Here is a 54,963-nt window from a genome sequence, read left to right as displayed (position 1 = left end):
CGCGGTGTTCGTGCTGAAGGAGGTCTTCGGCTTCAGCCACGCCGAGATCGCGGAGGCGGTGGAACGCTCCGAAGCCGCGGTGCGTCAGGCCGCGCACCGGGCCCGCGAGCACGTGCGGGCCCGGCGGCCGCGCTTCGCCGCCGACCCGTCGCGGCAGCGGGAGGCCACCGAGCGGTTCTTCGCCGCCGCGACCGGCGGTGATGTCAACGCCCTGCTGGAACTGCTGTCCCCGGACGTCACCCTGTGGACCGACGGCGGTGGCAAGGTCCGCCAGGCCATGCGCCCGGTGGTGGGCGCGGCCACGGTGGCCGCCTGGTTCGCGGCCATCGGTACCGTCACCTACCAGGGCGTCGCGCCTGCCGACATGAAGGCCGAACTCGTCGAGATCAACGGCGGGCCGGGCATCGTGTTCAGCGGGCCGGGACGCGTGATCGCCACCGTCACCTTCGACTTCGACGCCGACGGCCGTATCACCGCCATCCACAACGTGGCCAACCCGGACAAACTCCAGGCCGTCGCCGACGGCACCGCCTACGACATCGGTACGCGGTGAACGGCCTCACGCGCGCCGGAAACTGAGGGTCTCCCCCGCCGCCCCGGTCCGCCACAGGTCGTTGCAGGCCTCGGCCATGGCCTCCAGGCCCGCCACCACCTGGCCCCACACGATGCCCGGCACCCATCCCACATCGCCGTTGAGGAGGAGGTTGTTGCGTTCGTAGAACAGGGCCAGGTCGACCACCGTGCCGCCGGGGCGGACCTCGCGGTCGTAGCCGTAGGCCCTGGTGGCCAGTTCGGTGCCGGCGAAGGAGAAGTAGCAGAGGTCGCCGGGGATCGGGGTGACCGTCGGGTTTTCCAGTGGGGGTTCGGTGGAGGCGAACGGCGGGAAGAGGGCGTAGATCTCGTTGCGCGCGTATTTGGCGTGGTAGACGTCGCCCCCGAGGGGGAGCGCCTCCCATACGGCCGCGCAGGTCAGGGGCGCGCGGTCGGTCAGGAGCCGCGCCGTGCAGTGCACATCCCGCTTGTCGAGCGAGACGGTGACGAATCGATCGGACATGAAAACCAGGGTGCATACGACGGGTGCGCTTGGGTAGCCGCGCCGCCATGGCTCCACCAACTGGGAACGACGTACACACATTCCGGTCAGGACTCAGACGCAGCCGGCGGTCGGTGCTCGGCGGCCTCGCGGCCCTCGGCACCGTCGGCGCCCTGGGTGCCACGGGCTGCACTCGGGTGGCCCAGGCGTCCGGCAAGAAGGGCGGTGACCTGCTTGAACGGCTGAAGGCGCAGGGTGTTGTACGGCTCGGGATCGCCGGTGAGGTCCCCTTCGGGTACATCGACAAGGACGGGCAGCTCACCGGGGAGGCGCCCGAGCTGGCCAAGGTGATCTTCAAGCGGCTCGGGGTGGGCAGGGTGCAGCCCGTGCCGACCGAGTTCGGGTCGCTGATCCCGGGGCTCAACTCGCAGCAGTTCGATGTCGTGGCGGCCGGGATGTACGTCAATCCCGAGCGGTGCCAGCAGGTGATCTTCGCGGATCCGGACTATCAGATGCTCGACTCGTTCATCGTGCGCAAGGGCAATCCGCTGGGGCTGCACTCCTACAAGGACGTCGTCGCGAAGAAGGCGAAGTTCGCCACCGGCACCGGATACGCCGAGATCCAGTACGCGGTCGAGGCCGGGTACAAGCAGGGCGACATCCTCATCGTCCCGGACCAGGTCGCCGGGCTGAACGCCGTCGAGGCGGGCCGCGTCGACGTCTTCGCCGGTACGGCGCTCACCACCCGCGAGGTCGTGAAGAAGTCCGCCAAGGCGGAGGCCACGGCGCCCTTCACGCCGCTCGTCAAGGGCAAACCCCATGTCGACGGCGGCGCCTTCGCGTTCCGGCCGACCGAGACGAACCTGCGGGATGCCTTCAACGTCGAGCTGCGCAAGCTGAAGCAGAGCGGCGAGCTGTTCCGGATCCTGCAGCCGTTCGGCTTCACCAGGGCCGAGATGACCGGCCTCACCGCGAAGGAGCTGTGCGGCGGATGACCCCGGGGCTGTGGGAACTCGTACTCAAGGGCGTCTGGACCACCGTCCAGCTGCTGGTGTTCAGCGCGCTGCTGGCCATGGCGGTGTCCTTCGTCGTCGGCATCGCGCGCACTCACCGGCTGTGGATCGTGCGTTTCGTCGCCGGCTTCTACACCGAGGTGTTCCGCGGCACCTCGGCGCTGGTGATGATCTTCTGGGTGTTCTTCGTGCTGCCGGTCGTCTCCGGCTGGCAGCTGGTGCCGATGTGGGCGGGCACGCTGGCGCTCGGCCTGACCTACGGCGCGTACGGCTCGGAGATCGTGCGCGGCGCGCTGAACGCGGTCGAACCGGCGCAGCGGGAAGGCGGGATCGCGCTCAGTTTCACGCCCTGGCAGCGGCTGCGGCTGATCGTGCTGCCGCAGGCGGTGCCGGAGACGATCCCCTCCTTCTGCAATCTGCTGATCGAGCTGCTCAAGGGCACCGCGCTGGTGTCGGCCATGGGCATGGGCGATCTGACGTTCAGCGCGAACCTGGTCCGGCTGGCGTTGCAGCAGAGCGCGGAGATCTACACATACGTCCTGCTGATCTACTTCGCGATCGCCTTCGTGCTCACCCGGCTGATGCGCTCTTTGGAGAAGCGGCTGAAGGCCGGTGTCGGCAACGACGCCGGCACGTTCTCGGCGGCGCGTGAGCTGAAGCGGGCGCAGACGACCGGTGTGGGCATCAACGCGGGCGGGAGTGGTCTCGGATGAAGTGGGACTGGAACGCGGTGAACGACTTCATGCCGCACTTCTGGGACGGGCTGCTGGTCACCCTTGAGGCCCTGGCCCTCGGTTCGCTGCTGTCCTTCACCCTCGGTCTGGTGTGGACGCTGCTGATGCGGACGCCCACCCGGTGGGTGCGCTGGCCGGTCGGGGTGGTCACGGAGTTCGTGCGCAACACCCCGCTGCTGGTCCAGCTGTTCTTCCTCTTCTATGTGCTGCCCGAGTGGGGCCTGACCTTCTCCGCGCTGACCACCGGCGTCTTCGCGATCGGCCTGCACTACTCGACGTACACCATGCAGGTCTACCGGGCCGGCATCGAGGCGGTCCCGGCCGGCCAGTGGGAGGCGGCGACCGCGCTGAACCTGCCCCTGCGGCGGACCTGGACCGCGGTGATCCTGCCGCAGGCGATCCGCCGGGTGGTTCCCGCGCTCGGCAACTACGTGATCGCCATGCTCAAGGACTCACCGATGCTGATGGTGATCACCGTGCAGGAGATGCTCGGGCAGGCCCGGCTCTTCTCCCAGCAGCATTTCCAGTTCACCGAGCCGGTCACGGTGATCGGTGTGGCCTTCATCCTCATCTCCTACCTGGCCTCCCTTCTCCTGCGAGCCCTGGAGCGACGTCTTGTCCGCTGACACTCCCCTGCGCGAAGAACCCGAGCCGCGCCCCGGCGCGACCACGGACGGCGGTGAGCTGGTCCGGCTGGAGGGCGTCACCAAGCGCTTCGGCACGAACACCGTCCTCGACGACCTGAGCTTCACCGTCGACCCCGGCAAGCATGTGACCCTGATCGGCCCGTCCGGCTCCGGCAAGACGACGATCCTCAGACTGCTGATGACCCTCACCGAGCCGGACGAAGGCACGATCACCGTCGACGGGGAGCATCTGTTCCCGGCGCCGGAGAAGCAGATCCGGGAGGTCCGTAAGAAGATCGGGATGGTGTTCCAGCAGTTCAACCTGTTCCCGAACATGAGTGTGCTGCGGAACATCACCGAGGCACCGGTGCAGGTCCTCGGCATGTCCAGGGACGAGGCCGAGGCGCGGGCCCGGGAGCTGCTGGAGCTGGTGGGGCTGGCCGACAAGTGCGACGCCCGGCCGACACGGCTGTCCGGCGGGCAGCAGCAGCGGGTGGCGATCGCCCGGGCGCTGGCGATGCGGCCGCGGGTGCTGCTGCTGGACGAGGTGACCTCGGCGCTCGACCCGGAGCTGGTCGCGGGTGTGCTGGATCTGCTCAGGGACATCGCGCGCAGCACGGACATCACGATGCTCTGTGTGACCCACGAGATGGGTTTCGCCCGCGACATCTCCGACCAGGTGCTGATGTTCGACGGCGGCCGGGTGATCGAGGCGGGCCCGCCGGAGCAGATCTTCGGCGATCCGGAGCAGGACCGCACCCGGGAATTCCTCAGCGCGGTCCTGTGACGCGCGGTGTGAATCCGGCAGATGCCGAGGTCCGACCACTGGGTCATGACCTTGGCATATGCCGGGGGATCTGCGCCGCAGTTGGGAGGGGCATGGCGAGCGAAACAATCTCGCCAACCCCCTCTCCTCGCACCTGGTTTGCCCGTTATCGTGTAAGGCGATCCGCCGACCGGATCTCGCGGCCAGAGACAGGTGACAGACAGGCGAGCGCAGGGGGACCACCGTGGCGCTGATGCACGAGCCGACCGCCCCGTACCACTCCGCCCAGGACGCGCTGCGTGTGCTGGAGACCGTGGCCCGGCACTCCGCCGGCGTCACCGACACCGAGCTGGCCCGCCGCACCGGCCTCGGCTCCGAGCGGCTCACCGTCCTGCTGCGCATGCTGCGCCGCGAGGGCTATGTCGAGCAGATCACCGACGGGGCGTACGTCACGGGCGACACCCTGCGCCGGCTCACCTCCGCGCACGACCGTGCGCTGGCCGTGCACGAGAAGCTCCAGCACACCCTGGACCGGCTGCGCGACTCGGTGGGCGCGGCGGTCTATATGAGCCGGTACGTCGACGGCGAGGTCAAGGTCACCCAGTACGCCGCAGGGCCGACCACCCCGGCGGTGAACGAGTGGGTCGACTTCCGCTACTCCGCCCACGCCACGGCGGTCGGCAAGAGCCTGCTCACCCAGCTCGACCACAACGGCCGCCGCGACCACCTCTCCCGGCACAAGATGGCCCGCCTCACCTCGCGCACCATCACCAGCGACAAGCTGCTCCTGTCCCGCCTGGAGTCGCAGCCGCCGACGGTGCCGGTCCTGGACCTGCAGGAGTACGCGGTCGGCACGGTCTGCGCGGCGGTCCCGATCACGGCGGGCTCCTCGGTGGGCTGCCTGGCGCTGTCCCTCCCGGTGGAGCACGCGCACCGGCTGAAGCAGGCGGCGGACACGCTCAACCGCAGCGCGGCACCGGTGCTGCTGTCGCTGACGATCTAGTCAGGCCCGAGGAGATCACGAGGGTGGTCACAAGCACCCTCCAGGACCAGGTAGTATTTTCTCTGTCGCCAGCCGCGGAAACAAAAAACCGCAGCAGGCGAGAGTCATGCGCCGCTAGCTCAGTTGGTTAGAGCAGCTGACTCTTAATCAGCGGGTCCGGGGTTCGAGTCCCTGGCGGCGCACGATGACGATGGCGAGCCACGTCCGCAAGAAACGCGGACGTGGCTCGCCATCTCTGTTATTGCGCGGCTACGCCGCGCGCAGTGGGGGCTCCGCCACCCACACCCCCTACTGACGGGCCCTTCGCGGAAGCGAGGGGCTCTTCGGCGTACCCAGCGGCTGGGCGCGCAGGAAGGCCGCGAAGGCGTCCGGGTCGAAGGTCCCGGCGATGGTCGCCATCATCTGGTCCCCGGTCACCGGGTCCGGCACCCCGTACACGGCGACGGCCGCCGCGCCCTCGTACCGGGCGACGATGTTCTCGATCATCGCGGCGGCCAGGTTCTCCCCGTCCACACGGATCCGGTCGTCGGTGCGGCCCGCGAAATACAGATAGCCGTCGGCGTCCCGGTAGAACAGATCACCGGTCCAGTACGCCCCTCCCCTGCGCCGCTCGGCCTCGGCGGCCGGATTCCTCCAGTACCCCTCGAAGGGGTTGGGCCCCTGGTTCACCAGCTCTCCGATCGCCTCCTCCCCGTTCAGCAGCCGCCCGGCGGAGTCGAACAGGGCCGTCGGGCACGCGCGCCCGGTGGCGGGGTCGAGGACGGCCAGCCCCGGTCCGGCCGGACCCACCGCGCCCTTCGGGGTGCCCGGCGCCCACTGGATCGCCGCACCGCCCTCGGAGGATCCGTACGCCTCCACCAGCCGGACCCCGAACCGCCGCTCGAAGGCTGCCGCGTCCACCGCGCCCGCCTCCGTGCCGAAGCCCGTCCGCTGGGGCTCCCCCGGTCGAGCGAAGCTGAGACCGGGGGAGGGCAGATCGCGGCCTTGGGGGCGCCGGTCGATCCGGAGGTGAAGTACAGCAGCAGCCGGTCGGCGGGTGCGGCGCGGGACGGGTCGGGTACGGCGGAGGCGTACGGGGCGAGGAGGGCGCCGTACGCCTCGTCGTCGCTCACCAGGATCCGTACTCCCGCCAGCTCCAGGCCCGCCTGCAGCGGCAGCCGGGCCCGCTCGGTGACCAGGAGCGGGCACTCGGTGTGCAGGATGTCCCGGGCCGGTTCGGGGCCTGGGGGTCCCCCCCGGCGCGAGCGAAGCCGAGCGTGGGGGAGGGTGGGGTTATCCGGGCGGCGGCGCCGGCGGCCACCTCGTGCTGCGTCAGCGTCCGCGCCCCGCACCACAGCCCCGGCCGATGGTCGCCCCGCCGCGCGGCGACGAGGTCGGCGACCGTGCGCTTCGTGGACTCCATGAGGGCGCACAGTAACTGACAGCACGTCAGATGGGAGACTACGGCAGGAAGCCGTCCGCCGCCGAGAACATCAGGTGGGCGGCGACCATGAAGGCGACACAGCCCGCGATGAACACGCCGAGGAACGCCAGCACGCAGCCCGATTCGGCCGCGAGCTTCCCGCGCGCCGGGACGTGCGCTGTCGCCCGCTCGGGGCGCTCGGCCGCGTAGTGCACGGTGACGATGTCGTTCTCCAGAATCGTCCCCGGCCCGTTGCTCTCCTCGAAACGGACGGCCAGGCCCTCGCGGGTGGTGAACTCGTACACGTGGTGCAGCGTCGTGCGCACGGAGGTGTCCCTGCCGCCGCTGGTCGTCGTGTACGTCCGCAGGCACCGCGCCTCGGCCGTCAGCCCGCTGTTCCAGGCGCTGCGCACCTCCCGGGCACGGCCGATCAGCCTGACCAGACCGAAGACCGCCAGGGCGATCATGAGTGACGGCACGACGTAGAACATCGCTTCCATGGGTCCCCCGAACTCCGTGCGCCGCCACCGATCGGCCGGCGTGGAAGGACCCTACCCACGCCGGCCGCGCCGCCGGCTCAGCGGAACCTCAGAACGTGACGTCCGAGCAGGCGTAGAACGCGTTGCCGGTGTCGGCGATCGTCCACACCGCGAGGATGACGTGGTGCCCGCTCAGCCCGCTCGGCAGGGTGCCGCTGTGGCTGAGGGTGGCCGGCGGGCGCTGGCCGTTGTACGGGACCGTCAGGAACGGGGTGAGGTCGAGGTCCGAGCGGGACAGGGCATGGTCCTGGTCCCAGCCCTGTCTGGTGACGTAGTACTTGAAGTCGGTCGTGGCGTGCATGGCGGTGAACTGCCAGCGGAAGGTGTACGTCTGGCCGCCCGTCACCCTGGTGGTGGGCCAGGCCCCGCCGGAGGGCGTGGCCGGCGAGCTGAGCTGGGCGAACCGGCTCAGTCCGCCGTTGCATATCTGGCCGTCGGCGGGCCCGGCGGCCGGGAAGCCCTTGGGGCCCTCGACGCTCTGCGGCTCGTACTGGATGTCGCCGCAGCCCGTCACCGTGCCGTTGGCACAGAGCTTCTGCCTGCTGATGGGAAGGTCGGTGTAGCCGTGCCCGCTGGCGCCGCCGGTGGAGAGCGCGAACGCTCCGGCGGTCACCACGCCCAGCAACGCCGCGGACAGCGCCGGAAACCTGGTCTTGGTGCGCATACTGCCGCTCCTGGAGAACGTGGGGAGTTCGGTGAGCTGTGCAGGTAGGTCTAGACCAAGTCTCAGATTATTGCCGTTAGTTGAACGTGTCCATACCAATTGCGGTGCAGGCCTAGGACGGCTCCCCGCGCCCCGAGCAGAAGGCCACCGTCAGGTCCCGCACCAGCACCTTCCGTTCGTAGTCGTCGAGTTCGACCAGACCGCGCACGGTCAGCCGGGTCACGGTGTCCTCCACCGAGTCCACCACCGAGCTGAGCATGCTGGCCCGCTGCCGGGCGTCCAGCGCGGCGATCCTGCGCCGGTGCATCGCCGCGGCGACCTCCGGGGCGTACTCCACCCGGACCGGCTGCACCGAGAACACCTCCAGGCCGACCGGCCCGGTCTCCTCGGCCACCAGCCGGGTCAGACAGTCCCGGGCCGCCGTCACCCCGCCCCGTGTCCCGCCCGCCGGCTCCACCGGCACCCGGGCCAGCGCCGCCTCCACGCACTCGGTCAGGTACGCCTCGTGGTCCTCGATGCCGAGCACCGCCCGCGCGGTGTCCCGCACCCGCCACACCACCAGCACCACCACCCGGAGCGCCATCCCGTCGGGATCCGCCGCCGCCATCGCCTCGCTGCGCCAGTGCCGCAGCCGCACATCGACCCGGCGGCGCAGCACCAGCGGGTTCACCCAGAGCAGCCCGGTCCGCCGGACCGTCCCCCGGTACCGGCCGAACAGTCCGAGCACCCACGCCCGCCCGGTCCGCCCCCGGGCCAGCCCGCCGAAGCCGAACGCGCCGAGCGCCCCGGCCCCGACGTACGCCGCCCACTGCGCCGGCCCGAACCCCGCGGACGCGGGCAGCCCCAGCGCCTGCACCGCGCCCGACGGAAGCAGCCCCGCCCACCACGAGGTCGCCAGGCACCCGGCGATCCCGCACGCCCCGGCGAGCGCGCCGGCCGCCCCGGGCAGCACCCGCGCCGGCCGCTCCACCAGCTCCGGGTCGACCTCCGGCAGCGGCCGGCGGCGCACCGGCGGCTGGCGCCTGAGGCGCGGCTGCTCGCCGATGCCCTGCCGGCGGGCCACCACGGCGGGCTTGAGCGGCACCGTCACCGGGTCGGTGCCCGAGTCACGGAAGAGCAGATGGACGGGGATCTCGGTGGTCGCCTCGTTCTGGATCAGCCGGGCCGAACGCCCGCCCGGTCCCGCGGCCTCCTCCGGCTGCCCCTCGGATTCGGGCGGTGTGTGTGACGTGGTCGTACTCATGCGTGCCTCCAGCCTCCGCGCCAGATACGCCATGAACAGGGGGTGGGACGGACAGGAGTGATCAGTGGCCGGTCACCCCGCCCGCGTCCGCGAACAGCCGGCGCCAGGTCTCCGGCCCCGGATAGCCGTCCGCCGTGCCGCCGCGCCAGCCCTGGGCGCGCTGGAAGGCCGCCACCGCACGCCGGTCCGCGTCGCCCCAGCGCGCCCCGTAAGTGCCGGCGTAGAACCTGCCGAACCCCTTCTTCACCAGCTGGCGTCGCAGCCGTGTGACGTACTCGTTCTGCGCGCCGGGACGGAAGTGATCCCGGCCGGGGTAGCCGGGCACCCCGTGCGCGCGGGGCAGGTCCTCTCCGGCCGCGCCCGGCGCGATGTCCTTGCCCTTCCCGGTGGCCAGCAGATCCCAGGTGTCCGGGCCGGGCAGCCCGTCGGCCTCGGAGCCGCTCCAGCCCTGGGCGAGCTGGAACGCCAGGGTGGCCCTCCGGTCCGCGTCGCCCCAGACCGGGCCGGGCCCCTCGGGGTAGTACGAGCGGCCGCCCCGGGCCACCAGCATCTGGCCGAGCAGGGTGACGTAGTCGTTGCTGGCGCCGGGGCCGAAGTAGACGGCGCCCGGGTAGGCGACCTTCGGCTTGGACTGGGCCTGGTGCGCGCCGCCGCCCGAGTCGGAGGTCACGCCCTTGTAGCGGTAGGGGATGTACTTGTCGGCATGGCTCCAGTAGGGGTACGGCGCCGTCTTCCGGCGGGTGTGCGGGGGTGTCTGCTCGTAGACCGTGTAGGCCTTGTGCGTGTAGTCCGTCCAGCCGCCGAAGATCACCACGTGGGAGCCGCGCTGGGGGTTGGCGCGGTTGTGGTAGAGCAGGATGTCCCCGGGCTGCAGCTGGTCCTTCGTGATCTTCACGGCGTAGCGGTACAGGCTCCCCGTCCACTCGTTGCCGGGCAGGCCCCAGGCCATGGAGACATAGCCCGAGCAGTCCTGCCGGTAGCCGTCGGACCAGAAGCGGTTCATGGTGTACGGCACCCGTGCGGCCACCCAGGTCTTGGCCCGGTTGATGATCTGGGCCCGGGTGGCCGCGGGGATCGCCGCGGTGCCCCTCGCCGGCCTGCCGCCGGGGCCGTGCAGCGGGGCCATGGGGCCCTGCGGGGTCTCGGTGTCGCCGTCGCCGGGTACATGGGGACGCTCCTCGGCGGGCCGGCCGAGGGTGAGGGCGGCGGCCGGGGTGACCGCCCCGAGGACGGCGGAGGCGGCGGCCACGGCCACGACCGAGCAGGCGGCGGCAGGGTGTCCGGCGGGGCGGCCGGACGACGGGCGGGGACCTGCCCGTCGGCCCCGGACGCAGCCGGGGCAGTCGCAGTCGCTCGCGGGGTCGATTTCCTCGAACACCGGAGTCGTCATGCGATCTGCCTCACATTCGGAGGGGATTTGTCCGCGAGTGTGCACGTTGGTCAGTTTCCCAACTGTCCACGCGATCGCCACATTGACGGTCCGAATGATGTACACGGCCCCTCAGCGGCCGTCCGGTCGCCGCGGGGCGGCCAGGAGGTGGTCGGAGGCACCCCGAAAGGTCAGGTAGAGTTATCTCTGTCAGCAGGCGCCGCTAGCTCAGTTGGTTAGAGCAGCTGACTCTTAATCAGCGGGTCCGGGGTTCGAGTCCCTGGCGGCGCACCGACCGGAAGGCCCCTCGCGAAAGCGGGGGGCCTTTCGCATGCCCCATACCCCCGATTGGCCGGATACCCTCTGGCCATGGCAGCCCGGGACCTTCAGGAGCGGATCAAGAAGCTGATCGTGGACCGGCGGCTGCCCTCGGGGGCCCCGCTGCCGACCGAGCCGGAGCTGATGGAGTACCTCGGCGCGAGCCGGAACTCGGTGCGCGAGGCCCTGAAGGCACTGCAGGCCATGGGGATCGTGGAGATCCGGCACGGGTTCGGGACGTACGTCGGCTCGATGTCCTTCGCACCGATGATCGAGGGGCTGGCCTTCCGCACCGTCGCCGGCCACTACCGGGGCGAGGACTCGCTGCTGCAGTTGCTGGAGCTGCGCGAGGCCGTGGAGACCGGGCTGGTCTCACGGCTGGCCGGGCGGCTGCCGGAGGCGGACCTCGTCGAACTGGACGCCCTCGTGGACCGTATGGACCGGGAGGCCGCCGAGGGGGCGGGCCTCGCCGAGACCGACCGGGCCTTTCACGCCACCCTCTACCGGGGGCTGGACAACGTGCTGCTGAGCGAGGTGCTGGAGGCGTTCTGGGACGCCTTCCACCGGGTGCAGCGGGATCTGGTGGACGTGCCGCAGGACCCCAGGGTCACCTGCCGCCAGCACCGGGAGATCCTGGACGCGGTCCGGTCCGGCGACTCCATGCGGGCGGAGGAGGCCATAAGGGACCACTTCGGCAACCTCCGGGTCCGCCTCTCCACCACCGGCGCGCCCCGGCCCCCCGAGATCACCGGCGCGCCCCGGCCTCCCGAGCCCCACACGCGCCACAATGAACGGGTTTGATCGGTAAACACCGTGTTTCCCGTCTTGCGATCATGCGGAACGCCGTAGAACCCTGGATGTCCAAGCTGCCGCTGTTTGGCGGGAGTTGGGGGGATGAAACCGGTTGCCGACCGGCGGGGAGGGGGCCCCGCTCATGAAGCGGTGCCGAGGGGGGCATCATGCAACCGGAAGGTCGCCGTCCCGTGTCTTTGAGTGGGGCAAGACGTGGGGACTGCGCACTGCCACTGAAGCGCGCTCGCGGGCTTAAGGGGAGCCTGCCGTGCGCGGCAAAGGACCGACCAGACACGCGGTGACCTGCGTGTTGGGGGGAATGACTCATGACGTCGACGCCGCCGGGCGCCGGGCCGAGCCACGCTCACGACGATCCGTCACAGACCACACAACTCAGGGCTGTCAGCCATCGGACCGGCCAGTTACGCCGGATAAGGAAGAGCCTGCCGAGATACGACTACGAGCACTACAGCCGGCTAGCAGGCCCCCTCACCCAGCCCGACCCGACGGGGCCCTACAAGGTGCAGTACCGGTCGCTGCTCTCGCAGGAGCCGCACCGCGTGCGCGCCGCGCTTATGCTGGGCGCGGCCCCGGTGCTCTCCCTGGTCCTGCTGTTCTGGCTGATGCGGCCCGAGCACTGGACCGAGCGCGACTATCCCGCCTACGACTTCCTGCCGGCCCTCGACACCGTCATGCTCGTCTCGATCGGCCTGATCGAGTTCTTCCGCTGCATGAACGTGCTGTCCAACGCGCACGCCACGCTGGTCGCCCGCGACCCGGTCCCGGTGGTCCCCGAGTCCGGCACCCGCGTCGCCTTCCTCACCTCCTTCGTGCCCGGCAAGGAGCCGCTGGAGATGGTGACGAAGACGCTGGAGGCAGCGGTGAAGTTACGTCACCGGGGCCTCATGCACGTCTGGTTGCTGGACGAGGGCGACGACCCGGCGGTCAAGGAGGTCTGCGCCCGGCTCGGCGTGCACCACTTCACCCGCAAGGGCGTCGCGAAGTGGAACCAGTCCAAGGGCCCGCACCGCGCCAGGACCAAGCACGGCAACTACAACGCATGGCTGGAGGCGCACGGCGCCGACTACGACTTCTTCGCCTCCGTCGACACCGACCACGTACCGCTGCCCAACTACCTGGAGCGGATGCTCGGTTACTTCCGCGACCCGGACGTCGGCTTCGTCATCGGCCCGCAGGTGTACGGCAACTACGACACGTTCGTCACCAAGGCCGCCGAGTCGCAGCAGTTCCTCTTCCACGCCCTGATCCAGCGCGCCGGCAACCGCTACGGCGCCCCCATGTTCGTGGGCACCTCGAACGCCGTACGCATCAGCGCCATCAAGCAGATCGGCGGGCTGTACGACTCGATCACCGAGGACATGGCGACCGGCTTCGAGATGCACCGCGCCAAGAACCCGGCGACGGGCAGGAAGTGGAAGTCGGTCTACACCCCGGACGTGCTCGCCGTCGGCGAGGGCCCGAACGCCTGGACGGACTTCTTCACCCAGCAGCTGCGCTGGTCCCGGGGCACGTACGAGACGATCCTCAAGCAGTACTGGAAGGGCCTGTTCACGCTGGGGCCGGGCAAGCTCTTCAACTACACGATGATGATCATCTTCTATCCGATGTCCGCCCTCAACTGGATCCTCGCGGCACTGAGCTGCGCGCTGTTCCTGGGCCTCGGCGCCTCGGGTGTGAACATCGACCCGACCGTGTGGCTGATGCTGTACGGCAACGCCTCGGCGCTCCAGATCGGCCTGTACATCTGGAACCGGCGGCACAACGTCTCCCCGCACGAGCCGGAGGGCTCCGGCGGTGTCGCGGGCATGGTGATGTCCGCCCTGTCCGCGCCGGTCTACGCGCGCTCCCTCATGGACGCCGTACTGCGCCGCAAGAGCAAGTTCGTGGTCACGCCCAAGGGCGAATCGGCAAGCCCCGACACGTTGTTCGGGACGTTCCGGATCCACTGGTTCTTCATCCTGGTCTTCGCCGGCTCGCTCGCCGCCGGCTTCGCGCTCGGGCACTCCCACCCCGCGATGGTCACCTGGGCATCGTTCGCCCTGCTGATCACCGCCTCGCCGATCTTCGCCTGGCAGTACACGCTGCGGCGGGAGCGGAGGAAGCCGAAGCCCGCCGCACCGGCCGCCGAACCCCAGGACGCGGTGCCCGCGCCGTACCCGGCCCACGCGCCGCACGTCCCGCAGCCGCGGCCCACCTGGGCGGCGCCCGAGCACGGGGGCCGCAGCGGCGCAAACCGGAGCGGGGAGAGCGACCAGACCATGCAGATCGCCCTTGGCGGACTTGGGGGACGTAAGGAATGAAGGACCAGGCAGGCCGCCGTCGCGCCCGCAGGCTCGCGATCGGTACGGCGGTGGTACTCGCGCTGGCCGGGATGAACGGGCCGTGGATCTACCGCTTCGGCACCGCGCAGTACCACCAGTACAAGATCAACAGACCCGAGTACAAGGCCGAGAACGGCCACTGGGACATCATCGAGTTCCCTCCGGAGTACCGCCAGGACACCATCCACGCGGCCCTCCTGCACACCGGCAAGGTGCTGCTGGTCGCGGGCTCGGGCAACAACCAGGACAACTTCGACAAGAAGAAGTTCGACACCCGGATCTGGGACCCGGTCAAGGGCACGATCAAGAAGGTCCCCACGCCCAACGACCTGTTCTGCACCGGCCATACGCAACTGGCCAACGGCAATCTGCTGATCGCGGGCGGCACCAAGCGGTACGAGAAGCTCAAGGGTGACGTCAAGAAGGCCGGCGGCGTCATGATCCTCTACAACGAGAACCCGGACAAGCCGATCACCCTGCCCGCGGGCACGAAGTTCACCGGCAAGCAGAACGGCAGGACGTTCGCCTCCCAGGACCCGGTCCTGCTTCCGCGCGCCACGAAGGTCTTCGACAGGACCGGCAAGTGGCTGCGGAACAACCCCGGTTACGGCCGCGTCTACGTCGAGGCGCCGCAGGAGGGCGCGCAGTACGAGACCGGCACCCAGGACAACTACCGGATCCAGGGCCTGACCGGCGCCGACGCCCGCAACACCTACGGCATCGCGCAGAAACTCGCCCTGGACAAGAAGGACTTCGAGGGGATCAAGGATTCCTACGAGTTCGATCCGGTCGCCGAGCGGTACATCAAGGTCGACCCGATGAACGAGGCCCGCTGGTACCCGACGCTGACGACACTGTCGGACGGGAAGATCCTCAGTGTCTCCGGCCTGGACGACATCGGTCAGCTGGTGCCGGGCAAGAACGAGATCTTCGACCCGAGGACCAGGACCTGGACGTACACCAGGTCGACCCGGCAGTTCCCGACGTATCCGGCGCTGTTCCTGATGCAGAACGGGAAGATCTTCTACTCGGGTTCGAACGCGGGGTACGGGCCGGACAACGTGGGCCGGGACGCCGGTGTCTGGGACGTCGACACCAACCGGTTCACCAAGCTGCCCGGGCTCAGCGATCCGGACAGGATGGAGACCTCCGGGACCGTGCTGCTGCCTCCGGCGCAGAACGAGAAGTTCATGGTGGTCGGCGGTGGCGGCGTCGGCGAGTCGAAGCTGTCCAGCAGGAAGACCCGGCTCATCGATCTGAAGGCCGGGAACCCCAGGTTCGTGGACGGGCCCGAACTGGAGAAGGGGACCCGGTATCCGCAGACCTCGATCCTGCCCGACGACACGGTTCTGGTGAGCGGCGGTTCGCAGGACTACCGGGGGCGCGGCGACTCCGACATCCTGCAGGCGCGGCTGTACCACCCGGACAGCAACAGCTTCACCCAGGTCGCCGATCCGCTGGTGGGACGGAACTACCACTCCGGGTCGATTCTGCTGCCGGACGGCCGGGTGATGTTCTTCGGCTCCGACTCGCTGTACGGGGACAAGGCGAACACCAAGCCGGGGAAGTTCGAGCAGCGCATCGAGATCTACACGCCGCCGTATCTGTACCGGGGGTCTCGGCCGACACTCAGCGGGGGACCGCAGACGATCGCCCGCGACGCTTCGGGGACGTTCACGTCGGATCACGCGGCCGGCGTCAAGAAGGCGCGGTTGATCCGGCCGAGTGCGTCCACGCATGTGACGGACGTGGATCAGCGGTCCGTCGCGCTCGATTTCAAGACCGCCGGGAACAAGATCACGGTGACCGTGCCGAAGAACCGGAATCTGGTGCCGTCCGGCTGGTACATGCTGTTCGTGGACGACGACCAGGGCACGCCGTCCAAGGCGCAATGGGTCCAGGTCCCGTAGGTCACAGGCCTTCGGTCATGGTCGGCAGGGCGGTCAGGGAGAGGGGTAGTGCCCCTGGTCCTGACCGCCCTGAGGGGTGGGTGGACTTCTTCCCTGTGCGGTTGTGCGGCTCGTGGTCAGGAGCTGCTGCCGGTTGTCCGTCAGTTGCAGAAGTTGAGAATGGGGAGGAGGCCGTTGCCACACTGGTTCTTGTCGCCTTCGCCGCCACCACCGTGGCCGTAGGCTGGGGAGGCCTTTGTGGCGACGTGTGTGGCGGGCGTCGCGGCCATGGCGGATGTGGCGGTTGCCAGTCCGGCCGCACAGGCGATGCCCACGGCGGCACTCACCGCGAAGGCTCGCGGAATCCGGGAAACGGTCTTCTTGGGGCGAGGTGTAGTGTTCATGCACTCACCATGCGCACGCCCGGCGATCATGTGCTCGTCGAGCGCATCCGAGCGGGTGAGCCACGGGGCCGGGTCGGAACGCGTTGGTGTCTCAGTTGCTCTTCTCGGCGAGGCCGAGTGCGTAACTCGCCCACCAGTCCCCCGCCTTCGGGCCGCCCTTGCAGGTGCCGTCGGACTCTCCCGGGCGCTTGACCCACAGGTAGGCGTCCACCAGGGGGTCGGCCGTCTTCGTCGTCGGGGTCTCGCCCAGGGCCCGGCCCGGCGGGTTGCACCAGCGCTGGGCCGGGTCGCCGGCCGTGTACGGGCCGTTGCCGTTGCGGCTGGTGTCGATCACGAAGTGCTTGCCGCCCACCTTCGCCGAGAGTTGCTTGCCGTAGGCGATGGAGTCCCGCGTGGAGTAGAAGTTGGAGACGTTGACGGAGAAGCCGTCGGCCTGGTCGATGCCGGCCTGCCGCAGGGTCTGGAAGATCTGGTCGGGGTGGCCCCAGCCGGCGTTGCCCGCGTCCAGGTAGACCTTGGTGTTCTTGAGGGACTTGAGCTTGGCGATCGCGCCCTTGAGCAGGTCGTAGCGCTCCTCGTGGAACTGGGCCGGGGTGCAGCCGTCGACGAGGTGGAGTACGGCGTCCGGTTCCAGGATCACGATGGCGGAACGGTCCTCGACGCCCCGGGCCACGCCGTCGATCCAGGCGCGGTAGGCGTTGCCGTCGGCGGCGCCGCCCTGGGAGTACTGGCCGCAGTCGCGGTGCGGGATGTCGTAGAGGACGAGCAGGGCCGTGCGGTCGGACTTCTCGGCGGCCTCGGTGAAGCCGCGCGCCTCCTGCTCCGGGTTCTCCGGGCCGATCCACTCGCCCACCGGCTGCTCGGCGATCTTCCGGATCTGCCCGGCCTTCGCCTGGTCGCCGGACTTGGTGTAGGCGGCGAGCTGGCGGGCCGCGGTGCCGTCCGGGTTCACCCAGAACGGGTCGGCCGCCTTGGACTGTTGGGTGATCCGGGCCCCGGGGTGCCCGTTCTCGTCCCCGCCCCCGGAGGAGCATCCGGAGAGCAGGAGTGCCGCCCCCGCCACCACCGCCGCCGACGCCCGCGCGGAAGCACGGGCCCCCCTGCTGTCGTCCATGCGTGTATCCCCCTGATCCCCCTGCGCGAAGTGGTCAGGGTGCCAATCGTGGCATATCCGGCCGGTCCGTCACGAGGTCGCGGGGCGGGGCGTGCGAGGGTCAGCGGGTGGTTCCGGTGAGGTACGCGGACACCACCACGTTGGCCGTGTAGCTGCGGCTGGCACGGTCGAAGCTGCCGCCGCAGGTGATGAGGCGGAGTTCGGCGCGGCCGGGCCGGTGGGGGCCGTAGGCCTGGTGGGCGTCGAAGCCGGCCCGGGGCAGGACGCGGACGTCGTCGACGGTGAAAGCGGCGACCCTGCCGTCCGAGCGGTACACCCGGACCGTGTTGCCGGGTCTGAGCGTGCTGAGCTTATAGAAGACCGCGGGCCGGGTCCAGGTGTCGACGTGCCCCACCAGAAGGGCCGCGCCCGGTGCACCCGGCTTGGTGCCGGCGCCGTACCAGCCGACCACGCCCGGCTGGTCGAAGGGCGGCGGGTCGATGGCGCCCCGGGTGTCCAGGCCGCGGCTCATCACCGGTGCCTGCACGCCCAGCCGGGGGATGTCGACGCGCTGGGGCAGGGCGTCACCCAGCGGCGCGGCGGCACGGGGCAGCAGCGCGGGGTCGACGGGCCCGGCGGCGGACACATCGCCCGCGGCGGGGCCGTCCGTGCCCCGCGGTACGTCGGTCACCGCGCGCCCCCACAGCCACAGTCCGAGCAGCAGCAGCGCCCAGGCCAGGCCGGTGACGAGCCGACCGGTGCCGGTGGTGCGCTCGCGCTCGTCGGACATGGGCCGCCTTCAGCGGGTGTCGCGGTGGTGGCGGGCACGCAGCGCGACGGCGGCCGCGGCGGCCCCCGCGAGGGCCAGGCCGGTCACCGCCTGGCCGGTGTCGGGCCCGGACTCGGTGGTGGCCACCGTGGCGAAGTGCGCGGTGCCGCCGCCGCCCGCGTGGACGGGGGCGACGGGCGAGGCGGCGCCGGCGACGGGCTCCCGGCCGGGCTCCTGGTGCCGCGCGCCCACCTGGCCGGCTCCCGTCCCTTTGCCGGCCACCGTGATCCGTCCGCTGACCACGTAGTCGGCGCAGGTGATCCTGACGTCGTACGCGCCCGGCTCGAGGGAGGAGCGGACGCGGGTCTCGCCGGACAGGGTGCCCTGGCCGCCGGTGAGCCGGGCGTCGGCGACGAAAGCTTTCGAGACGGCGGTGCCCTGCGGCCCGGAGCAGCCGGTGACCCGCAGGGCGACGTCGGTGCCGGGCGCGGGGGAGGCGGGGGTCACGGAGACCGATCCCTCGTCGGCCGCGTGGGCCGCCGGGGCGAACGCGGCGACGGCCAGGATTCCCGTACAGAGCGTGAGGCTTAGTGAGCCCATCGTGAACCTCCAGTTATCAGGAGGCTCCCCCGCCCCGGGCGCCTCCGCATCCTCGGGAGGCGCCCCATTGCTCCAAATGGGTGGCGGGGATACGAAAATCCCAGGTCAGAACGGGTCGGATCAGGCCAGAAGAGATCAGACCAGGTCGACCAGGTCGGCGATGGAGTCGGCGACCTTCGAGGGCCGGAAGGGGTAGCGGTCGACGTCGTCGGGCTGGGTGACACCGCTGAGCACCAGGAAGGTGCGCATTCCGGCCTCCAGGCCCGCGAGGACGTCGGTGTCCATACGGTCGCCGATCATCGCGGAGGTCTCCGAGTGGGCGCCGATCGCGTTGAGCCCGGCCCGCATCATGAGCGGGTTGGGCTTGCCGACGAAGTACGGCTTCTTGCCGGTCGCGGCGGTGATCAGAGCGGCGACCGAGCCGGTGGCGGGCAGGTCGCCCTCGGTGGACGGGCCGACGTTGTCGGGGTTGGTGGCGATGAACCGGGCGCCGTCGTTGATCAGCCGCACGGCCTTGGTCAGGGCCTCGAAGGAGTAGGTGCGGGTCTCGCCGAGGATCACGAAGTCGGGGTCGTGGTCGGTGAGGATGTAGCCGATGTCGTGCAGCGCCGTGGTCAGACCGGCCTCGCCGATGACATAGGCGCTGCCGCCGGGCCGCTGGTCGTTCAGGAACTGGGCGGTGGCCAGCGCGGACGTCCAGATGTTCTCCACCGGCACTTCCAGGCCCATGCGGTTCAGCCGGGCGTGCAGGTCGCGGGCGGTGTAGATGGAGTTGTTGGTGAGCACCAGGAAGGGCCGCCCGGACTCACGGAGCTTCTTCACGAAGGCGTCGGCGCCGGGGATCGGCACCCCTTCGTGGATCAGGACGCCGTCCATGTCGGTGAGCCATGACTCGATGGGCTTGCGGTCTGCCATGTCGTGCGTCTCCTGGCGTGCGTACGGTCAAGAAGCGGGGGCGCCGGAACCACGGCGTACCGACGTCCCCAGCCTAATCAGCGCGGCCTGAAGTCGACCCCCCTCAGTCCTGGGTGATCCGTACTGCGTCGAGCACCCAGTACCAGTTGTTTCCGCCGGTGTAACGGAAGCGGACGCGGACGCTGCCGGCACCGGCCGGGACCTGGAGGGTGACGGTCTCGGTGCGGGAGGGGACGTCGGCGGTGTACGTCCGTACGCTCACCGGGGTGCCGTCGTCGTAGGAGACGAGCACCTCGCCCTTCTGCGGGGACTCCTGCCGGTAGTAGGTGGTGTACGACAGCGTGGCCGTACGGCCGCCCGTCACCGGGTAGGCGGGGCTGACCAGGGTGGAGTCGAAGCTGCCGGTGAGGGACTTGTCGCTCCACTCGTCGCCGTCGGCGACCGCGAAGACGTTCCGGGCGCGGACGTTGCACTCGCGGTTCTGGTCGCGCTGGGTCTGGGTCCAGAACTCGTCCGTGGTGAACGACCAGCCGCGCCACTCGGTGACACCGCCGGTGCCCATCGCTGAGTTGTCGACGGACCAGCCGGCGGGCGGGGTGTGCGTGAAGCCGAGGATGCCCGCCGGGATGCCGGTCTCGTCCACCCGGGATCGCAGCGAGCCGCGCAGGCTGTCGAAGTCGTCCGGGAGCGGCTGCTGGACCGGGCGGCCGTCCAGGCCCCAGGCGGGGTCGAGGGCGATGCCGAGGTGGGCGAGGGCGGAGGCGGCCACGTCCGGCATCTTCACGTCGTACCGGACCGATCCGGCCGCGAGGGCGCTGCCGGCGGCGATCATGAAGGTCTGGCGTTCCTGGAGGGTGGAGCCGCCGTGGCCGCCGGGGTCGGTGTGGCCGTGGTCGGCGGTGACCATGATCAGCCAGTCCTCGTCGGCGTAGGTCGCCCGGCCCTTCACCGCGTCCACCATCTGCCCGACCTGGGTGTCGGCGCCGTGGATGGCGTCCAGGTACTGCTGGGAGGCGGCGCCGTAGCCGTGTCCCACGTGGTCGATGTTGTCGAGCTGGACGAAGACCGCGTCCGGGTCGGCGTCCCGCAGCTCGGCGACCGCGCGGGAGGCCGTACCGGTGTCGTACTCGGCGCCCGGCGTGGAGACGCGGGTGTCGACCTTGGCCGAGAAGACCGTGTCGGTGATCGGCGCCCAGGATGAGACCGCGTAGGTGGTCAGGGCGGAGTCCGCGGTCTCGACGCGGGTGAGGAAGTCGGGGTACAGGTCGAAACGGGCGCCGGTGAAGTTGTTGTCCTTGACGTTGTGCTTGTCCGGCCAGACGCCGGTGATGATCGTGGACCAGCCGGGGCCGGACAGGGTCGGCGCGAGCGGGTTGGCGTAGATGCTGCTGGGCGCGGTGAGGCCGACTGCCATCAGGGCGTCCAGGTTCGGCGCGTCGGCGTCCTTGATACGGCTGAGCAGACAGCCGTCCAGGCCGATGACCAGCACCTTCGGCTGGCGGGTGGCGGCGCGGGCGACGGCGCCGAGCGGACCGGCGGCCGCGGCCACGGCGGCGGAGACGAGGAAGGTACGGCGGGACATGCGGGACGGCACGGAAGACCTCCGTAGGGGAAGGGGTGAGCGCGTGCGTGCGGGCATGGCGACGCCCCCGGTGGTGCCAGGGGCGTTGCTGGGGAGTTGCCGGTCTTGCGGGGTGGTCAGCTGCCGGTCGCCGACTTCCAGTCCTCCACGTACGACGTGAGGTTCTTGTCGATGTCGTTCCAGTCCGGCTCGAAGAACTGCACGCCGTCCATGATCTTGGTGAGGGCGATGGCGTTGGCGTCGGTGGCCTTGACGTCCTGGCGGGCGGCGAAGCCGCCGCCGATCTCGCTGACCTCCTGCTGCTGCTTCTGCGCGAGCATGAAGTCGAGCAGCTTCCTGCCGTTGGCGCTGTGCGGGGCCTTGGTGACCAGGCCGGCCGCGTACGGCAGGGCGAAGGTGGTGGGCTTGCCGTCCTGGCCGGCCGGGAACCAGATGCCGAGGCCCGGCATGGTCTTGGACTGGGCGTAGTTCATCTGCACATCGCCGTTGGCGACGAGCAGTTCGCCCTTGTCGACCTTGGGGGCGAGCTTGCCGGTGGAGGCGGACGGGCCGACGTTGTTGGCCTGGAGCTTCTTCAGATAGGCGAGGGCCGCGTCCTTGCCGCCGAAGTCGTGGATCGCCTTGATGAGGACGGCCGTACCGTCGCCGGCGACACCCGGGGTCGAGTACTGCAGCTTGTTCTTGTACTTGGAGTCGAGCAGCTCGTCCCAGGTCCTCGGGGCCTGCTTCAGCTGCTTCTTGTCGTAGACGAACCCGAAGTAGTTGTCGACGACGGAGGTCCAGGTGCCGTCCGTGGCCTTGTCGGCGCCGCTGACCTGGTCGCTGTCCTTGGGCGCGTACTTCTGCAGCAGGCCCTTGCTGCCGGCCTCCTGGACGAAGGGCGGCAGGGTGACCAGCACATCGGCCTGCGGGTTGCTCTTCTCGCGGACGGCGCGCTGCACGATCTCGCCGGAGCCGCCCTCGACGTACTTGACCTTGATGCCGGTCTGCTTGGTGAAGTCGGCGAAGACCTTGTCGTACCAGCCGTCGCCGTTCTCGCCCTTGAGGCCGTCGGCGCTGTAGACGGTGACCTCCTTGGCGTCGGAGGCGGCGGAGGAGCCGCCGCAGGCGGACAGCGCGGGGGCGGCGAGCAGAGCGAGGGCTACGGCGAGCGTGCTGCGGTTTCTGGGCATGGCGAGGCCAACTCCTGGCATGGTGGCGGGAATTACCGGGGGATTCAGCGGTACGACGCCCGGGTGCGGACCCGGGAGACGGCGAAGAGGACGAGCAGGGTCGCGGCCATCAGCACCACGGCGACGGCGGAGCCGGTGAACAGGGCGCCGCGGTCGGTGGCCGCGTAGATGAGGACGGGCAGCGGGGTCCAGTCGGGCGGATAGAGCATCATCGTGGCGCTCAGCTCGCCCATGGACAGGGCGAAGCAGAGGCCGGTCGCGGCGGTCAGCGAGGGCAGGAGGAGGGGCAGGCGGACCCGCCACAGGACGTAGGCGGGGCGGGCGCCGAGGGAGGCGGCGGCCTGTTCGCAGGCCGGGTCGAGGCGGGTGACGGCCGCCGACACGGACTGGTGGGCGAAGGCGGTGACCAGCACGGTGTGCGCGAGGATCACGATCCACCGGGTGCCGTTGAGCAGCATCGGCGGCTTGGAGAACGCCACCAGGATCGACAGTCCTACGACGACCGACGGCACGGCGACCGGCAGCACGAACAGCGCGTCCATGAGCCGCCGGTAGCGCTTTTCCAGGGCCGCGCCGGCGAGCGCGGCCCAGGTGCCGAGGGTCAGCGCGAGCAGACTGGCGGCGCCGGCGGTGAGCAGGCTGGTGGTGAGCGCCTGCAGGGCCTCGCCGCGGGTCGCCGCATGGTAGTTGCCGGTGGTCAGGCCCGAGGGCAGGACGCCGGACCAGTGGGTGGCGAAGGAGGCACCGAGGACGACGAGGAGGGGAAGGGCGAACAGCGGCACGAAGAGGACGAGGAACACCGCCCACACGGCCCATCTGGCCCCACGGCTATGCACCAGCACGACGGCTCACCACCCGGTAGAGGCTGTACAGCCCCACGGAGATCAGGACGTTGACGACGGCGACCACGCACGCGCCCGGATAGTCGGACTCCAGGATCGCCTTGCTGTAGACGAGCATGGGCAGGGTGGTGACCCCCTTCGCGCCGGTGAACAGCACGATCCCGAACTCGTTGAGACACAGGACGAGGACGAGGCTGCCGCCGGCGGCGAGGGCGGGCAGCGCCTCGGGCAGGATCACCTTCCGTACGATCCGCGGCGCCCGCGCGCCCAGCGAACTGGCCGCCTCCAGCTGCGCGGTCTCCAGCTGCGAGAAGGCCGCGAGCAGTGGCCGCATCACGAACGGCGTGAAGTAGGTGACCTCCGCCAGCAGCACGCCCCAGGGCGTGGTGAGGAACTGGAAGGAACGGATGATGCCGGTGGAGCCGTAGATGAACAGCAGCGCCAGGGTGATCAGGAAGGACGGGAAGGAGAGGTACACATCGACGAACCGCGCCACCGCCTTCGCCCCCGGGAACGGCACGAACGCGATGACCAGCGCCAGCAGGAACCCGAGCAGCAGGCATCCGGCGGTGGACGCCGACGCCAGCCAGACGGTGGTCCACAGGGCGTTGCGGAAGGCGTCGGATGCGAAGACGTCGGCGTACGGCTTGAGGGAGGTCCCGCCGCCGTCCGGCTGGAAGGACTGCTGGACGACGAGGGCGAGGGGGTAGAGGAAGAAGACGGCGAGGAGGGCTACCGGGGGCAGGGCCCACATCAGGCGCCTAGGCATGGGTGACCCCGGCCGGCAGCAGCACCGCGTCCTCGGCGGCGAAGTGCAGGCTCACCGAGTCGCCGTGCCCGGGCGGATCCTTCAGCTCCCGCACGTCCGCCATGACCGTGTGCCCGTCGACCTCGACGTACAGCCGGTGCGTGGCCCCCCGCCACTGGATCTCCCGTACGACACCGACGAGTTGGTTGGGGCCCTGCCCCAGTCCGACGACATGCGGCCGTACGCACAGCGTGGCCCGCGCCCCCGCCGCCACCCCGGCCGTGTCGACCTTCAGCTCGGTCCCCGCGAAGGAGACACCGCCGGGCCCCACGGTCACCGGCACCAGATTCGCGCCGCCCACGAAGGAGGCGGTGAACTCGTTCGCCGGGGACCGGTACAGCTCCCTCGGTGTACCGCAGGCCTGCAGCCGCGCCCTGTCCATCACGGCGATCCGGTCGGCCAGCGTCAGCGCCTCGACCTGGTCGTGGGTGACGTAGAGCATCGACATGTCCGGCAACTCGCGGTGCAGCCGGGCGAGTTCGGCGAGCATTCCGGAGCGCAGCCGGGCGTCCAGCGCGGACAGCGGTTCGTCCAGCAGCAGGACGTCCGGCCGGATGGCGAGGGCGCGGGCGATGGCGACCCGCTGCTGCTGTCCGCCGGACAGCTCGCGCGGGTGGCGGCGGGCGTAGGCGGCCATGCCGGTCAGCTCCAGCGCCTCGGCGACCCGCTGCCGTATCTCGCTCCTGGCCGTCCTGCGGGCCCTGAGCCCGAAGGCCACGTTCTCATCGACCCGCATGTGCGGGAAGAGCGCGTAGCTCTGCACGACCATGCCGATGCCACGCCGGTACGGCGGCAGGTCCGTCACGTCCCGGCCGCCGAGGAGCACCCGCCCATACACGGGCCGGACGAACCCGGCGACCGCCCGCAGCGCGGTGGTCTTGCCGGATCCGGACGGCCCGAGCAGCGCCATGACCTCGCCCGGCTCGACGGTCAGGTCGAGTGAGTCGAGGACGACGTTCTTGTCGTAGGCGACGGTGACGGAGTCGAAGCGGATGCCCATCTCAGCGCGCTCCCGAGAGCAGGGCGGGCAGACCGGCGACGGAGTCGAGGACGTGGGTGGCCCCGGCGGCGCGGAACGCTTCGTCGCCGTGGGCACCGGTGCGCACCCCGGCGACCAGACCGGCCCCGGCCCGTACCCCGCTGAGCACGTCGTAGGACGTGTCCCCGACGACCGCGACCTGGGTCACGGCCTCGGCGGCCTTGGTGCGGACGAAGGCCTCCAGGACCATGTCCGGGTAGGGCCGTCCGCGCCCGCCGGCGTCGGCCGGGCACAGGGTGAGCGGGACGAGGTCCCGCCAGCCGAGGGCGTCGAGGATGGCGTCCTGGGTGACGCGGGCGAAGCCGGTGGTCAGCACGACGGTACGGCCGCCGCCGGCCAGCTCCTCGATGGCCTCCCGCGCGCCCGGCACCGGGGCGATCAGGCCGGCGTCGACGAGATCGCCGTACGCCTTCTCGAAGGCGGTGTTGGCGCGCCGGGCGCGGTCCTCGTCGCCGAACAGGTGCCGGAAGACGGAGATCTTGGACTCGCCCATGGTGGCGCGGACGTAGGCCAGGTGGTCGGCGTGCTCGGCCGAGCCGGGCTCGACGCCGAGTTCGGCGGCGGCCGCCTCGAAGGCGCGCTCGACCAGGCCGCCGTCGGCGACGGTCGTGCCGGCCATGTCGAGGACGACGAGCCGGATGTCCGGGGTGATGTCGTTCATGGGGTGCTCACCAGCCCAGTTCGTTCGCGGTGGTCTCGGCTATCGCGGGGGCGCAGGTCATGCCGCGCCCACCGGGCCCGGTGACCAGCCAGACCCCCTCGCGCACCTGCTGCCGGTGCACCACCCGGCCGGGTTCGGTGCACTGCGCGTACACGCCCGCCCAGCGGTGCCGGATGCGCGGCAGCGGCCGGCCGAGCAGGGACTCGACGACACCGGTGAGGTGCTCGTACGGCTCCTCGACGGTGTCGAAGGCGAAGGGGTGCTCGTACTCGTGGGTGTCGCCGATGGTCAGGCCGCCGTCGGCGCGCTGCACCATGAGCAGCTGCATCCGGTGCGCGGCGGCGGTCCCCGGCTGCGGCTGCTCGGCGTTGAGCCGGTCCAGGGCGGGGGAGGCGTAGGCCGGGTAGTAGCGGAAGCTGTCGGCGTCCGCGACCGAGGTCGGCAGCGCCTCGCCCAGCGGGTCGGTCTGCATCATCTGCAGGCGCACCCGGCGCACGGGCAGATCGGGTCCGGCGAGTTCGCGGACCAGTCCGCCGAGCCAGGCGCCGGTGCACAGGATCACCAGATCGGCCCGGTGCACGTCCCCGTGGTCGTCCCGGACGGCTCCGGCGCCGACCACCTCGCGGACCTCCCGGCCGGGCAGGAAGGTGTAGTTCGGGGACTTCAACAGCTCGGCACGCAGCGCGAGTTGGGCGGTGCGCGGCTCGACGGCCGCGTCCCGCTCGCAGTACAGGGCGGCGGTGAAGTCGCCGCGCAGGGCCGGGTTGAGGGCGCGGGCCTCACCCGGGGTGAGCAGCTTGTAGCCGCGGGCGGAGGCGTCCGGCCGGGCCATGGCGGTCTCGGCGACGGCGAGTTCGAGGGGCCCGCGGACGGGCGTGAGGGATCCGTTGGCCCGGAAGCCCAGCGCGGGCACCCGGCCGCCGATCCCCTCCCACAGCTCCCGCGCCCGCAGCGCGGTCTCCACCTCTTCGCCACCTGCGCGGCCGCTGACCCAGATCTGCCCGAAGTTGCGCAGCGAGGCGCCGCGCGCCTCGGCCTCACGCTCGATCTGGACGACCTGATGGCCGCGTTCCACCGCATGCCAGGCGTGCATGGTGCCCACCACGCCTGCTCCCACAACTGTCACTCTCACGTCGGCAACGCTCCTCGGGATCGGGGAACCGGAAGGGTCCGGCTGACAACGAGAGCGTGAACGACCCATCACGTTTGGGCTAGACCCGTTATCTTTTCGTGATAATGATGGGGGTGGTCGAGTGATCGTTCTTCAGCCGCGGAGGTGAGTGGTGAAGGAGAAGCGGTCGCCCCGGTAGAGGGAGCGCACCCGCTCCAGGGGCCGCCCCTCCGTGTCCCGGGACACCCGGTGGATCAGCAGCATCGGCAGGGCGGGCGGGGTGCCGATGAGCAGGGCCTCGCGGGGCGTGGCCAGCACGGTCTCGATCCGCTCGTCGGCGTCACCGAAGCTGATGCCCTGGGCCGCGAGATAGCCGTAGAAGGAGGAGTCGGGATCGAAGTCGCCGTCCAGACGCGGCACCCGCCCGACGGCGACGTAGGTGCTCTCCAGGCCGACCCGCTCGTCGTCGGCGAGCAGCACCCGCTCCAGGTGCCAGACCGGTTCGCCCCGGGTGAGCCCGGTCTCGGCGGCGAGCGGCTCGGGGCAGGGGAAGCGGTCGAGGGTGACGAGCGTACGACCCGGGGTACGGCCCTGCCGGCGCACGCCCTCGGTGTAGCTGGCGAGGGACAGCGGCTGGGCCAGCTTGGGCCCGGCGACGACGGTTCCGCGCCCCTTTCGCCTCAGCCGCCCCTCCAGCACCAGCTCCCGTACCGCCTGCCGCACGGTCTCGCGGGCGACGTCGTAGCGCTCGGCGAGATCCCGCTCGGTGGGGATGACGCTGTCCTCCCCCAGTTCGTCCAGCAGCGCGGCGATCCGCGCCTTCACCGCGTAGTACTTGGGGATGCGCCCGTGCTCGGGAATGCCGGAGCGGACGGGGGCGCCGGGGGCCTGGTCGTTCGGATAGTCCACTGAGGGATCGTCGCAGATGGAACGGGTGGCGCCGGTACGGCCCCGGGTTCAGCGGCGCCCGCGGGACAGCAGCAGCGCGCTCGCGCCGACGGCGACCAGCGCGAGGGTGGCGGCGAGCAGCACCTGGGCGAGGCCGGGCCCGGTCCGGGCCAGCTCGGCGGCCCCCTTCGCCGCTTCCGCCCCCGCCTCGGCGAACGGCGGCCGGGAGGAGTCGGGGGCCGAGGAGGGCGCGGCGGTACCGGTACCGGTGCCGGCGCTGGCGCTGGGCGTTGCCTGCGGACTGCCGGACGAGCTGGGCGCCACGCCCCCGCCGTCCCGCGTCCCCTGCGGATCCGGCGTCGCGTCCCCCGCGTCCTGGCCGATCCCGAACCGGTACGCGTTGGACTCCCCGACCCACTCCCCGTCAGCACCCCGGCGCTGGACGACGGCGGCGTTGGCGATGACCCGGTCCGGTGCGGCGTCCGAGGGGAGCGCGAGTCTGACCCTGACGCTGACGGTCCTGCCGGGCGGTACGGCGAACCCGTCGAACCCGGCGCCGTCCAGCACGCCGACCAGCTCCTGCTCGTCGGTGCCCTCGAACTTCACCGGCCGGGCCTTCGGACCGTCGAAGAAGTCCAGCCGGGGCTGGTCCGGCCGCAACGCGCGCTTGTCGTCGACGAGCACGATCACCGGATGGATGCCGGTGCAGGTGCGGCGGGTGGTGTTGGTGAGGTCGATGTACCAGGTGCCGTATCCGCCACCGGCCTCGTACGAGCCGGGTCCCCCGCGGATCCGGGCCGCGACCGGAAACGCGTGCGCGTCGGCACCGGCACAGGCGGGGGGCGTATCGGCCCGGGCGGCCGCCGCCGGCGCCACGGGGACGAGAACGAGAACAGTGACGGCGGCTGCGGCGAGGCAGGGGGGCAAGGACGTGCACAGTCGTCGCATAACCACATGACCGTGCCGGGCGTTCGGGGATGCTCAGGGGCGCCACTCCGGCACGGCCGGGGAAGTCCGCTCGATCAGCGCAGGGTGGCGCCCTCACGCGGAGTAGAGGCGCCGAGGTGATCGAAACGGTGGTCCTGTCCTCCGACGAGGACGGTCCGCGCCTTTCCTGACCCGCGGGTGCGGCCCCAGCCGCCCGGAGTCACGGCCGGCCACCGCGCGGGCACCGTCACGCGTCCCCCCGCCCGAACAACGGCCCCAGCAGCAGCTGCGCGGCGCCCTCGGCCACGGCCCGCTCCCCACCCCCGGCGACCCGGACCGGCACCTCACCCCCGAGCACCCCTTCCCGCCGAGCCCGCTCTTCCAGCACCTCACTCACCCCCCGCACGAACACCTCCGGCGCCCCCGTGATCGTCCGCCCCCCGAGCAGCACCACATCGATGTCCAGCAGCCCCACCAGATTCGCCGCCCCCACCCCCAGCACACGCGCCGCCTCCCCGGACTCCCCCCGCCCCACCGCCGCCAGGCACAGCACCTCCACGCACCCCCGGTTCCCGCACTCGCACAGCGGCCCGTCCAGCTGGATCACCTGGTGCCCGAACTCCCCGGCTCCGGTCCGCGCCCCGCGATGCACACGCCCGCCGATCACCAGACCGGCGCCGAGGCCCGTACCGAGATGCAGGTACGCGAAGGACCGAGGGCCTCCCTCGCCCCCCACCGACAGCCCGAGCGCCGCCGCGTTCGTGTCCTTGTCCACCACGACCGGCACCCCCAGCCGCTCCCCGAGCGCGTCCCGCAGCGGAAACCCGTCCCACTCGGGAAACCCGGTCACCCGATGCAGCACACCATGGGCGTGATCGAGCGGGCCGGGCAGCGCCACGCCCACCCCGAGCAGCGTCCCGACCCCGGCGAGCCCCTCGTCCCCGAGGCCCAGGACATCGCCCACCAGCCCCTCCACCGCCCTGGCGACCACCCCGAGCACGGCCTTCGCCCCGGCGCCCAGATCCAGTTCCGTCCGCCGCTCCCCCACCACGGCCCCGTCCAGATCGACCAGCACCACCCGCAGCTCGTCCCGGTCCAGATGCACCCCCACCGCATGCCCCGCCGCCGGCACCAGCCGCAGCACGGTCCGCGGCTTGCCCCCGGTCGACGCGCGCCGCCCGGCCTCCGCCGCGAACCCCTCCTCCCGCAGCCGCGCGGTGATCTTGCTGACGGCCTGCGGGGTCAGCCCGGTCCGCTCGGCCAGTTCGAGCCGGCTGATGCCCTGCGCCCCGGCGTCCCGCAGCAGCCCCAGCACCAGCGCGGTGTTGTGGCTGCGCAGCGCACCGAGATTCGCCCCCGCAGGCCCACCGGGCCCACCGCCCGCCTGCCCCCGCACCGACCGCGTCCCCGTCCTCGTCCTGTTCACGCCACCCATTCTCCCCACCACTTGCACTTTGGCAACAGCGTTGCGAAAGTGGGACCCATGACTGCCACTCCCCTCCGCGTCGGCCTGGTCGGCTACGGCCTCGCCGGCTCCGTCTTCCATGCCCCGCTGATCGCCGCCACCGAGGGCCTCGCCCTGGACACCGTGGTCACCTCCGACCCGGAGCGGCAGGAGCAGGCCCGGTCCGAGTTCCCGGGAGTCCGGACGGCCGCCACCCCCGACGAGCTGTTCGACCGGGCCGGCGACCTGGACCTGATCGTCATCGCCTCGCCGAACAGGACGCATGTCCCGCTCGCCACCGCCGCCCTCAAGGCGGGCCTGCCGGTCGTCGTCGACAAGCCGGTCGCCGGCACCGCGGCCGAGGCCCGCGACCTCGCCGCCCTCGCCGAGGAGCGCGGACTGCTGCTGTCCGTCTTCCAGAACCGCCGCTGGGACAACGACTTCCTGACCCTGCGCAAGCTGATCTCCCAGGGGGACCTGGGTGACGTCTGGCGCTTCGAGTCCCGCTTCGAGCGCTGGCGCCCCCAGCCCAAGGGCGGCTGGCGCGAGTCCGGCGACCCGGCAGAGATCGGAGGTCTGCTCTACGACCTCGGCAGCCATGTCGTGGACCAGGCCCTGGTCCTCTTCGGCCCGGTCACCGAGGTGTACGCCGAGACGGACCTCCGCCGCCCCGGCGCCGAGACCGACGACGACACCTTCCTCGCGCTCACCCACGCGACCGGCGTCCGCTCCCACCTCTACGTCTCCGCGACGGCCGCCCAGCTCGGCCCCCGCTTCCGGGTGCTGGGTTCCCAGGCGGGCTATGTGAAGTACGGCCTGGACCCGCAGGAGGCGGCTCTGCGCGAAGGCCTGCGCCCCGGCCCCCGGTGGGGCGCCGAGCCCGAGTCCCTGTGGGGCCGTATCGGCGCCGGAGAGTCCCCGCTGACCGGCGGCGGCACCGCCGTACCGACCCTGCCCGGCGACTACCCCGCCTACTACACGGCCGTGGCCGAGGCCCTGCGCGGCGCCGGCCCCAACCCGGTGACCGCCCTGGAGGCGGCCGCCGCCCTCGACGTACTGGAAGCGGCCCGCCGGTCCGCCCGGGACAAGGTGACGGTGACCCTCTGATGCCCCGGATCAGCCCCGAGCCGGCCGCCGAACTCACCCCGTCCGTCGAGGAGTTGGAGGCACAGGAGCGCCGCCTGGTGTTCCGGCGGTTCAGCCACGACGACGCCTGGGCCCTCGGCTCGCTCCTGGTCGAGCTGGCCCGGGAGCGCCGGGCCCCGGTCGCCATCGACATCCACCGCGCCGGCCAGCAGCTCTTCCACGCGGCCCTGCCGGGCTCCACCCCGGACAACGACGCCTGGATCGCCCGCAAGCGCCGGGTGGTGGAGCGCTACGGCGCCTCCTCCTACCTGGTCGGCGCCCGCTTCCGCGCCAAGGGCACGACGTTCGAGGACTCCTCCCGCCTGGACCCCGACACCTACGCGGCCCACGGCGGCTCGTTCCCGGTCCGTGTCGAGGACGTGGGCGTCATCGGCGCGGTCACCGTCTCCGGCCTGCCCCAGCTGCAGGACCACAGGTTCGTCGTAGAGGCGCTGGAGCAGTTCCTGGAGAGCTGACCGGGGATTATCTGGAGGCACCCTCCGGTTGGCACTGGTGTCACATCCGTCACGGCACCACCACCGACCGGAGGAAACCAGACTCATGAGCGACACCCCGAACCCCCTCAAGGAGTCCGTCGGCCGGTACGGCATCTGGAGCCACGGCCTGCGCGACGAGGACCCGTCCCGCCGCGCCGAGATCGGCGAGGCCGCCGCCGAGCTGGAGGAACTCGGCTACGGCGCCGTCTGGCTGGGCGGCAGCAGCGCCGCCCGGCACGCCCTCCCCCTGCTGGAGACGACGTCGACGCTCGCCGTCGGCACCAGCATCCAGAGCATCTGGCAGTACGAGGCCGCCGAGAGCGCCGCGGCCTTCGCCGAGGTCGAGGCGGCCCACCCCGGCCGCTTCGTACTGGGCCTCGGCATCAGCCACGCCAAGCTCCACGACCAGTACCGCCGCCCGTACTCGGCCCTGGTCGCCTACCTCGACGCCCTGGGCGAGGCCGGGGTGCCCGCGAACCGCCGGGTGCTGGCCGCCCTCGGCCCGAAGACCCTCGGCCTCGCCGGAACCCGCGCGGCCGGCGCGATCCCGTACCTGGTCACCCCCGAGCACACCGCCCAGGCCCGCGAGATCCTCGGCGACAGCGCGCTGCTGGCCCCGGAGTTCAAGGTCGTCCTGGAGGCCGACCCTGGCAAGGCCCGCGCCGTGGCCCGCGACACCCTCGCCCTCTACCTCGCGCTCCCCAACTACACCAGCACCTGGCTCCGACTCGGCTTCACCGAGGACGACTTCAAGGACGGCGGCAGCGACCGCCTCGTCGACACCTTCTTCGCCTGGGGCGACGACACGACGATCCGCTCCCGCATCGAGGCCTTCCACGAGGCGGGCGCCGACCACGTGGCCCTCCAGGTGATCGACGCGGGCTCCCGGGAGGGCCTGCCGCGAGAGGCGTGGAGGAGGCTCGCTTCGCTACTGGGGTGAGCGCGAACGCCCAAGGGGCGCGGGGAACTGCGCGACCGGCCACGACCAAGCCGCAGCCGCCGTACGACCGTGGTTCCCCGGCGCCCCAGCGGAGCTACTACGCGTCCTTGAGCTCCTGCCGCTGCCGACCGAGCCCTGGAATCTCCAGCTCGACAACATCCCCGGCCTTCAAATAGGGCTTCGGCTCGGGCTGCCCCATCGCCACCCCCGCCGGCGTCCCCGTGTTGATGACGTCCCCGGGGTACAGCGTCATGAACTGGCTGACGTACCGCACGACCTCCGCCACGGGAAAGATCTGCTCGGCCGTCGTACCGTCCTGCTTCAGCTCCCCGTTGACCCACAGCTTCAGCCGCAGATCCTGCGGGTCGGCGATCTCGTCGGCCGTCACCAGCCACGGCCCGAGCGGGTTGAACGTCTCGCAGTTCTTCCCCTTGTCCCAGGTGCCGCCGCGCTCGATCTGGAACTCCCGCTCGGAGACGTCATGGGCCACCGCGTACCCCGCGACATGCGCGAGCGCCTCCTCGGCGGAGGACAGATAGCGGGCCGTACGCCCGATGACGACCGCCAGCTCCACTTCCCAGTCGGTCTTGGCCGATCCCCTCGGGACGAGCACCGTGTCGTTCGGCCCGACCACCGTGTCCGGAGCCTTGAAGAAGACCACCGGCTCGGCGGGCGGCTCGGCGCTGATCTCGCGGGCGTGGTCGTGGTAGTTGAGCCCGATGCACACGATCTTGCCGATGCGGCCGAGCGGCGGCCCGATCCGGAGCCCCGCCGCGTCGAGGACGGGCAGCTCACCGGAGTCGGCGGCGTCCCGTACCCGGCCGAGCGCGGCCCCGTCGGCCAGGAACGCGCCGTCGATGTCGTCCACGATGCCCGACAGGTCCCGCAGAGTCCCCTCGGTGTCGAGCAGCGCGGGCCGCTCGGCCCCTGCCGTACCGACTCGCAGCAGCTTCATGGTCACCATCTCCCTCGATCGCGGGCGCCCGGACCGATGGGTGCAGCCATCGGAGGACTGGTCGATCCTCCAATCGCACGGTCCAGTCCGCAAGACCCTGTTCACGTACTGGACCGTAACCGGGGCCGTGACCTGGCCCTCTACCGATAAAGGAAGGCTCGCTCCACCGCGCTCCAGGTCGTGCTGGTGACGACGTACAGCGCGGCGGCGAGCGGCACGACGGCCACGGTGACGAGCGTGAAGAACGACATGAACGGCATGACCTTGTTGACCGCGCCGAGCCCCAGCACCGGCTCGCCGCCCCCGGCCCCCACCGCGACCGGGTTGTCCGCCATCATCCGCTTGGTACGCCGGTAGTTGAAGGCGGCGACGGCCGCGACGAGGACGAACAGCCCGAGGTAGACCAGCCCGGCCGGCCCGAACGGCCCGCCGCCGCCGAGCGCGTCGGCCCACTTCCCGCCGAGCGGCGCCGAGAGCAGCTGATGGGAGAGCAGCCCGCCCGCCGCGCCGCCGATCGCCGAGCTGGAGAAGAGGTGGTAGAGCAGGAAGAAGGCGGGCAGCTGGAGCAGGCCGGGCAGGCAGCCGGAGAGCGGCGAGACCTTCTCCGCGGCGTGCAGTTCCAGCACCGCCTGCTGCAGCCGCCGCGGGTCCTTGGCGTGCTTCTTGCGCAGCTCGGCGATTTTCGGCTGAAGTTCGGCGCGGGCGCGCTGGCCGCGGGCGGCGGCGCGGGACAGCGGGTGGACGAGGAGTCGTACGAGCGCGGTGAACAGGACGATCGCGGCGGCGGCCGCGGAGCCGTGGAAGACCGGCTGGAGCAGGTCGGCGAGGTGCTCGACCAGGCGGGCGAAGAGGGAGAAGACAGAGGAGACGGACATGAGTGGGTGAGCCCTCCGGGGGTCTCGTCGTGCCGGAAGCGCGCTGAAAGCACCAAAAGCACCAAAAGCAGCGAAAACCGCTGAAAGCACTGGAAGCGCGCTGGAGATGAGCAGAACGGCAGGACGACCCGCGCGGGTCACGTACGCGGGAACGCGCTGGGACGTGCCCTACGCGGCGGTCGCCGGCAGGGCGTGTCCGGGTGCCCTGGGCCGGCGCCGGCCGGGCGCGTCGGGATCGCGCTGCGGCAGGAACGCCGTACGCCGGGCCCGGTCGCGGATCGCCGTACGCACCCGGGTGGGCGGGACGGCCGGTGCGCTGCGGGCGGCGAGCAGGGAGCAGAGGGCGAGCGCGGAACCGGCGGCGGCGGTCGCGGCCAGCGCCACGGTCGCGGTCAGGTTGCCGGTGTCGAGCAGCATGACCGGCAGCAGCAGAAGAAGCAGCGAGGCGAGCGCACGCGACCGCGCAGGACTGCGGACCACTCGGCTCCCCTCCCCACGGTCACAACCACCCATGTCTACCTGCCCTTTATACCTGACCAGCGAGAACAGGGGGCGCGGGGACCGGTGATGACCGAAATCCGCTCGCGCCGCCCGCGCCCCTGCCGGACAATGTGCAGACGCTGTGCGGGAGATGTGCCGGGCCCTTTGGCCCGACGGACCTCCCGCCGCCCGCCGCACCCGAAGGGCCCCTACGTGCCGCGCACCCCCACCTGCGTTCTGACCGACACGTCTCCCGCCCGCGTCGACGACGGTCACGGGGTGGACCGTTTCGTCGAGATCGGCTCCTTCACCAAGGTGCTCACCGGTACGGCGCTCATGCGCATGGCCGCCGCGGGCCTGCTCGACGTCGACGACCCCGTGGAGCGCTGGCTCCCCGCCACCCCGCGCACCGGCATCACACTGCGGCACCTGGCCGAGCACACCTCCGGCCTGCCCCGCCTCCCGCCCCTCACCAACGGCCGCGACCCGTACGCCGCGTTCGACGCATGCGCCCTCCGGCGGCTGCTCGGCCGGCTGGACAGGGTCGCGGTCCGGTCGCCGGGACAGCAGGAGGAGTACTCCAACCTCGGGTACGCCGTGCTGGGCGCGGCGCTGGTCGCCGCGGCCGGCGTCGCGTACGAGGAACTGCTCGCCGAGCACGTCCTGCGGCCGCTGGACGTCCATGAGGTGACCGCGCGTCCCGACACCGGCCGGCGCCTGCTCGCCCCCGGCCTCCTCGGCGGCGAGCGCAGGCCCTGGACCATGGGCGGGGCGATCCTTCCGGCGGGCGGGCTGTGGGCCACGCCGCGCGCGGTCGCCGAGCTGCTGGTCCGGCTGGTGATCGAGCGCCGGCTGGGCGACCCCGCTCCCTCGTGGCAGCGGGCCGGCGTGCTGCACTGGCACAACGGCGCGACCCGCCACGCCTCCGTCTTCGCCGGGGCCATGGCGGACGGGCGGTGGGTGGTCGTCCACCGGCTGGGCGGCCGGTCGAACCGGACCGACCGGATGGGCATCGACCTGCTCAGGAGCGACGACTCGCGGTCCGCCTGAGCGCTCAGGCGGGTCCCGCCTCCAGGGACTCCAGGGGCTCCAGCAGCCGCTTCGGCTTCAGCAGGGCCCGGCTGACCGGATCCGCCGGGGCGCGGTCGAGGCCGGGGCCGGGTGTCATGACGACGTCCCCGACCGGTACGAGGGTCCGGCAGAGGGGACATTCGCCGTACGGGCCGAGTTCCGTGCCGCAGTCCACGTGCCGGAAGTACCGCAGCTGCGCCTCCGCGTAGTGCTCACGCCCCCACAGGCCGAGGGCGCGCAGGGTGGGCCACAGGGCGACGCCGCGCTCGGTGAGGACGTACTCGTCGCGCGGCGGCGACTGCTGGTAGCGGCGCTTTTCGAGGATGCCCTCGGTGGTCAGGGTCTGCAGCCGGGCGGCGAGGACGGCGCGCGGGATGCCGAGGTGGACCAGGAAGTCGTTGTAGCGCCGGACGCCGTAGAGCGCGTCCCGGACGACGAGCAGCGTCCAGCGCTCGCCGACGATCTCGAGCGCGCGGGCGATCGAGCACTCCTGTGTCGCGTAGTCCTTGCCCAGTGCCATGCCGTCCACTGTAGCCACTTTCCGACGCGTGGGTTCAATGACCGAACCAACGATGCTACGGTGGCCGGGTCAAGGTCAGTTCAATGAACGAACCTATCGATCGCACGCCGGTGCGGCGACCGTCCGCAGGCCGCCGCAGGCCCCGGAAGGACAGGACCAGCCATGACCGGGCTCGACTCCGCCACCAGCACCCCCGCCGCCACGGCCGTACCCGGCGCGACGACCGCCCGGGACGCCCCCGCACGCCCCCGGGCCGCCCTCGCCCTGACCAGCGCGGCCACCGCCGTGGCCCTGATGACGTACACGGCCCCGATGGTCACGCTCCCGGACACCGCGGCCGCCCTGCACACCCCGCTCTCCGGCCAGGCCTGGCTGCTGAACGGCACCCCGCTCGGCCTCGCCGCCCTGCTGCTGGTGGCCGGCAGCCTCGCCGACGACTACGGCCGCCGCCGGATCTTCCTCGGCGGCACCCTGGCCCTCGGCCTCACCACCGCCCTCGGCGCCCTCACGACGTCGACCTGGCAGTTCACCCTCGCCCGCATCGCCCAGGGAGCGGCGAGCGCGGCGATCCTGGCCAGCAGCCTCGGCCTGCTGGTGGCGGCCTTCCCGTCCCCGCACGGCCGGCTGCACGCGACCGGCGTGTGGGGCGCCTTCGTCAGCGGCGGCATCGCGGTGGGCCCGCTCGTCGCGGGCGCGCTGCCGAGCTGGCGCATCGCGTACGGCGTCCTGGGCGCCGCGGCGGTGGTCGTGGCCGCCCTCGGCACCCGAGGTCTCACCGAGTCCCGCGCCCCGCGCGGCGGCCGGCCGGACATCCTCGGCGCCCTGACCTTCGGCCTGGCCCTGGTCGCCCTGGTCGCCGCCCTGACCCTGGGCCGCGACGGATGGCTCCGGACCCCGGTCGCACTCCTCTTCGCCGCCGCCGTCCTCCTGATCGCGCTCTTCGCGGCGGTGGAACACCGGACCCGCACGCCGATGATCGACCTCGCCCTGCTGCGCCGCCCCCGCTTCCTGGCCTCCTCGGCCGGCGGCCTGTTCACCGGCGTCGCGGTGATCGCCCTGTTCAGCTTCCTGCCGGCCCTGCTCCAGCAGACGCTCCACCTGTCCCCGATGCGGACGGCCTGGCTGTTCCTGCTCTGGTCCGGACTGAGCTTCACGGTCGCCCTCCAGGTCAAGCGCCTGGCCGGCCGCATCGCCCCGCGCGTACAGCTGGCCGTCGGCTTCGCCCTGCACACCGTCGCCGTACTGACCATGCTCGGCGCGCTCGCCTCCGGCTCCTGGACCCGGCTGCTGCCCGGCCTGATCATCGGCGGAGCGGGCAGCGGCCTGCTCAACGGCGCGCTGCCGCTGCTGGCCGTCGAGTCGGTGCCGCGCGAGCGCGCCGCGATGGGCTCGGGCGCCCAGCAGACCTTCCGCTACATCGGCTCCTGCGCCGGCGTGGCCCTGACCATCGCCCTCGCCACCTCGTCCCACACCCTGGCCCGGGGCGCGGACGTCGCCCTGCTGGTGTCGGCGGGGCTTGCGGCGGTGGGGGCGGTGAGTGTGCTGGTGCTCCGGGAGCGGGGGTAGCCGGTCACCGGGGGCAGCAGGTCAGCGGGGCCGCATGGAGACCAGCTTGCCCCAGACCGCTATCCGGTAGCGCGAGGTGAACTCGGGGGTGCAGGTGGTCAGGGTGATGTAGTAACCGGGCTCGGAGTACCCGTAGGCGGGCCGGACGAGGGAGCGCGGGATCGGCCGCACGACCCCCGAGTCGGTGGCCGAGGTCTGCGGCAGGATCTGGTCGACGTCGTACGTGTACGTCGCCGTCCGCGTCTCCACCTCGATCTCGTCCCCGCGCCGCAGCCGGGGCAGGTACCGGAAGGGCTCGCCGTGTGTGTTCCGGTGCCCGGCGAGCGCGAAGTTCCCCGCCTGGCCCGGTTGTTGGGTTCCCCGGTAGTGGCCGACGTACCCCTTGTTGAGGACGTCGGCCTTGCTCACGCCCTCGGCGACGGGAACGCGCAGGCCGAGCCGGGGGATGGTGAGGACGGCGTACGCCTGGGAGGTGCCGGGCAGGACGACAGGGGTGTACGACCGCCGCGGCGCACGGGAGTCGGAGCTTCCTGGCTCCGCCGCGGAGGCCGACGGCGACGAAGGTGCCGTGGGCGACGCGGAGGCACGACCGGTGTCCGTACCGGGACCCCACTCCCGCTCCAGCGCCTCCACCTTGCGTTCGGCGCCGCGCCGGGCCTCCAGGTTGGTCCACCACAACTGGTGCACAACCAGCAGCATGAGCAGCACCCCGACGGTGACGAGCACCTCTCCCCCGCCCCACAGCACCCGTCGGCGCCGGGCACGCCTGCGCCGATCGCCGTGCCGTACGACCCGCACACCCGACGCCGCAAGCATCCGCACCCACCTCCACGGGAGCCGCCCGCAGGGTAGGCCCAGGGCGCACAACTGGCCATAGTCACCAGGCGTCTGGCCATAGTCACCGGGCGTCCGGGAGGTGACGCGGGCTTCCTCAACTGGTTTTAGAAAGTACTGTCAGAACCCTCGACAACCCCACCCGCCACCCCCGATGCTTCCTGCTGCCGAAGCCGCAACGGAGAGCACGGAGAGGCGGAGAAGCCATGATCCGACGCAGAACACTCTTGGCCGCGGCGAGCGGCGGCCTCCTGGGCAGCGCCCTGACCACGGGCACGGCGAGGGCCGACGCGACGATAGCCGTGAACCCGTCCTCCACCTACGGCACTTGGGAGGGCTGGGGCACCTCACTGGCCTGGTGGGCGAACGTCTTCGGCGCGCGGGACGACTTCGCGGACATCTTCTTCACGACGAAGACGACGACGTACGACGGCACGGCGCTCCCCGGCCTGGGCCTGAACATCGCCCGCTACAACCTGGGCGCGTGCAGCTGGAACAGCGTGAGCGGTGAGTCGATGGCCGCCTCCCCCGACATCCCGTCCTTCAAGCAGATCGAGGGCTACTGGCAGGACTGGACGAACGAGGACCCGACGTCGTCGTCCTGGAAGTGGACGGCGGACGCGACGCAACGCGCGATGCTGCAGAAGGCGACCCAACGAGGCGCGATCAGCGAACTCTTCGCCAACTCCCCCATGTGGTGGATGTGCCTGAACCACAACCCCTCGGGTGCGTCGGACGGCGGCGACAACCTCCAGTCCTGGAACTACCGCCAGCACGCCTCGCACCTGGCGGCCGTGGCCCTGTACGCGAAGCGCAACTGGGGCGTGAGCTTTACGACGGTGGAGGCCTTCAACGAGCCCTCGTCCTCCTGGTGGACGGCGACGGGCACCCAGGAGGGCTGCCACATGGACGCGACGGTCCAGGCGGCCGTACTCCCTTACCTGCGCAGCGAGTTGGACAAGCGAGGCCTGACGACGACCGAGATCTCGGCCTCGGACGAAACAAGCTACGACCTGGCCCGCACCACCTGGAACTCCTTCTCCTCCACGACGAAGGGCTACGTGGACCGGGTGAACGTCCACGGCTACCAGGGCTCGGGCGGCCGCCGCGACCTCCTCTACACGGACGTGGTGACGACGGCGGGCAAGGCCCTGTGGAACTCGGAGACGGGAGACGACGACGCCACCGGGCTCACCCTGGCCGGCAACCTCCTCTACGACTTCCGCTGGCTGCACCCGACGGCATGGGTGTACTGGCAGGTGATGGACCCGAGCGCGGGCTGGGCGACGATCGCGTACGACGCGAGCACCTTGCAACCGGGCGCCATACAGGCGAAATACTACGTACTGGCCCAATTCACCCGCCACATCCGCCCCGGGATGACGATCCTGGACACGGGAGCGAGCTACGCGGTGGCGGCTCTGGACAAGGCGGCGAAACGCCTGGTGATAGTGGCGGCGAACACCTCGTCATCGGCGACGACCCTGACCTTCGACCTCTCCCGCTTCTCCGCTGTGACCGGCGGCTCGGGCGGCCTGGTCCCCCGCTGGAACACGGTGACGACGGGCGGCACGGACCTCTACACCCCGCACTCGGACACGTACCTGTCGGGCAGGACGGTGTCGCTCCCCTTCGCGGCGAAGTCGGTCCAGACGGTCCAGGTGGACGGAGTGACGGTGTGAACGCGTACTGACGACCCCCTGACCAGCACTTACCCCCCTCCACGGCGGCTCGGCAGTACGGTGTCCCCCATGCGCCCCGACACGCCTGCCGAGAACGTCGACCACACCGCCGAAGCGGCACGCCTGGAGCGGACCGCCGGACTGTATCCCGAGGACGCCGAGGCCCTCCTGCTCCGCGCCGCGGCCCACCTCGAACTGTCCGGCGACCGCCCCGCGGCCACCGCGCTCTACGACCGCCTGCTGTCCGCATCGGACGGCCTGGACAACCCACCCCTGGTCCGGGCCCTGAAGGCCTCCAACCTCTGGGAGTACGGCCACGAGGCGGAGGCGAGGGCGATCATCGAGGGCATCCGGGTGGCCGCCCCGCGCGACCCGGCCCCCTGGGTGATCGTCGCGGAGTCCCTGGAGTCGCACGACGAGCTGGAGGCGGCGGCGGAGACCTTCACGGAGGCGGCGACCCTGCTCCTGCCTCCGGCGGACGACACGGATGCGGATACGGCGACCCCCGCCCCCTCGACCCACCCTCTCCTCTACGGCCGCCACCGGGTCCGCCGCATGCTGGGCCTGCCGCACGACGCCTGGGACACCCTGGCGGACGCGCTCCACGCGTCCCCGGTCCCCCTGGACGAACTCCACGACCCCAAACGCGTCTGGTCCCTCGGCTCCGACAACCCGGCGGAACTGGCCGCGGAGATCTCCCGCCTGCGAGCCGAACTGGGCGCCTACCGAGAGGCCCTCTCCCGCCCCTTCCCGGTGGCGATCCTCCACTGGCCGGCTCCGGAACTCTCGGAACTTCTCTCGGCGTACCCGACCCTGGCTGCCGAATACCCCTCCCACGACACCCACCTCTCGACCATAGAGTCCTCACTGCGCGAGCTGTCCTCTTCCGGCACGGCCAACCTCGGCATCGTGACGGGCACGGTCCCGTCGTACGAGGCGTTCGCGGCGTCGGAGGGCTCGTCTCCGGGTGACATCGCGCTGCTACCGCAGTACGCGACGACGCTGGCGGCCCGGGGACGGGCTGTGGCTTGGCCGCCGCAGAGGGGGGCGGGGTGTTGGTGTGGGGCGGTCCGGGCTTACGAGGGGTGCCACGGAGCGGTGTAGCCGGTCAGCCCCCACCGCTCCACACCCACACGACGCAAGGACCCCGGCTCTACTCCTCGCCGGGGTCCAATCGGCTCAGCCACCACTCACGGTGGTAGCGAATGTAGTCCAAGTGAATCTTGTGCTTCCGGTGCCTCTTGAGCTTCAGCCGAAGGTTCCCACCCATGGCTCCAGCCCGCACGATGATCGACCAATCGTCGTCAATAACGATGGCACCGATATCAAGTCGCACATGACAGTTGGGGCATAGGCACAGGACGTTCGGCTCCACGTCCGGGCCCTTGTGCGGCTTCCCCAGAGGACGGATGTGGGCACCTTCGCTATACGACTTCCCGCCTGGCCCTACCAGTCGGAGGCCGCACGCCTGGCACTCCCCACCGTGGAGCCTCTTGACGTTCCTTATCACCGCGTCGTCGCGCACCAGGCGCTGGACCTCAGCACTACGCGTCTCAGGGAATTTTTCCCCCTCCGGTGCTTCCTCATCCAAGTCCTCCTCAGCCTCATCCCCCGCTGACTCTGACTCTTCTTCCGGCAGCTCTTCCTGTGGGCGCTCTTGCCGTTGCTCCAGCAAGTCGGATATCTGACGCTCCACCGAGGTTGGATCTTGGAGCTCATCGGGCAAACGTTTCAGGTCAAACTGGCAGATCTCAATCGGCGTGCCGTCCGGTGCCGGAGACTTTGAGATGGCTGTGCGGATATCCGTGATCTCGTACAGCCCGTCGTACCTGTAGCAGTTGATCGGGGAGTACCTCGAATCACCCTTCCACCCGCGTATGACCCGTATGTAATGCCTCCGGCCATAACTCCTCTTCAGCGCAGCATTGTCCTGATACTCCCAGGATTGACTGCACAGGAGCCTCGGAACCCCATTGACCTTGACCTTCTCCTTGTCAGGCGAGGCTCCCGTGTACCGGATCGTCGTCCAGTCATCGTGATCGTCCTCATATCCCCCGTGCAGCACGATAGCGTCAGCGACTTCACTACCATCCCCATCTTCGAGCCATGAGATGCCCCGCATCGTGTCCCGGTGGAGGTTGTTGCGCTTCACCTGCAGCCGTCGATGGAACTCCGCGCCCGGGGCGATGCCATCGATGTGACCGATCTTTCGTTCTCCCATCCCGCCATACTGAAGCACCTCGATCACTCATGTCACTTTTAATTCCCTATCTGACCGATTCACTGCCGATATGCGATCGCGTTGGGCAGCACTGACAAGCCGCCACGGCTGTCAGTGATCCCTGTTACAACTAGTCATGCGGTCTGAGGGATCAGGGGGGAACACGCGTGACTCAACCAAGGGATCTGTCACAGCCGGTCTCGGGTGTGTACGAGCAGCTCGTTACCCGCCGCTTGCAAGCGCAGATGAGGCAGTTGAACGCAAGGGGCTGGAAGGCCATCGATGCGGAGGTCAGTGAGGAGTCCACCCCACACGTGTTGGCCCGCCACATCGGCGAGGCTGTGAGGCTCAGACTGAGCCAGCTACCCCACGACAAGCAGGTTGCCGTCGCCAACCAGATCATGTGCTCGCTGGCCGCCAGCGCTCCCGACCCAGATATGGACGAGATGGGCGACGGCATCGCTGACGGTCCTCGGCAACTGCTCACACTTGCCGAGCGGGAAGCGCCAGGCGTCTACGCCATTCGCCCGCTCACACCTCTGTCTGAGGCGGCGTTGATCACGAACGCACCAGACGACCCCAGCCTGGGCGCAGAATTGAGGGCCGAGCTGGCGACTGCAGACCGTATTGATCTGCTCTGCGCGTTCGTGAAGTGGTACGGCATACGAGTCCTCGAAGACTCACTGCGCGCGGCGAGGGAACGCGGAGTCCCGATCCGGGTCATCACGACTACCTACATCGGCGCCACCGATCGTTACGCCCTGGACCGCCTAGTCCGTGAGTTCGGTGCCGAGGTGAAGGTCAACTACGAAGTCCGGTCCACGCGTCTGCATGCCAAAGCGTGGCTGTTCCGGCGCAACACCGGCTTCGACACGGCCTACGTGGGCAGTTCCAACCTGTCGAAGGCGGCACTGCTCGACGGCCTGGAGTGGAACGTACGGCTGTCCTCGATCGCCACGCCTCGGGTGCTCGACAAGTTCGAGGCGACCTTCGATGCCTACTGGGACGATCCCGCCTTCGAGGCGTACGACCCCGATGAGGACGGGAAACGCCTCGACGAAGCGCTGCTCCAGGCGGGAGGAAATGGGGCAGGCGACGAGCTCAAGATCAACCTCTCCGGACTCGAGGTGCAGCCCTTCCCGCACCAGCGGGACATGCTGGAACGCCTCCGCGTAGAGCGCGAGATCCGCGACCACCACGAGAATCTCCTGGTCGCAGCCACCGGCACCGGCAAGACAGTCATGGCCGCCCTGGACTACCGCACCATGCGTGATCAGTGCGGCGGAGAGCTCCCTCGGCTGCTCTTCGTGGCGCACCGCAAGGAGATCCTGAAGCAGTCTCTGCGCATGTACCAAGAGGTAGTCGCTGATGCGTCCTTCGGCGAGCTGCTCTACAACGGCCGGGAACCTCGCGACTGGAACCATGTCTTCGCGAGTGTCCAGTCCCTCAACCTCCAGCGGTTGGAACAGCTCGATCCCGGCCATTTCGACGCCATCGTCATCGATGAGTTCCACCACGCCACCGCGACCACGTACCGCCGTGTCCTCGACCACTTCGAACCCACCGAACTACTCGGCCTCACCGCGACGCCAGAGCGGATGGACGGGTTCAATGTTCAAGACGAGTTCTTCGGCGGACGGATCGCGGCCGAAATGCGGCTGTGGGAAGCTCTTGAGGCCGATCTACTGTGCCCCTTCCACTACTTCGGGATCCCGGACGGCACGGATCTGACCCAGCTGAACTGGCGGGCAGGCAACTACGACAGGGACGAACTCGGCAACCTCCTCACGGGAAGCCATGCACGAGCTCTCATCGTCCTCAAGCAGGTCAAGGACAAGATCTCGAACCCTTCCGCCATGCGTGCCTTGGGCTTCTGTGTGACCAAGGCGCACGCGCACTTCATGGCCGAGGAATTCCACAAGGCGGGACTTCGGGCTGCGGCCCTCGACAGCGACTCCTCCCCCACAGAACGTGAGCAGACGCTCAGCGACCTCAAGGCCGGCCGAATCCAAGTGATCTTCTCTGTCGACCTGTTCAACGAGGGCCTCGACATCCCAGAGGTCGACACACTGCTGCTCCTGCGCCCCACGAACAGCGCGACCGTCTTCCTCCAGCAACTGGGGCGCGGCTTGCGCCGTACTCCGAACAAACCCGTGCTGACCGTGCTCGACTTCATCGGCCAGCATCGGGCCGAGTTCCGCTTCGAGGAGCAGTTCCGCATGCTGACGAACCTGTCCCGCAACCGCCTTATCGACAGCATCGAACGTGGCTTCCCTCAGCTGCCCTCCGGCTGCCAGATCATTCTGGAGGGCAAGTCCAAGGACCTCGTTCTCGACAACATCAGCACCCAGCTGAACGCCACGATCACCACGCTGGCGAAGGAGGTCCGGGACTACAGCACGCCCAGACTCGACGCCTACCTCCGCGAAAGCAGGCGGGACATCAAGGAGCTCTACAAGAACAAAAACTCGTGGACCACGGTCCTACGTAAGGCGGGGATCATCAAGGCAACCCCCCTGCCGGGCGAGGAGGAGGTCCTCAAGCGCGTCCACGCTTTCCTTCACGTGGACGAACCCAAGCGGACCCAGGCGTACCTGCGCCTCCTTGCAGACGACGCCCCCGACTACGACTCCCTCTCCCAGTCCGAGCGGGCATACGCCCGCATGCTCTTCTTCAACCTTTGGGACAAGGGGGGCGGTTTCTCCAGCTATCGGGAGGGGCTGGAATCCCTACGCGTCCAGGAACGGGTCCGCGACGAACTGCGCCAGGTCCTGACGTACGTCCTCGACCGAACTGATCACTTCCCCATCTCCCTAAGCGGCCCACTCAGTCACCTCCCGCTGAAGATCCACAGCTCCTATAACCGCTCCGAGATCCTCGCGGCGCTCGGAGTGGCGCGGCTGGGAGGTCAGATGCCAGGTGTCTTCAGTCAGGGAGTGAGCTGGGTCGAGGACATCAAGACCGACGTCCTCTTCATCACCTCGGAGAAGAACGAACGAGACTTCTCACCCAACGTTCGCTACAAGGACTACGCGATCACTCCCACTCGTTATCACTGGGAGTCCCAGAACAGCACATCCGAGAGCTCCCGGACGGGCTTGCGCTACCAACACCACGCCGAGCAGGGCAGCCGCGTCGTGCTGTTCCTGCGCCGTTACAAAGAGAACAGCATCGGCAAGCCCGAGCCCTGGATGCTCCTAGGCCCGGCCACCTACGTGAAGCACAGTGGGAGTAAGCCCATGGCGATCACTTGGGACCTACAGCATGAGCTCCCCGCCGATGTGTGGTCGTATTCGGCCGCGATCACCAGCGGGTGAACTTCTCGGCTTCCGCCTCGAAGTGCGTCTGGGCTCGGTCGAGTACGTCGTCCGCGTCGCGGCCATGCGCCTGCATCCAGCGGAGGAGGTCGGCGATGATGTCGATCGCCGCTTCCTCCGCCGCGGTCAGGGCCAGAGGTTCAGATTCCGCGCCGGTCACATTCGGCGCCTTCTTCGCTCTGTAGTTGTTGAGCAGCTCGTCCACTCCGGTGGTCATGGGGCGCACCGTGTGGACGCAAGTCGAAGGCAGGCTCGTGTCCAACTCGCACCACGTCACCTTGCGGTCGGCGCGAAGTTCGACACCCCAGCGGTCGGCCACGGCATCGACGAGGGCCACCCCACGGCCGGCTTCGCTGCCCAGCCCCGCCTGGACCAACGTCGGTAGGGCACGGGTGTCGGGGTCGTGAACCTCGATACGCAGGTAGCTGCCGTTCATCGAGACAGCAAGGGTGGTTGGGGTTTCAAGGCCAACGTGATTGATCACGTTGGAAACAAGCTCGCTTACGCAGAGCTGGGCCGCCTCGGTTACTTCAGGCAAGCCCCACACTTCCAGGTGGAGCCGCAGGACACGCCGCAGAGCCGCCACCTCCTGGGGTTCCGCCAGGAACGGAAGATCCCACAGTTTCCTCGGCATGCAGATGGTGCAGTCCATCGCTCGACTCCCTCTGCGAGACGGTAGGTTGCGATACGCAATGAAGCACACACTCAGAGTTGCATTGGAACTCTCAAAATGGAACTCCCATATCGCGAGGATCGGAGCGCGACCATGACTGTGCGCCCCCAGCGCACGCCGTCTTGCCGTCGCGACGGACACGCCAGGACCACCTGATGGATCAACAGGAAGGGCTCACCACATGCCAGTCGGACCCACGACTCGTCGTCGCCAACTGGGCGCTGACCTGCGCCGACTTCGTGAACTCAAGGGCCTGACCCTCGAGGAGGCAGGGGCGCGTGTAGGCATTTCCAAGGCAACTCTCAGTCGCTACGAGACGAAGGAGGGTACGGTCAAGTGGCCTGCGGTTGACGCACTTTGCCGCGAGTATGGCGCGCCAGACGAGGAGCGCTTGGCCCTTGTTGAGCTCGCAAAGGGTGCCAAGATCCAGGGCTGGTGGAGGTCGCTCGCAGATCCGATTCCTGAGTCCATGAACCTCATGCTCACGCTTGAGGACGAGGTCGTACGCGAAGACCACTTCGCGTGCATGTACATCCCCGGACTCCTCCAGACACGCGCCTACGCCGAAGCTGTACACCGGGCCTCAGAGGTGCAGTGCCTCGAGCGGGAAGTCCAGCATATGGTCGACATCCGCATGAAACGCCAAGAGCTGCTCGAGCGAGCTGATCCACCCCATCTCTGGTGCGTCATCGATGAGGCAGCGCTACGACGCCAGGTGGGCGGCCGCGATGTCATGCGCGAGCAGCTTCAGCATCTACTCACGATGTCGCAACGCCCTCTCGTGACCGTCCAAGTGCTGCCGTTCTCATCAGGGGCGCACGCAGCGGCAGTTGGCAGCTTCGCTGTCCTGCGTGGCCCCAGGCGGGACTTGGACGTCGTGTACGTGGATCTGATCGGGGGTGGGCTCTTCATGGAGAAGCAACCAGAGCTGGAGCGCTATAGGTTGGCGTTCGAGTACCTCAGCGCCCAGGCACTCGATCTCGAGTCCTCAGCCGAGACGGTCGACCGCATAAGCAAGGAGCCCTGATGACAGCATCCTCGACGTACCAGTGGTTCACGTCGTCCTACAGCGGCGGCAGTGGGACTGAGTGCGTGGAGTGCGCGCGTGTCGGGGATCGCACGCTCGTGTGTGATTCGAAGCGTGACCGCGAGCCCGTGATATCCGTCCAGGCTCAGGCCTGGCTGGCCTTCACGGACGCTCTGAAGCGAGGCGATTTGGAAGTGCGCTGACGTCCGGACACCCCCTCGGGGTCTGCGTACCGGTGGGACTATGTACCTCGATAGTCAGCTGCTCACGAGACGAACAGTCACACCCCACCGCTAGATCAACTACCCCACTACAAGAATATTCCCGTGGCGTCATGGACGCCCTCCGCCCAGCAGCCCTAGCGTCGTCCTGGAGACAGGGAGCGACCCTGCCCGACGCACAGGGGGAACAATGACGCGTGGAGATCTGACTCGGCTGACCGGCAACGGGAACGGGAACGGCCAGTGCGGGGGCGACGACTGCCCCAACGTGTACCGGACCGGCTCGGGGTCAATCGTGGTCCAAGGGAACTTGTCGCGTGCCTTCGACCCGCCGGAGGGCGAAGCGCTCGTGGAGATCCCGGAGGCGGTCCTGAGGGAGGCTGTCCATGCTCTTGGCTGGTGAGGAATGGCGGAGGGCGTTCGACGCCATGCAAAGAGAGGCGTGGCGTCTGGAAACTCTGCCCGTCTACCGAGTGCCGCAGGAGGAAGAGGCCGTGCGCCGATTCCTGGCCGGTGAGCCGGTGACGCGTGAAGCGACACAGCCTTGGTTTGATCGGGTCAAGGCATACGTGGCGAACGGCCGCAGCGTTGGGCGAGTGCACGTCGTCGCGCAGCCCCTCTCGGACTACCTGCGCTTCGAGTTCGAGCACTACCGCCACAACGTCGAAGCCGGTGAGGCGATCCGCATCCTCGACGTGTCCGACCGTCCCAACCCCCTCGACGGCGTTCAGGACTTCTGGATGTTCGACCGCTCTCGAGTCGTGCTCATGAACTACGAGCCGGACGGGACTCAGATCAACCGGGAAGTGTACGAAGGCGACCCGGTGCCGTACCAGGAGTACCAGCGCATCGCCCTCACGGAATCGGTGCCCTTTGAGGAGTACGTGAAGGGCCTTGGCGCTTGATCCTGAGCAGCTGGGGCAGTCGAAGGCCGACCTAGCTGAGACACTGCGAACAATGCGCAAGCGAGCCGGACTGTCCCAAGTCCGGCTCGCCTTGCGTTGCAATATGTCGCAGTCCAAGATCAGCAAGATCGAGACTGCCGAGATTACGCCGAACCTTGTCGATGTCGAGCTCATCCTGCGGGCGGTCGAAGCCCCCAAGCAACTGGTTGCCGAAATAACGTCGCTGGCTCGGCTGGCGAACACCGCGTGGGAACCGATCCGATCGTCATTTCGACGTGGCCTGGAGAAGCGCCAGGCGGAGTTGGCCGGCCTGGAGACTGAAGCCAAGGAACTTCGTTATTTCCTGCCTGCAATGATCACTGGGCTGTTGGCCACACCCGAATACATCCGCGCCAGTCTCGAGTACTCGCCAGGAGACACCTCGAAGACGGTGGCACGGAAGTTGGAACGGCAGGCCGTGCTCTACGACACCACCAAGTGCTTCACCTTCCTGATCACCGAGCAGGCTGTGCGCTGGGCCGTCGTCCCTCCGCCCGCCATGGCCGTACAAATCGATCGCCTGACTTCGCTGTCACATCTCCCCAACATACGGATGGGGCTCATACCCCTTGGGACGATCATAAGCCGTGGCCCCATGAACACTTTCACGGTCTATGAAGACAGGCTTGCCACGGTCGAGACCTTCACTGGACGGACCGTCTTCCGCGACTCTCGTGACATTGCCGAACATCTTGAACTTTTCAAGCAGTACGAGCAGAAGGCCCAGTTCGGAGGCGCGGCCCGAACCCTTCTTCAAGAATGGGCGAGCCTTTATCGTTGATCTTTAGTAGACAACGAGAATATTCCTCGGCATCGCGCACTCTTCGGTGAACTATGTGAGCGTCACGAAAACCGGGGAGGATCGATGGCGGATGCTCGCAAGCATGAGAGGGAATTCGGGCTCTTTTCAGGTAGCCCGCTCATGACCATTCGCGTCTCGCAGGACTCCGGGAAGACCTGGGGGCCCGAGCACGCGGTGTTCGCCGCCGATGACCTTCCGCCCCTGATCACCGCCGAGTGGCCGCCGTGTGAGTGTCAGCGCTGCGACGGGCGCGGCAAGGGCTCCAGACGCTGAGGCACCCGCTTCGATCCCCCCTTGAACCCCCTATGAACTCCCGCCCGTCAGGGCGGCGGCGGTCGGTCATGGCCGCGATCAGTTGAGCAGGAAGGTGCAGTGATGCAGGACGGAACCAAGCTGTACGGGCTCGACATCAGCGGGGCCTCCTTCGCGAAGGCGTGTGGAGGGCCCTGCACCGAAGGGTGCGTGACCCTTGCACGGATCGGCGACGACGCCTGGGCGCTGGGTGACAGCAAGCGGCCGGACATGAAGCCGCTGCGGTTCACGACGGAGGAGCTGGCCGTGGCCGGCATCGAGCCGACGAGGTTCGGACTGTCCGTCTGATCCTCCCCTGGCCGGTCCCGGGCTCCGGCAGGAAGCCCGGGACCGGTCCCCCTTGATCTTCGACGCGGGACGGAACGACTGGTGCATCACCACGGCTATCTATGGGTGGGGGCGAAACAGCGGTTCGACCAGGAAGCCCTACGGCGGCCCCCGCATCCCGAGCCGCCACCGGCCGGATGTAAGCCGGAGCTGATCCAACGCTATCGGGAAGTCGCAGCGGAGTTCCCGATCGTGGACCTTCCTCCCCTGGAGACGGCGTATTGGCTCGTCAAACAGCGGTCCTTGGTTCGTGGCACTTGGGACGAGGCCAAGGACGCGGCTGCCTGGCTCGGGGCGCGCGTGGCCGAGTACGCGCCCCGGCTCGCCTCTGAATGGGAGCGCAAATTCTTCGATCCTGCGGTACAGGTCAACTCCGCTGCTACAAAACTGAGTTCAGGTGAGGATGTAGCGCTCGGGTTCTACCTCGAACGCCCCTCATACCTGTCGCTCGCGGTGGTGACGTGTTCTCCGAACCGTGCGAGGCCCGAGCTTACGTGTCCCGTCGAACAAGGAGAGAGACGAAGTCGGCTCCGTACGGACTGTGAACCGCTTGAAGGAGTTCTCCGCACGGCTCGAACCGCACAAGTCCGTCCCATCAGTTCGTGAGTTCCGTGAACGTCTCCAGGCACTGACCGTCGTGGCCTGGCAGATGCCGCCCCAGCGCACGCAGTGCGGCCGACCTCTCGAAGCGAGCCGTCACAGTGCCGAGTGGACCTTTCATTCGAGGCAGTGGTCGTCCGGGAGGAAGAAGCCCGCGCGATGGTCGCGAATTTCTCGTACTGGATGATAATTCTGCGGGAATTACCCCAGGCGAGTGGTGCGCCCCTTAACGGTGGCGTGCTGCTTGTGCGCGCGGTGATGGGGCGTCGAGCCCCTGAGCGCGGCGCAGTTGATGGCTCGACCGATTCGCCATGGCGGGAATTCGCGGGCGGATCCCGCGCCCGCTTCGACTTGCGGTGATATCAAATTACTTGCCGCTATGCGATCACAATACCGGCGTGCCGCTGTTAGTCAGGCGGTATTTTCCCACTAATCTCCACAACCGCAAGCGGTCAATCCGTCACGGACCGTGTCCACACGCACATCTTGGAGATGACATGCACAAGCTTCACAAGACCGCCGTTCTGGTCGCCGCCCTCGGCAGCGTAGGGTTCCTGGCTTCCGGCACTGCCTACGCCGGCGGTGGGGGCGGCGGGGGCAACAGCGTCCTGCAGAGCGCGAATTGCCGGTCGCACGACCTCAACGTCGACGTCCTCGGCGAGGTCGGGATCCTCAACGGCGTTCTGGGCAACGCGCTCAACGGCGAAGGCGACCCGGGCGCGCAGTCCAGCCACCTCGGCTCGACCATGGGCTGCAACAGCAGCGCCTGGTAAGAGGTTCGTCCGTATTTCTTTACGGCGGACAGCGGCGGACAGCGGCGGCCGGCCAGGCGTCCGGTGGGCCGGTCGGCTCGCCCACCGCCGACACGGGGGATGCAGGCCTTGCCCTCCTGTGGCCCGCATCCCCCCGGTGAACGAAAGCGCAGCCGACGAAGCCCTCCAGCAACGGGGGGCTTCTCGGCTTGGTCGGGGCCGGCCCTCGGTGCGGATCGCCGCCGGGTCGGGTTCCGCGGAAATCGGACCGGGAATCAGGTGGTTTCGCTCCGGTCAGTGGGCGTGCGAGAGGAAGAACGCCGGCATTAGCGCGGCATCGCTCCCGGCGAGTGAGTGACGCAGCGCTCTGCCGCGTCGCACTTCTTGCAGGGGGGCGATCGAAGGGCGGTGGGCCGACGGTCCGGTGGCCGCGCCGCGGGCGATGGCTCGGCGATCCGCCTGGACGGGAATTAGTGGGCGGAAATCATGTCCGCGTCGACTCGTAGTGATGTCACATTACTGCCGCTATGTGATCACATTACCGGCGTGCCGCTGTTAGCTATGCGGTATTTTCCCACTAATCTCCATGACCGCAAGCGGTCGATCCGTCACCGACCGTATCCGCACCCACATCTTGGAGATGACATGCACAAGCTTCGGAATACCGCAGTTCTGGTCGCGGCCCTCGGCAGCGTCGGACTGCTGGCCTCGGGTACCGCCTACGCCGGCGGCGAGGGGGGCGGGGGCGGCACCAGCGCCATGCAGAGCTCCAACTGCCGGTCGCACGACCTCAACGTCGACGTCATCGGTGAACTCGGGATCCTCAACGGCGCACTGGGCAACGCGCTCAACGGCGAAGGCGACCCGGGCGCACAGAGCACCCACATCGGCTCGACCATGGGCTGCAGCAACGGCGTCGGATAAGAGGCCGGCCCGCACCCCTTCACGGCGGACAGCGGCGGCCGGCCAGGCATCCGGTGGGCCGGCCGGCTCGCCCGCCGCCGATCCGAAGCCCCCCAGCAACGGGGGGCTTCTCGGCTTTCCCGGGCAGGCTTTCCCGGGCAGGTGGCAGGCCCCATGGAAACTTGACACACCTCGACTCAGGTTTGAATCGCCTACCGACCTGCCCGTTAGCCTCAACCCAGTCATAAGACATTGAGATATAGAGATATAAGGGACACTAGGAGGCGCTCATGGCCAGGGTTCCCAGCGCGGTTGTTGCCGCTACCGGGCTCGTCGGCGGGTATGGCGTTGCCCGTTGGACCAAGAAGCGGCAGCTGGGTGGGGCCGTGCTGGCCGTCGCCGGGGCCGCTGCCGCGCAGCAGTGGCGCAAGCAGGCCGGCGGGAAGGCCGCGGGTGCGCTCACGGCCACATACGTCGCCGCGTTCGCCGGGTCCCACCCGCTGGCGAAGAAGATCGGCGCCTGGCCGTCCGTCCTCGGTGTCGCCGGCGCCGTCGCTCTCGCCTCCTGGGCCGTCGCCGACCGAAAGGCCTGAGCGGACCCCGGCTGCAGCCACCCCGGCTGCAGCACCCCCGCTGCAGCACCCCGGTCACAACTCCCCGGTCACCTCGGTCACGACACCTCGGTCACCGCGACCCTGTCACAGTGCCCCCGCCCTGAACGCCCTCCGGTACGCCTGCGGGCTCGTCCCCACCACCCTGCGGAAGCGTTCGCGGAAGGCCGTGGGTGAGCCGAAGCCCGCCTGGGTCGCGATACGTTCCACGGGGTACGGCGTCGTCTCCAGCAGATGCTGGGCCCGCCGTACCCGGGCGCGGTGCAGCCACCGCAGGGGAGTCGTGCCGGTCTGTTCGCGGAAGCGGCGGTTGAGGGTGCGGGTGCTCATGCCCGCCCGGGCCGCGATCTGGTCCACCGTCAGATCGCGGCCGCAGTGGTCTTCCAGCCAGTGCAGCAAGGGCTCCAGGGTGGCGCCCGAAGGCGCCGGGGGCAGGTCGTGGACGATGAACTGGGCCTGCCCGCCCTCCCGTTCCAGCGGCATCACGGACATCCGGGCCGCGTGCGCGGCGACCGCCGAGCCGAAGTCCTTGCGGATCATGTGCAGGCACATGTCCAGCGCCGCCGCCGCGCCCGCCGAGGTCAGGAACTGGCCGTTGTCGACGTAGAGGACGTTCGGGTCGACCGTCACCCTCGGGTACAGCTCCGCCAGCCGGCCCGCCGCGTACCAGTGCGTCGTCGCACGCAGGCCGTCCAGCAGGCCCGTCGCCGCGAAGAGGAACGCGCCCACGCAGATCGACGCGATCCGGGTGCCCTGCGCCGCCGCCGAGCGCAGCGCCTCACCGACCCCCGGTGGCAGTTCCTCCGGCGGTTCCGCCACGCCCGGCAGGATGATCGTGTCCGCCTCCGCGAGCGCGTCCAGGCCGTACGGCGCCCGCACCGTGAAGGCGCCCGCGCCCACCTCCTCGCGCACCGAGCACACCCGCACCCGGTACTGCTCCCGGCCGTCCGGCAGGCGTGCCCAGCCGAAGGTGTCGATGGGCGCGGACAGGTCGAACGGGACGACGCCGTCCAGCGCCAGTACGGCCACGGTGTGCATGGCGGGATTTTAGGTCTACGACGGGTCCGGGACTTCAGGGCTACGACGGTCTACGACGGGTCCGGGACGTCACGCCTACGACGATCTACGACGTGTCTGCGACGGGATGCCGCCGACACCACTCACCACGCTTGCCAAGTGGCACCCGTCCACTGCATCACCCCTCGCCCCTCCCCCTCCGCTGGCGGGAATCCGTCGAACCCTGGCATTCCCGCCGCTGTCGCAAGATCACGTCGCCGTCTACCGTCGCCGCGTGACCAAGTTCCTCCTCGCCGTGCACGTCCTCGCCGCCATCGTCGCCGTAGGTCCTGTGACCGTCGCCGCCAGCATGTTCCCGCCCGTCGCGCGCCGGCTTCTCGCCGCGCCGGAGGACTTGAGCGCCGCCGGGACCCTGCGTCTGCTGCACCGGATCTGCCAGGTGTACGCCGCTGTCGGTGTCGTCGTCCCGGTCTTCGGGTTCGCCACCGCGAGCGAGATGGGCGTGCTCGGCAGTGCCTGGCTGATCGCGTCGATCGTGCTCACCGCCCTCGCCGCCGTCGTGCTCGGCGCGCTGGTGCTGCCCTTCCAGAGCGCGCTGGTGGAGGGCCGGGGCGCGGACCCCGCGCGGCTCGCCATGGTCACCGGGGTGTTCAACCTGTTGTGGGCCGCCGTGACCGTTCTGATGATCGTGCGGCCCGGATCC

The 54,963-nt window shown here is 69.8% G+C and carries 56 protein-coding genes, 2 tRNA genes and 3 pseudogenes (2 of these 61 running past the window's edge); 32 read left to right on the top strand and 29 right to left on the bottom strand.

The features are described from left to right. Positions 1-553: the 3' portion of an RNA polymerase sigma-70 factor gene (locus AB0L75_RS27670; RefSeq protein ID WP_365185861.1), read on the top strand. It extends 368 nt beyond the left edge of the window; 553 of the gene's 921 nt are visible here — the last part of the coding sequence; its start codon lies beyond the left edge, outside the window; it ends in the stop codon at positions 551-553. A 6-nt stretch (positions 554-559) separates the two neighbouring features. Here AB0L75_RS27670 and AB0L75_RS27665 read toward each other — a convergent pair whose 3' ends face one another. Continuing rightward, on the bottom strand, positions 560-1,054 hold the full coding sequence (locus tag AB0L75_RS27665) for a DUF3830 family protein (protein ID WP_365185858.1): 495 nt from the start codon (positions 1,052-1,054) through the stop codon (positions 560-562). Positions 1,055-1,101: 47 nt separating this feature from the next. Here AB0L75_RS27665 and ehuB point away from each other — a divergent pair, with 47 nt between their 5' ends. The 6 genes from ehuB (at position 1,102) to AB0L75_RS27635 (ending at position 5,357) form a co-directional block, all read left to right on the top strand. Beyond that, positions 1,102-2,028 (top strand): ectoine/hydroxyectoine ABC transporter substrate-binding protein EhuB, encoded by a 927-nt coding sequence (gene ehuB / locus AB0L75_RS27660; RefSeq protein ID WP_365185855.1) that lies wholly within the window; start codon positions 1,102-1,104, stop codon positions 2,026-2,028. After that, complete coding sequence (gene ehuC / locus AB0L75_RS27655; RefSeq protein WP_365185852.1) at positions 2,025-2,759, top strand: ectoine/hydroxyectoine ABC transporter permease subunit EhuC; 735 nt, start codon at positions 2,025-2,027, stop codon at positions 2,757-2,759. Before ehuB ends, ehuC begins: the two co-directional genes overlap by 4 nt. Then, positions 2,756-3,406, top strand: coding sequence for an ectoine/hydroxyectoine ABC transporter permease subunit EhuD (gene ehuD, locus AB0L75_RS27650; RefSeq protein WP_365185850.1), 651 nt, complete (start codon positions 2,756-2,758; stop codon positions 3,404-3,406). Before ehuC ends, ehuD begins: the two co-directional genes overlap by 4 nt. Positions 3,407-3,413: 7 nt before the next feature. Continuing rightward, positions 3,414-4,193: an ectoine/hydroxyectoine ABC transporter ATP-binding protein EhuA gene (gene ehuA, locus AB0L75_RS27645; RefSeq protein WP_365185910.1), complete on the top strand. Its 780-nt coding sequence runs from the start codon at positions 3,414-3,416 to the stop codon at positions 4,191-4,193. Between the two features lie 223 nt (positions 4,194-4,416). Continuing rightward, positions 4,417-5,175, top strand: a complete 759-nt coding sequence (locus tag AB0L75_RS27640; RefSeq protein WP_365185847.1) for an IclR family transcriptional regulator C-terminal domain-containing protein — start codon at positions 4,417-4,419, stop codon at positions 5,173-5,175. Between the two features lie 108 nt (positions 5,176-5,283). Continuing rightward, positions 5,284-5,357, top strand: a tRNA-Lys gene (locus AB0L75_RS27635). A gap of 133 nt (positions 5,358-5,490) precedes the next feature. Here the strand turns inward: AB0L75_RS27635 and AB0L75_RS27630 are convergent. The 5 genes and pseudogenes from AB0L75_RS27630 to AB0L75_RS27610 form a co-directional block, all read right to left on the bottom strand. After that, positions 5,491-6,577 (bottom strand): annotated as a pseudogene (locus tag AB0L75_RS27630) (AMP-binding protein); the annotation flags it as partial. A gap of 38 nt (positions 6,578-6,615) precedes the next feature. Beyond that, entirely contained in the window at positions 6,616-7,077 is a 462-nt protein-coding gene (locus AB0L75_RS27625; protein WP_365185844.1) for a DUF3592 domain-containing protein, read from the bottom strand. A gap of 88 nt (positions 7,078-7,165) precedes the next feature. Beyond that, positions 7,166-7,780 carry a lytic polysaccharide monooxygenase gene (locus tag AB0L75_RS27620; protein ID WP_365185841.1) on the bottom strand — a complete coding sequence of 205 codons (615 nt, stop codon included), beginning with the start codon at positions 7,778-7,780 and terminating at the stop codon, positions 7,166-7,168. A 112-nt stretch (positions 7,781-7,892) separates the two neighbouring features. Then, a complete protein-coding gene (locus AB0L75_RS27615) occupies positions 7,893-9,023 on the bottom strand; it encodes an SPFH domain-containing protein (RefSeq protein ID WP_365185838.1) in 1,131 nt (376 codons plus the stop codon). A gap of 61 nt (positions 9,024-9,084) precedes the next feature. Continuing rightward, positions 9,085-10,413, bottom strand: coding sequence for a peptidoglycan-binding protein (locus AB0L75_RS27610; protein WP_365185836.1), 1,329 nt, complete (start codon positions 10,411-10,413; stop codon positions 9,085-9,087). A 196-nt stretch (positions 10,414-10,609) separates the two neighbouring features. Here AB0L75_RS27610 and AB0L75_RS27605 point away from each other — a divergent pair. The 4 genes from AB0L75_RS27605 (at position 10,610) to AB0L75_RS27590 (ending at position 15,754) form a co-directional block, all read left to right on the top strand. Continuing rightward, positions 10,610-10,683 (top strand) — tRNA-Lys (locus tag AB0L75_RS27605). A gap of 78 nt (positions 10,684-10,761) precedes the next feature. Next, positions 10,762-11,511, top strand: coding sequence for a FadR/GntR family transcriptional regulator (locus AB0L75_RS27600; RefSeq protein ID WP_365185833.1), 750 nt, complete (start codon positions 10,762-10,764; stop codon positions 11,509-11,511). A 317-nt stretch (positions 11,512-11,828) separates the two neighbouring features. Continuing rightward, the gene (locus AB0L75_RS27595; protein ID WP_365185830.1) at positions 11,829-13,823 is read left to right on the top strand and encodes a glycosyltransferase family 2 protein; all 1,995 of its coding nucleotides are present in this window, start codon (positions 11,829-11,831) and stop codon (positions 13,821-13,823) included. Further along, positions 13,820-15,754, top strand: coding sequence for a kelch motif-containing protein (locus AB0L75_RS27590; protein WP_365185827.1), 1,935 nt, complete (start codon positions 13,820-13,822; stop codon positions 15,752-15,754). The genes AB0L75_RS27595 and AB0L75_RS27590 overlap by 4 nt, the downstream gene beginning before the upstream one ends. A gap of 140 nt (positions 15,755-15,894) precedes the next feature. On the opposite strand, the gene AB0L75_RS27585 is transcribed toward AB0L75_RS27590, so the two are convergent. From AB0L75_RS27585 to AB0L75_RS27515, 15 genes are all read right to left on the bottom strand, one after another. Beyond that, positions 15,895-16,137 (bottom strand): hypothetical protein, encoded by a 243-nt coding sequence (locus AB0L75_RS27585; RefSeq protein WP_365185825.1) that lies wholly within the window; start codon positions 16,135-16,137, stop codon positions 15,895-15,897. A gap of 91 nt (positions 16,138-16,228) precedes the next feature. Then, entirely contained in the window at positions 16,229-17,251 is a 1,023-nt protein-coding gene (locus tag AB0L75_RS27580; protein WP_365185822.1) for a glycoside hydrolase family 6 protein, read from the bottom strand. Between the two features lie 100 nt (positions 17,252-17,351). After that, positions 17,352-18,020 (bottom strand): class F sortase, encoded by a 669-nt coding sequence (locus AB0L75_RS27575; protein WP_365185819.1) that lies wholly within the window; start codon positions 18,018-18,020, stop codon positions 17,352-17,354. Positions 18,021-18,029: 9 nt separating this feature from the next. Next, positions 18,030-18,599: a hypothetical protein gene (locus AB0L75_RS27570; RefSeq protein ID WP_365185817.1), complete on the bottom strand. Its 570-nt coding sequence runs from the start codon at positions 18,597-18,599 to the stop codon at positions 18,030-18,032. A gap of 135 nt (positions 18,600-18,734) precedes the next feature. Further along, complete coding sequence (locus AB0L75_RS27565; protein WP_365185814.1) at positions 18,735-19,514, bottom strand: HAD-IIA family hydrolase; 780 nt, start codon at positions 19,512-19,514, stop codon at positions 18,735-18,737. 103 nt (positions 19,515-19,617) lie between these two features. Then, the gene (locus tag AB0L75_RS27560) at positions 19,618-21,096 is read right to left on the bottom strand and encodes an alkaline phosphatase family protein (protein ID WP_365185907.1); all 1,479 of its coding nucleotides are present in this window, start codon (positions 21,094-21,096) and stop codon (positions 19,618-19,620) included. 116 nt (positions 21,097-21,212) lie between these two features. Continuing rightward, positions 21,213-22,268, bottom strand: coding sequence for a 2-aminoethylphosphonate ABC transporter substrate-binding protein (locus tag AB0L75_RS27555; RefSeq protein WP_365185812.1), 1,056 nt, complete (start codon positions 22,266-22,268; stop codon positions 21,213-21,215). Between the two features lie 44 nt (positions 22,269-22,312). Next, the gene (locus AB0L75_RS27550) at positions 22,313-23,110 is read right to left on the bottom strand and encodes an ABC transporter permease (protein ID WP_365185809.1); all 798 of its coding nucleotides are present in this window, start codon (positions 23,108-23,110) and stop codon (positions 22,313-22,315) included. Continuing rightward, complete coding sequence (locus AB0L75_RS27545) at positions 23,097-23,879, bottom strand: 2-aminoethylphosphonate ABC transporter permease subunit (RefSeq protein WP_365185806.1); 783 nt, start codon at positions 23,877-23,879, stop codon at positions 23,097-23,099. The genes AB0L75_RS27550 and AB0L75_RS27545 overlap by 14 nt, the downstream gene beginning before the upstream one ends. After that, positions 23,872-24,918, bottom strand: coding sequence for an ABC transporter ATP-binding protein (locus tag AB0L75_RS27540; protein WP_365185803.1), 1,047 nt, complete (start codon positions 24,916-24,918; stop codon positions 23,872-23,874). The genes AB0L75_RS27545 and AB0L75_RS27540 overlap by 8 nt, the downstream gene beginning before the upstream one ends. 1 nt (position 24,919) lies before the next feature. Next, positions 24,920-25,618, bottom strand: coding sequence for an HAD family hydrolase (locus AB0L75_RS27535; RefSeq protein WP_365185801.1), 699 nt, complete (start codon positions 25,616-25,618; stop codon positions 24,920-24,922). 7 nt (positions 25,619-25,625) lie between these two features. Beyond that, a complete protein-coding gene (locus tag AB0L75_RS27530) occupies positions 25,626-26,750 on the bottom strand; it encodes a TIGR03364 family FAD-dependent oxidoreductase (RefSeq protein ID WP_365185798.1) in 1,125 nt (374 codons plus the stop codon). Positions 26,751-26,882: 132 nt separating this feature from the next. Continuing rightward, positions 26,883-27,638, bottom strand: coding sequence for a GntR family transcriptional regulator (locus tag AB0L75_RS27525; protein ID WP_365185795.1), 756 nt, complete (start codon positions 27,636-27,638; stop codon positions 26,883-26,885). Between the two features lie 48 nt (positions 27,639-27,686). Continuing rightward, a complete protein-coding gene (locus AB0L75_RS27520; protein WP_365185792.1) occupies positions 27,687-28,565 on the bottom strand; it encodes a hypothetical protein in 879 nt (292 codons plus the stop codon). A 226-nt stretch (positions 28,566-28,791) separates the two neighbouring features. After that, positions 28,792-29,979, bottom strand: a complete 1,188-nt coding sequence (locus AB0L75_RS27515; protein ID WP_365185789.1) for an ROK family transcriptional regulator — start codon at positions 29,977-29,979, stop codon at positions 28,792-28,794. Positions 29,980-30,027: 48 nt separating this feature from the next. Between AB0L75_RS27515 and AB0L75_RS27510 the strand changes: the two genes are divergently transcribed. The 3 genes from AB0L75_RS27510 (at position 30,028) to AB0L75_RS27500 (ending at position 32,550) form a co-directional block, all read left to right on the top strand. After that, a complete protein-coding gene (locus AB0L75_RS27510; RefSeq protein ID WP_365185787.1) occupies positions 30,028-31,095 on the top strand; it encodes a Gfo/Idh/MocA family oxidoreductase in 1,068 nt (355 codons plus the stop codon). Continuing rightward, a complete protein-coding gene (locus AB0L75_RS27505) occupies positions 31,095-31,589 on the top strand; it encodes a heme-degrading domain-containing protein (protein ID WP_365185785.1) in 495 nt (164 codons plus the stop codon). The genes AB0L75_RS27510 and AB0L75_RS27505 overlap by 1 nt, the downstream gene beginning before the upstream one ends. 85 nt (positions 31,590-31,674) lie before the next feature. Continuing rightward, positions 31,675-32,550 (top strand): LLM class F420-dependent oxidoreductase, encoded by an 876-nt coding sequence (locus AB0L75_RS27500; RefSeq protein WP_365185783.1) that lies wholly within the window; start codon positions 31,675-31,677, stop codon positions 32,548-32,550. A 97-nt stretch (positions 32,551-32,647) separates the two neighbouring features. Here the strand turns inward: AB0L75_RS27500 and AB0L75_RS27495 are convergent, their stop codons facing one another. From AB0L75_RS27495 to AB0L75_RS27485, 3 genes are all read right to left on the bottom strand, one after another. Beyond that, entirely contained in the window at positions 32,648-33,505 is an 858-nt protein-coding gene (locus AB0L75_RS27495; protein WP_365185781.1) for a fumarylacetoacetate hydrolase family protein, read from the bottom strand. Between the two features lie 140 nt (positions 33,506-33,645). Next, a complete protein-coding gene (locus tag AB0L75_RS27490) occupies positions 33,646-34,380 on the bottom strand; it encodes a YidC/Oxa1 family membrane protein insertase (protein WP_365185779.1) in 735 nt (244 codons plus the stop codon). A 168-nt stretch (positions 34,381-34,548) separates the two neighbouring features. Then, complete coding sequence (locus AB0L75_RS27485) at positions 34,549-34,893, bottom strand: DUF6412 domain-containing protein (RefSeq protein WP_365185776.1); 345 nt, start codon at positions 34,891-34,893, stop codon at positions 34,549-34,551. A gap of 180 nt (positions 34,894-35,073) precedes the next feature. Here AB0L75_RS27485 and AB0L75_RS27480 point away from each other — a divergent pair, with 180 nt between their 5' ends. Then, complete coding sequence (locus tag AB0L75_RS27480; protein ID WP_365185773.1) at positions 35,074-35,910, top strand: serine hydrolase domain-containing protein; 837 nt, start codon at positions 35,074-35,076, stop codon at positions 35,908-35,910. A gap of 4 nt (positions 35,911-35,914) precedes the next feature. Here the strand turns inward: AB0L75_RS27480 and AB0L75_RS27475 are convergent, their stop codons facing one another. Then, the gene (locus tag AB0L75_RS27475; RefSeq protein ID WP_365185905.1) at positions 35,915-36,460 is read right to left on the bottom strand and encodes a helix-turn-helix domain-containing protein; all 546 of its coding nucleotides are present in this window, start codon (positions 36,458-36,460) and stop codon (positions 35,915-35,917) included. Between the two features lie 153 nt (positions 36,461-36,613). Between AB0L75_RS27475 and AB0L75_RS27470 the strand changes: the two genes are divergently transcribed. Next, entirely contained in the window at positions 36,614-38,017 is a 1,404-nt protein-coding gene (locus AB0L75_RS27470) for an MFS transporter (RefSeq protein WP_365185771.1), read from the top strand. Between the two features lie 21 nt (positions 38,018-38,038). On the opposite strand, the gene AB0L75_RS27465 is transcribed toward AB0L75_RS27470, so the two are convergent. Then, positions 38,039-38,833, bottom strand: coding sequence for a class E sortase (locus tag AB0L75_RS27465; protein ID WP_365185768.1), 795 nt, complete (start codon positions 38,831-38,833; stop codon positions 38,039-38,041). A 224-nt stretch (positions 38,834-39,057) separates the two neighbouring features. Between AB0L75_RS27465 and AB0L75_RS27460 the strand changes: the two genes are divergently transcribed. Both AB0L75_RS27460 and AB0L75_RS27455 read left to right on the top strand, forming a co-directional pair. Further along, a complete protein-coding gene (locus AB0L75_RS27460) occupies positions 39,058-40,533 on the top strand; it encodes a glycoside hydrolase (RefSeq protein WP_365185766.1) in 1,476 nt (491 codons plus the stop codon). A 69-nt stretch (positions 40,534-40,602) separates the two neighbouring features. Continuing rightward, complete coding sequence (locus tag AB0L75_RS27455; protein ID WP_365185763.1) at positions 40,603-41,637, top strand: hypothetical protein; 1,035 nt, start codon at positions 40,603-40,605, stop codon at positions 41,635-41,637. A 49-nt stretch (positions 41,638-41,686) separates the two neighbouring features. Here AB0L75_RS27455 and AB0L75_RS27450 read toward each other — a convergent pair whose 3' ends face one another. Next, positions 41,687-42,781, bottom strand: a complete 1,095-nt coding sequence (locus AB0L75_RS27450) for a YDG/SRA domain-containing protein (RefSeq protein WP_365185761.1) — start codon at positions 42,779-42,781, stop codon at positions 41,687-41,689. 218 nt (positions 42,782-42,999) lie between these two features. Here AB0L75_RS27450 and AB0L75_RS27445 point away from each other — a divergent pair, with 218 nt between their 5' ends. Continuing rightward, entirely contained in the window at positions 43,000-46,071 is a 3,072-nt protein-coding gene (locus tag AB0L75_RS27445; RefSeq protein ID WP_365185902.1) for a DUF3427 domain-containing protein, read from the top strand. On the opposite strand, the gene AB0L75_RS27440 is transcribed toward AB0L75_RS27445, so the two are convergent. Further along, positions 46,058-46,723: an ATP-binding protein gene (locus AB0L75_RS27440; RefSeq protein ID WP_365185759.1), complete on the bottom strand. Its 666-nt coding sequence runs from the start codon at positions 46,721-46,723 to the stop codon at positions 46,058-46,060. The two genes, AB0L75_RS27445 and AB0L75_RS27440, sit on opposite strands and share 14 nt — an antisense overlap. A 202-nt stretch (positions 46,724-46,925) precedes the next feature. On the opposite strand from AB0L75_RS27440, the gene AB0L75_RS27435 reads away from it, so the two are divergent. The 12 genes and pseudogenes from AB0L75_RS27435 to AB0L75_RS27380 all read left to right on the top strand — a co-directional run bounded on the left by AB0L75_RS27435 (position 46,926) and on the right by AB0L75_RS27380 (position 53,225). Continuing rightward, positions 46,926-47,771, top strand: coding sequence for a helix-turn-helix transcriptional regulator (locus AB0L75_RS27435; RefSeq protein WP_365185757.1), 846 nt, complete (start codon positions 46,926-46,928; stop codon positions 47,769-47,771). After that, positions 47,771-47,974 (top strand): DUF397 domain-containing protein, encoded by a 204-nt coding sequence (locus tag AB0L75_RS27430; RefSeq protein WP_365185755.1) that lies wholly within the window; start codon positions 47,771-47,773, stop codon positions 47,972-47,974. Before AB0L75_RS27435 ends, AB0L75_RS27430 begins: the two co-directional genes overlap by 1 nt. Before the next feature lie 208 nt (positions 47,975-48,182). Continuing rightward, on the top strand, positions 48,183-48,395 hold the full coding sequence (locus tag AB0L75_RS27425) for a hypothetical protein (protein WP_365185752.1): 213 nt from the start codon (positions 48,183-48,185) through the stop codon (positions 48,393-48,395). Continuing rightward, a complete protein-coding gene (locus AB0L75_RS27420; RefSeq protein ID WP_365185749.1) occupies positions 48,379-48,897 on the top strand; it encodes a DUF6879 family protein in 519 nt (172 codons plus the stop codon). The genes AB0L75_RS27425 and AB0L75_RS27420 overlap by 17 nt, the downstream gene beginning before the upstream one ends. Next, a complete protein-coding gene (locus tag AB0L75_RS27415; protein WP_365185747.1) occupies positions 48,887-49,717 on the top strand; it encodes a helix-turn-helix transcriptional regulator in 831 nt (276 codons plus the stop codon). Before AB0L75_RS27420 ends, AB0L75_RS27415 begins: the two co-directional genes overlap by 11 nt. Before the next feature lie 141 nt (positions 49,718-49,858). After that, positions 49,859-50,011: a hypothetical protein gene (locus AB0L75_RS27410; RefSeq protein ID WP_365185744.1), complete on the top strand. Its 153-nt coding sequence runs from the start codon at positions 49,859-49,861 to the stop codon at positions 50,009-50,011. A gap of 102 nt (positions 50,012-50,113) precedes the next feature. Continuing rightward, positions 50,114-50,338 (top strand): DUF397 domain-containing protein, encoded by a 225-nt coding sequence (locus AB0L75_RS27405; RefSeq protein WP_365185743.1) that lies wholly within the window; start codon positions 50,114-50,116, stop codon positions 50,336-50,338. 81 nt (positions 50,339-50,419) lie between these two features. Continuing rightward, positions 50,420-50,881 (top strand): annotated as a pseudogene (locus tag AB0L75_RS27400) (hypothetical protein); the annotation flags it as partial. Positions 50,882-50,894: 13 nt separating this feature from the next. Further along, positions 50,895-51,014, top strand: a pseudogene (locus tag AB0L75_RS27395) (transcriptional regulator); the annotation flags it as partial. 460 nt (positions 51,015-51,474) lie between these two features. Next, positions 51,475-51,750, top strand: coding sequence for a hypothetical protein (locus AB0L75_RS27390; RefSeq protein WP_365185740.1), 276 nt, complete (start codon positions 51,475-51,477; stop codon positions 51,748-51,750). 624 nt (positions 51,751-52,374) lie between these two features. Then, positions 52,375-52,653, top strand: a complete 279-nt coding sequence (locus AB0L75_RS27385) for a hypothetical protein (protein ID WP_365185738.1) — start codon at positions 52,375-52,377, stop codon at positions 52,651-52,653. A gap of 269 nt (positions 52,654-52,922) precedes the next feature. Beyond that, entirely contained in the window at positions 52,923-53,225 is a 303-nt protein-coding gene (locus AB0L75_RS27380) for a hypothetical protein (protein WP_365185735.1), read from the top strand. 105 nt (positions 53,226-53,330) lie between these two features. Here the strand turns inward: AB0L75_RS27380 and AB0L75_RS27375 are convergent, their stop codons facing one another. Further along, positions 53,331-54,281, bottom strand: a complete 951-nt coding sequence (locus tag AB0L75_RS27375) for a helix-turn-helix domain-containing protein (protein ID WP_365185732.1) — start codon at positions 54,279-54,281, stop codon at positions 53,331-53,333. Positions 54,282-54,534: 253 nt separating this feature from the next. On the opposite strand from AB0L75_RS27375, the gene AB0L75_RS27370 reads away from it, so the two are divergent. After that, positions 54,535-54,963 carry the 5' portion of a hypothetical protein gene (locus tag AB0L75_RS27370; RefSeq protein WP_365185730.1) on the top strand. The gene runs 15 nt beyond the window's last position, so only the first 429 of its 444 coding nucleotides appear in the window; its start codon is at positions 54,535-54,537; its stop codon lies off the right edge, out of view.

The organism is Streptomyces sp. NPDC052101 (assembly GCF_040680235.1).
Taxonomy (GTDB): Bacteria; Actinomycetota; Actinomycetes; order Streptomycetales; family Streptomycetaceae; genus Streptomyces.
The sequence above is the reverse complement of the archived record's forward strand: the minus strand, read 5'-3'. Positions and strand labels throughout refer to the sequence as shown.

What these genes read in the sequence shown, in the direction of transcription:
- ehuC (WP_365185852.1), top strand. Translation starts at nt 2,025, where the DNA reads ATGACCCCGGGGCTGTGGGAACTCGTACTCAAGGGCGTCTGGACCACC.
- AB0L75_RS27540 (WP_365185803.1), bottom strand. Translation starts at nt 24,918, where the DNA reads ATGGGCATCCGCTTCGACTCCGTCACCGTCGCCTACGACAAGAACGTC.
- AB0L75_RS27510 (WP_365185787.1), top strand. Translation starts at nt 30,028, where the DNA reads ATGACTGCCACTCCCCTCCGCGTCGGCCTGGTCGGCTACGGCCTCGCC.
- AB0L75_RS27425 (WP_365185752.1), top strand. Translation starts at nt 48,183, where the DNA reads ATGACGCGTGGAGATCTGACTCGGCTGACCGGCAACGGGAACGGGAAC.
- AB0L75_RS27585 (WP_365185825.1), bottom strand. Translation starts at nt 16,137, where the DNA reads ATGAACACTACACCTCGCCCCAAGAAGACCGTTTCCCGGATTCCGCGA.
- AB0L75_RS27490 (WP_365185779.1), bottom strand. Translation starts at nt 34,380, where the DNA reads ATGTCCGTCTCCTCTGTCTTCTCCCTCTTCGCCCGCCTGGTCGAGCAC.
- AB0L75_RS27615 (WP_365185838.1), bottom strand. Translation starts at nt 9,023, where the DNA reads ATGAGTACGACCACGTCACACACACCGCCCGAATCCGAGGGGCAGCCG.
- ehuB (WP_365185855.1), top strand. Translation starts at nt 1,102, where the DNA reads ATGGCTCCACCAACTGGGAACGACGTACACACATTCCGGTCAGGACTC.
- AB0L75_RS27465 (WP_365185768.1), bottom strand. Translation starts at nt 38,833, where the DNA reads ATGCTTGCGGCGTCGGGTGTGCGGGTCGTACGGCACGGCGATCGGCGC.
- AB0L75_RS27625 (WP_365185844.1), bottom strand. Translation starts at nt 7,077, where the DNA reads ATGGAAGCGATGTTCTACGTCGTGCCGTCACTCATGATCGCCCTGGCG.
- AB0L75_RS27445 (WP_365185902.1), top strand. Translation starts at nt 43,000, where the DNA reads ATGAGGCAGTTGAACGCAAGGGGCTGGAAGGCCATCGATGCGGAGGTC.
- AB0L75_RS27430 (WP_365185755.1), top strand. Translation starts at nt 47,771, where the DNA reads ATGACAGCATCCTCGACGTACCAGTGGTTCACGTCGTCCTACAGCGGC.
- AB0L75_RS27410 (WP_365185744.1), top strand. Translation starts at nt 49,859, where the DNA reads ATGACCATTCGCGTCTCGCAGGACTCCGGGAAGACCTGGGGGCCCGAG.
- AB0L75_RS27375 (WP_365185732.1), bottom strand. Translation starts at nt 54,281, where the DNA reads ATGCACACCGTGGCCGTACTGGCGCTGGACGGCGTCGTCCCGTTCGAC.
- AB0L75_RS27470 (WP_365185771.1), top strand. Translation starts at nt 36,614, where the DNA reads ATGACCGGGCTCGACTCCGCCACCAGCACCCCCGCCGCCACGGCCGTA.
- AB0L75_RS27560 (WP_365185907.1), bottom strand. Translation starts at nt 21,096, where the DNA reads ATGTCCCGCCGTACCTTCCTCGTCTCCGCCGCCGTGGCCGCGGCCGCC.
- AB0L75_RS27555 (WP_365185812.1), bottom strand. Translation starts at nt 22,268, where the DNA reads ATGCCCAGAAACCGCAGCACGCTCGCCGTAGCCCTCGCTCTGCTCGCC.
- AB0L75_RS27385 (WP_365185738.1), top strand. Translation starts at nt 52,375, where the DNA reads ATGCACAAGCTTCGGAATACCGCAGTTCTGGTCGCGGCCCTCGGCAGC.
- AB0L75_RS27420 (WP_365185749.1), top strand. Translation starts at nt 48,379, where the DNA reads ATGCTCTTGGCTGGTGAGGAATGGCGGAGGGCGTTCGACGCCATGCAA.
- AB0L75_RS27590 (WP_365185827.1), top strand. Translation starts at nt 13,820, where the DNA reads ATGAAGGACCAGGCAGGCCGCCGTCGCGCCCGCAGGCTCGCGATCGGT.
- AB0L75_RS27455 (WP_365185763.1), top strand. Translation starts at nt 40,603, where the DNA reads ATGCGCCCCGACACGCCTGCCGAGAACGTCGACCACACCGCCGAAGCG.
- AB0L75_RS27610 (WP_365185836.1), bottom strand. Translation starts at nt 10,413, where the DNA reads ATGACGACTCCGGTGTTCGAGGAAATCGACCCCGCGAGCGACTGCGAC.
- AB0L75_RS27485 (WP_365185776.1), bottom strand. Translation starts at nt 34,893, where the DNA reads ATGGGTGGTTGTGACCGTGGGGAGGGGAGCCGAGTGGTCCGCAGTCCT.
- AB0L75_RS27570 (WP_365185817.1), bottom strand. Translation starts at nt 18,599, where the DNA reads ATGGGCTCACTAAGCCTCACGCTCTGTACGGGAATCCTGGCCGTCGCC.
- AB0L75_RS27620 (WP_365185841.1), bottom strand. Translation starts at nt 7,780, where the DNA reads ATGCGCACCAAGACCAGGTTTCCGGCGCTGTCCGCGGCGTTGCTGGGC.
- AB0L75_RS27580 (WP_365185822.1), bottom strand. Translation starts at nt 17,251, where the DNA reads ATGGACGACAGCAGGGGGGCCCGTGCTTCCGCGCGGGCGTCGGCGGCG.
- AB0L75_RS27575 (WP_365185819.1), bottom strand. Translation starts at nt 18,020, where the DNA reads ATGTCCGACGAGCGCGAGCGCACCACCGGCACCGGTCGGCTCGTCACC.
- AB0L75_RS27390 (WP_365185740.1), top strand. Translation starts at nt 51,475, where the DNA reads ATGCACAAGCTTCACAAGACCGCCGTTCTGGTCGCCGCCCTCGGCAGC.
- AB0L75_RS27435 (WP_365185757.1), top strand. Translation starts at nt 46,926, where the DNA reads ATGCCAGTCGGACCCACGACTCGTCGTCGCCAACTGGGCGCTGACCTG.
- AB0L75_RS27505 (WP_365185785.1), top strand. Translation starts at nt 31,095, where the DNA reads ATGCCCCGGATCAGCCCCGAGCCGGCCGCCGAACTCACCCCGTCCGTC.
- AB0L75_RS27500 (WP_365185783.1), top strand. Translation starts at nt 31,675, where the DNA reads ATGAGCGACACCCCGAACCCCCTCAAGGAGTCCGTCGGCCGGTACGGC.
- AB0L75_RS27380 (WP_365185735.1), top strand. Translation starts at nt 52,923, where the DNA reads ATGGCCAGGGTTCCCAGCGCGGTTGTTGCCGCTACCGGGCTCGTCGGC.
- AB0L75_RS27460 (WP_365185766.1), top strand. Translation starts at nt 39,058, where the DNA reads ATGATCCGACGCAGAACACTCTTGGCCGCGGCGAGCGGCGGCCTCCTG.
- AB0L75_RS27535 (WP_365185801.1), bottom strand. Translation starts at nt 25,618, where the DNA reads ATGAACGACATCACCCCGGACATCCGGCTCGTCGTCCTCGACATGGCC.
- AB0L75_RS27515 (WP_365185789.1), bottom strand. Translation starts at nt 29,979, where the DNA reads ATGGGTGGCGTGAACAGGACGAGGACGGGGACGCGGTCGGTGCGGGGG.
- AB0L75_RS27545 (WP_365185806.1), bottom strand. Translation starts at nt 23,879, where the DNA reads ATGCCTAGGCGCCTGATGTGGGCCCTGCCCCCGGTAGCCCTCCTCGCC.
- AB0L75_RS27600 (WP_365185833.1), top strand. Translation starts at nt 10,762, where the DNA reads ATGGCAGCCCGGGACCTTCAGGAGCGGATCAAGAAGCTGATCGTGGAC.
- AB0L75_RS27405 (WP_365185743.1), top strand. Translation starts at nt 50,114, where the DNA reads ATGCAGGACGGAACCAAGCTGTACGGGCTCGACATCAGCGGGGCCTCC.
- ehuD (WP_365185850.1), top strand. Translation starts at nt 2,756, where the DNA reads ATGAAGTGGGACTGGAACGCGGTGAACGACTTCATGCCGCACTTCTGG.
- AB0L75_RS27565 (WP_365185814.1), bottom strand. Translation starts at nt 19,514, where the DNA reads ATGGCAGACCGCAAGCCCATCGAGTCATGGCTCACCGACATGGACGGC.
- AB0L75_RS27440 (WP_365185759.1), bottom strand. Translation starts at nt 46,723, where the DNA reads ATGGACTGCACCATCTGCATGCCGAGGAAACTGTGGGATCTTCCGTTC.
- AB0L75_RS27595 (WP_365185830.1), top strand. Translation starts at nt 11,829, where the DNA reads ATGACGTCGACGCCGCCGGGCGCCGGGCCGAGCCACGCTCACGACGAT.
- AB0L75_RS27665 (WP_365185858.1), bottom strand. Translation starts at nt 1,054, where the DNA reads ATGTCCGATCGATTCGTCACCGTCTCGCTCGACAAGCGGGATGTGCAC.
- AB0L75_RS27495 (WP_365185781.1), bottom strand. Translation starts at nt 33,505, where the DNA reads ATGAAGCTGCTGCGAGTCGGTACGGCAGGGGCCGAGCGGCCCGCGCTG.
- AB0L75_RS27520 (WP_365185792.1), bottom strand. Translation starts at nt 28,565, where the DNA reads ATGCGACGACTGTGCACGTCCTTGCCCCCCTGCCTCGCCGCAGCCGCC.